The sequence below is a fragment of the Mycobacterium sp. IDUB_37 genome (assembly GCF_055419245.1).
In genome coordinates this window covers 926646-983021 of sequence record NZ_JBVAXG010000001.1, presented here as the reverse complement: position 1 = coordinate 983021, position 56376 = coordinate 926646, and the positions used below count along the sequence as shown (strand labels likewise).

56 protein-coding genes and 1 other RNA gene (2 of these 57 running past the window's edge) are annotated in these 56376 nt (G+C 64.6%); 22 read left to right on the top strand and 35 right to left on the bottom strand.

The genetic code is table 11. The annotated features are described in order from the left end of the window. A protein-coding gene (gene lipY / locus ACZY1I_RS04505) for a triacylglycerol lipase LipY (protein WP_463753054.1) crosses the window boundary here: on the bottom strand, positions 1 to 857 show its 5' portion. It extends 304 nt beyond the left edge of the window; 857 of the gene's 1161 nt are visible here — the first part of the coding sequence; its start codon is at positions 855 to 857; the stop codon falls past the left edge of the window. Between the two features lie 269 nt (positions 858 to 1126). Between lipY (ACZY1I_RS04505) and ACZY1I_RS04500 the strand changes: the two genes are divergently transcribed. After that, entirely contained in the window at positions 1127 to 1465 is a 339-nt protein-coding gene (locus tag ACZY1I_RS04500; RefSeq protein WP_463753053.1) for a DUF732 domain-containing protein, read from the top strand. Between the two features lie 3 nt (positions 1466 to 1468). On the opposite strand, the gene lipY (ACZY1I_RS04495) is transcribed toward ACZY1I_RS04500, so the two are convergent. Together lipY (ACZY1I_RS04495) and ACZY1I_RS04490 are read right to left on the bottom strand one after the other, a co-directional pair. Continuing rightward, the gene (lipY, locus tag ACZY1I_RS04495; RefSeq protein WP_463753052.1) at positions 1469 to 2653 is read right to left on the bottom strand and encodes a triacylglycerol lipase LipY; all 1185 of its coding nucleotides are present in this window, start codon (positions 2651 to 2653) and stop codon (positions 1469 to 1471) included. A gap of 166 nt (positions 2654 to 2819) precedes the next feature. Beyond that, complete coding sequence (locus ACZY1I_RS04490) at positions 2820 to 3983, bottom strand: NDMA-dependent alcohol dehydrogenase (RefSeq protein ID WP_463753051.1); 1164 nt, start codon at positions 3981 to 3983, stop codon at positions 2820 to 2822. Between the two features lie 163 nt (positions 3984 to 4146). Here ACZY1I_RS04490 and ACZY1I_RS04485 point away from each other — a divergent pair, with 163 nt between their 5' ends. After that, entirely contained in the window at positions 4147 to 4938 is a 792-nt protein-coding gene (locus tag ACZY1I_RS04485) for a bestrophin-like domain (protein ID WP_463753050.1), read from the top strand. An 11-nt stretch (positions 4939 to 4949) separates the two neighbouring features. Here ACZY1I_RS04485 and ACZY1I_RS04480 read toward each other — a convergent pair whose 3' ends face one another. Then, complete coding sequence (locus ACZY1I_RS04480; RefSeq protein ID WP_463753049.1) at positions 4950 to 6440, bottom strand: FAD-binding oxidoreductase; 1491 nt, start codon at positions 6438 to 6440, stop codon at positions 4950 to 4952. Positions 6441 to 6540: 100 nt separating this feature from the next. After that, the gene (locus tag ACZY1I_RS04475) at positions 6541 to 7971 is read right to left on the bottom strand and encodes a DUF5939 domain-containing protein (protein WP_463753048.1); all 1431 of its coding nucleotides are present in this window, start codon (positions 7969 to 7971) and stop codon (positions 6541 to 6543) included. Positions 7972 to 8101: 130 nt separating this feature from the next. Between ACZY1I_RS04475 and ACZY1I_RS04470 the strand changes: the two genes are divergently transcribed. Further along, entirely contained in the window at positions 8102 to 8917 is an 816-nt protein-coding gene (locus tag ACZY1I_RS04470) for a serine hydrolase (protein WP_463753047.1), read from the top strand. On the opposite strand, the gene asnB is transcribed toward ACZY1I_RS04470, so the two are convergent. Together asnB and ACZY1I_RS04460 are read right to left on the bottom strand one after the other, a co-directional pair. Further along, positions 8918 to 10843 (bottom strand): asparagine synthase (glutamine-hydrolyzing), encoded by a 1926-nt coding sequence (asnB, locus tag ACZY1I_RS04465; protein ID WP_463753045.1) that lies wholly within the window; start codon positions 10841 to 10843, stop codon positions 8918 to 8920. A 139-nt stretch (positions 10844 to 10982) separates the two neighbouring features. Next, positions 10983 to 11345 (bottom strand): hypothetical protein, encoded by a 363-nt coding sequence (locus ACZY1I_RS04460; RefSeq protein WP_463753044.1) that lies wholly within the window; start codon positions 11343 to 11345, stop codon positions 10983 to 10985. Between the two features lie 89 nt (positions 11346 to 11434). Between ACZY1I_RS04460 and ACZY1I_RS04455 the strand changes: the two genes are divergently transcribed. Continuing rightward, positions 11435 to 12538: an acyl-CoA dehydrogenase family protein gene (locus ACZY1I_RS04455; protein WP_463753043.1), complete on the top strand. Its 1104-nt coding sequence runs from the start codon at positions 11435 to 11437 to the stop codon at positions 12536 to 12538. 1 nt (position 12539) lies between these two features. Then, positions 12540 to 13736, top strand: a complete 1197-nt coding sequence (locus ACZY1I_RS04450) for an acyl-CoA dehydrogenase family protein (protein WP_463753042.1) — start codon at positions 12540 to 12542, stop codon at positions 13734 to 13736. Between the two features lie 67 nt (positions 13737 to 13803). Here the strand turns inward: ACZY1I_RS04450 and ACZY1I_RS04445 are convergent, their stop codons facing one another. Beyond that, positions 13804 to 14271 (bottom strand): hypothetical protein, encoded by a 468-nt coding sequence (locus ACZY1I_RS04445; RefSeq protein WP_463753041.1) that lies wholly within the window; start codon positions 14269 to 14271, stop codon positions 13804 to 13806. A 225-nt stretch (positions 14272 to 14496) separates the two neighbouring features. Next, a complete protein-coding gene (locus ACZY1I_RS04440; protein ID WP_463753040.1) occupies positions 14497 to 15741 on the bottom strand; it encodes a CynX/NimT family MFS transporter in 1245 nt (414 codons plus the stop codon). Positions 15742 to 15800: 59 nt separating this feature from the next. Between ACZY1I_RS04440 and ACZY1I_RS04435 the strand changes: the two genes are divergently transcribed. Continuing rightward, positions 15801 to 16466: a FadR/GntR family transcriptional regulator gene (locus ACZY1I_RS04435; RefSeq protein ID WP_463753039.1), complete on the top strand. Its 666-nt coding sequence runs from the start codon at positions 15801 to 15803 to the stop codon at positions 16464 to 16466. Positions 16467 to 16470: 4 nt separating this feature from the next. Here ACZY1I_RS04435 and ACZY1I_RS04430 read toward each other — a convergent pair whose 3' ends face one another. From ACZY1I_RS04430 to ACZY1I_RS04410, 5 genes are all read right to left on the bottom strand, one after another. Then, positions 16471 to 16815, bottom strand: coding sequence for a hypothetical protein (locus ACZY1I_RS04430; protein WP_463753038.1), 345 nt, complete (start codon positions 16813 to 16815; stop codon positions 16471 to 16473). A 20-nt stretch (positions 16816 to 16835) separates the two neighbouring features. Continuing rightward, complete coding sequence (locus ACZY1I_RS04425; protein ID WP_463753037.1) at positions 16836 to 19982, bottom strand: bifunctional cytochrome P450/NADPH--P450 reductase; 3147 nt, start codon at positions 19980 to 19982, stop codon at positions 16836 to 16838. A 29-nt stretch (positions 19983 to 20011) separates the two neighbouring features. Then, entirely contained in the window at positions 20012 to 21139 is a 1128-nt protein-coding gene (locus tag ACZY1I_RS04420; RefSeq protein ID WP_463753036.1) for a PE domain-containing protein, read from the bottom strand. Positions 21140 to 21278: 139 nt separating this feature from the next. Beyond that, positions 21279 to 21422, bottom strand: coding sequence for a hypothetical protein (locus ACZY1I_RS04415; RefSeq protein ID WP_463753035.1), 144 nt, complete (start codon positions 21420 to 21422; stop codon positions 21279 to 21281). A gap of 254 nt (positions 21423 to 21676) precedes the next feature. Next, positions 21677 to 22051, bottom strand: coding sequence for an FKBP-type peptidyl-prolyl cis-trans isomerase (locus ACZY1I_RS04410; protein ID WP_463753034.1), 375 nt, complete (start codon positions 22049 to 22051; stop codon positions 21677 to 21679). Between the two features lie 184 nt (positions 22052 to 22235). On the opposite strand from ACZY1I_RS04410, the gene ACZY1I_RS04405 reads away from it, so the two are divergent. After that, positions 22236 to 23321, top strand: a complete 1086-nt coding sequence (locus tag ACZY1I_RS04405; RefSeq protein ID WP_463753033.1) for an SDR family oxidoreductase — start codon at positions 22236 to 22238, stop codon at positions 23319 to 23321. A 14-nt stretch (positions 23322 to 23335) separates the two neighbouring features. Then, complete coding sequence (locus ACZY1I_RS04400; RefSeq protein ID WP_463753032.1) at positions 23336 to 24127, top strand: phosphatidylethanolamine N-methyltransferase family domain-containing protein; 792 nt, start codon at positions 23336 to 23338, stop codon at positions 24125 to 24127. 33 nt (positions 24128 to 24160) lie between these two features. Here ACZY1I_RS04400 and ACZY1I_RS04395 read toward each other — a convergent pair whose 3' ends face one another. The 12 genes from ACZY1I_RS04395 to prfB form a co-directional block, all read right to left on the bottom strand. Next, positions 24161 to 24934, bottom strand: a complete 774-nt coding sequence (locus ACZY1I_RS04395) for an SDR family NAD(P)-dependent oxidoreductase (RefSeq protein ID WP_463753031.1) — start codon at positions 24932 to 24934, stop codon at positions 24161 to 24163. A 69-nt stretch (positions 24935 to 25003) separates the two neighbouring features. Next, positions 25004 to 25372, bottom strand: a transfer-messenger RNA (tmRNA) gene (gene ssrA, locus ACZY1I_RS04390). A gap of 140 nt (positions 25373 to 25512) precedes the next feature. Beyond that, positions 25513 to 26475 (bottom strand): ferritin-like domain-containing protein, encoded by a 963-nt coding sequence (locus ACZY1I_RS04385; protein ID WP_463753030.1) that lies wholly within the window; start codon positions 26473 to 26475, stop codon positions 25513 to 25515. A gap of 159 nt (positions 26476 to 26634) precedes the next feature. Continuing rightward, positions 26635 to 27480: a maleylpyruvate isomerase family mycothiol-dependent enzyme gene (locus ACZY1I_RS04380; RefSeq protein ID WP_463753029.1), complete on the bottom strand. Its 846-nt coding sequence runs from the start codon at positions 27478 to 27480 to the stop codon at positions 26635 to 26637. A 40-nt stretch (positions 27481 to 27520) separates the two neighbouring features. Continuing rightward, complete coding sequence (locus tag ACZY1I_RS04375; RefSeq protein WP_463753028.1) at positions 27521 to 28549, bottom strand: tetratricopeptide repeat protein; 1029 nt, start codon at positions 28547 to 28549, stop codon at positions 27521 to 27523. Further along, positions 28549 to 29814 carry an AAA family ATPase gene (locus ACZY1I_RS04370; protein WP_463753027.1) on the bottom strand — a complete coding sequence of 422 codons (1266 nt, stop codon included), beginning with the start codon at positions 29812 to 29814 and terminating at the stop codon, positions 28549 to 28551. Before ACZY1I_RS04370 ends, ACZY1I_RS04375 begins: the two co-directional genes overlap by 1 nt. Beyond that, on the bottom strand, positions 29811 to 30302 hold the full coding sequence (gene smpB / locus ACZY1I_RS04365) for an SsrA-binding protein SmpB (RefSeq protein ID WP_463753026.1): 492 nt from the start codon (positions 30300 to 30302) through the stop codon (positions 29811 to 29813). Before smpB ends, ACZY1I_RS04370 begins: the two co-directional genes overlap by 4 nt. Positions 30303 to 30304: 2 nt before the next feature. Beyond that, positions 30305 to 31198, bottom strand: coding sequence for a permease-like cell division protein FtsX (ftsX, locus tag ACZY1I_RS04360; protein ID WP_463753025.1), 894 nt, complete (start codon positions 31196 to 31198; stop codon positions 30305 to 30307). After that, positions 31199 to 31888, bottom strand: coding sequence for a cell division ATP-binding protein FtsE (ftsE, locus tag ACZY1I_RS04355; RefSeq protein WP_463753505.1), 690 nt, complete (start codon positions 31886 to 31888; stop codon positions 31199 to 31201). It abuts the gene before it with no gap. Between the two features lie 44 nt (positions 31889 to 31932). Further along, positions 31933 to 32427 (bottom strand): hypothetical protein, encoded by a 495-nt coding sequence (locus ACZY1I_RS04350; protein WP_463753024.1) that lies wholly within the window; start codon positions 32425 to 32427, stop codon positions 31933 to 31935. Continuing rightward, positions 32424 to 33425: a mechanosensitive ion channel family protein gene (locus tag ACZY1I_RS04345; protein ID WP_463753023.1), complete on the bottom strand. Its 1002-nt coding sequence runs from the start codon at positions 33423 to 33425 to the stop codon at positions 32424 to 32426. The genes ACZY1I_RS04350 and ACZY1I_RS04345 overlap by 4 nt, the downstream gene beginning before the upstream one ends. Beyond that, the gene (gene prfB, locus ACZY1I_RS04340) at positions 33415 to 34530 is read right to left on the bottom strand and encodes a peptide chain release factor 2 (protein ID WP_463753022.1); all 1116 of its coding nucleotides are present in this window, start codon (positions 34528 to 34530) and stop codon (positions 33415 to 33417) included. Before prfB ends, ACZY1I_RS04345 begins: the two co-directional genes overlap by 11 nt. A gap of 123 nt (positions 34531 to 34653) precedes the next feature. On the opposite strand from prfB, the gene ACZY1I_RS04335 reads away from it, so the two are divergent. Next, positions 34654 to 36009 carry an FAD-dependent oxidoreductase gene (locus ACZY1I_RS04335; protein WP_463753021.1) on the top strand — a complete coding sequence of 452 codons (1356 nt, stop codon included), beginning with the start codon at positions 34654 to 34656 and terminating at the stop codon, positions 36007 to 36009. Here the strand turns inward: ACZY1I_RS04335 and ACZY1I_RS04330 are convergent. Both ACZY1I_RS04330 and ACZY1I_RS04325 read right to left on the bottom strand, forming a co-directional pair. Then, positions 35986 to 37611, bottom strand: coding sequence for an FAD-binding oxidoreductase (locus ACZY1I_RS04330; RefSeq protein ID WP_463753020.1), 1626 nt, complete (start codon positions 37609 to 37611; stop codon positions 35986 to 35988). The genes ACZY1I_RS04335 and ACZY1I_RS04330 overlap by 24 nt on opposite strands. Positions 37612 to 37620: 9 nt before the next feature. Beyond that, positions 37621 to 37824, bottom strand: coding sequence for a hypothetical protein (locus tag ACZY1I_RS04325; protein WP_463753019.1), 204 nt, complete (start codon positions 37822 to 37824; stop codon positions 37621 to 37623). A 329-nt stretch (positions 37825 to 38153) separates the two neighbouring features. Between ACZY1I_RS04325 and ACZY1I_RS04320 the strand changes: the two genes are divergently transcribed. Both ACZY1I_RS04320 and ACZY1I_RS04315 read left to right on the top strand, forming a co-directional pair. After that, on the top strand, positions 38154 to 38600 hold the full coding sequence (locus tag ACZY1I_RS04320; protein WP_463753018.1) for a pyridoxamine 5'-phosphate oxidase family protein: 447 nt from the start codon (positions 38154 to 38156) through the stop codon (positions 38598 to 38600). A 4-nt stretch (positions 38601 to 38604) separates the two neighbouring features. Then, entirely contained in the window at positions 38605 to 39603 is a 999-nt protein-coding gene (locus tag ACZY1I_RS04315) for an Acg family FMN-binding oxidoreductase (RefSeq protein ID WP_463753017.1), read from the top strand. Here the strand turns inward: ACZY1I_RS04315 and ACZY1I_RS04310 are convergent. Genes ACZY1I_RS04310 through ACZY1I_RS04300 form a run of 3 tightly spaced genes read right to left on the bottom strand, consistent with a single transcriptional unit; the run spans position 39583 to position 42750 of the window. Next, positions 39583 to 41286: a GAF domain-containing sensor histidine kinase gene (locus ACZY1I_RS04310; protein WP_463753016.1), complete on the bottom strand. Its 1704-nt coding sequence runs from the start codon at positions 41284 to 41286 to the stop codon at positions 39583 to 39585. The two genes, ACZY1I_RS04315 and ACZY1I_RS04310, sit on opposite strands and share 21 nt — an antisense overlap. Next, entirely contained in the window at positions 41283 to 41936 is a 654-nt protein-coding gene (dosR, locus tag ACZY1I_RS04305; RefSeq protein WP_463753014.1) for a hypoxia response regulator transcription factor DosR/DevR, read from the bottom strand. The genes ACZY1I_RS04310 and dosR overlap by 4 nt, the downstream gene beginning before the upstream one ends. A 28-nt stretch (positions 41937 to 41964) precedes the next feature. Further along, on the bottom strand, positions 41965 to 42750 hold the full coding sequence (locus ACZY1I_RS04300; RefSeq protein WP_463753013.1) for a universal stress protein: 786 nt from the start codon (positions 42748 to 42750) through the stop codon (positions 41965 to 41967). A 315-nt stretch (positions 42751 to 43065) separates the two neighbouring features. Between ACZY1I_RS04300 and ACZY1I_RS04295 the strand changes: the two genes are divergently transcribed. Both ACZY1I_RS04295 and ACZY1I_RS04290 read left to right on the top strand, forming a co-directional pair. Then, entirely contained in the window at positions 43066 to 44196 is a 1131-nt protein-coding gene (locus ACZY1I_RS04295; RefSeq protein WP_463753012.1) for a PPE family protein, read from the top strand. 12 nt (positions 44197 to 44208) lie between these two features. Next, positions 44209 to 45366: a PPE family protein gene (locus ACZY1I_RS04290; protein WP_463753011.1), complete on the top strand. Its 1158-nt coding sequence runs from the start codon at positions 44209 to 44211 to the stop codon at positions 45364 to 45366. On the opposite strand, the gene ACZY1I_RS04285 is transcribed toward ACZY1I_RS04290, so the two are convergent. Further along, positions 45363 to 45689, bottom strand: coding sequence for a hypothetical protein (locus tag ACZY1I_RS04285; RefSeq protein WP_463753010.1), 327 nt, complete (start codon positions 45687 to 45689; stop codon positions 45363 to 45365). The two genes, ACZY1I_RS04290 and ACZY1I_RS04285, sit on opposite strands and share 4 nt — an antisense overlap. Before the next feature lie 65 nt (positions 45690 to 45754). Between ACZY1I_RS04285 and hisN the strand changes: the two genes are divergently transcribed. The 3 genes from hisN (at position 45755) to ACZY1I_RS04270 (ending at position 49289) form a co-directional block, all read left to right on the top strand. Further along, a complete protein-coding gene (hisN, locus tag ACZY1I_RS04280; protein WP_463753009.1) occupies positions 45755 to 46555 on the top strand; it encodes a histidinol-phosphatase in 801 nt (266 codons plus the stop codon). A 76-nt stretch (positions 46556 to 46631) separates the two neighbouring features. Next, entirely contained in the window at positions 46632 to 48029 is a 1398-nt protein-coding gene (locus tag ACZY1I_RS04275; RefSeq protein ID WP_463753008.1) for an acyl-CoA dehydrogenase family protein, read from the top strand. A 57-nt stretch (positions 48030 to 48086) separates the two neighbouring features. Further along, positions 48087 to 49289, top strand: coding sequence for an acyl-CoA dehydrogenase family protein (locus tag ACZY1I_RS04270; protein WP_463753007.1), 1203 nt, complete (start codon positions 48087 to 48089; stop codon positions 49287 to 49289). Here ACZY1I_RS04270 and ACZY1I_RS04265 read toward each other — a convergent pair. Next, positions 49282 to 49920 carry a TetR/AcrR family transcriptional regulator gene (locus ACZY1I_RS04265; protein ID WP_463753006.1) on the bottom strand — a complete coding sequence of 213 codons (639 nt, stop codon included), beginning with the start codon at positions 49918 to 49920 and terminating at the stop codon, positions 49282 to 49284. The two genes, ACZY1I_RS04270 and ACZY1I_RS04265, sit on opposite strands and share 8 nt — an antisense overlap. Before the next feature lie 87 nt (positions 49921 to 50007). On the opposite strand from ACZY1I_RS04265, the gene ACZY1I_RS04260 reads away from it, so the two are divergent. After that, a complete protein-coding gene (locus ACZY1I_RS04260) occupies positions 50008 to 50952 on the top strand; it encodes an amidohydrolase family protein (protein ID WP_463753005.1) in 945 nt (314 codons plus the stop codon). Here ACZY1I_RS04260 and ACZY1I_RS04255 read toward each other — a convergent pair. Together ACZY1I_RS04255 and ACZY1I_RS04250 are read right to left on the bottom strand one after the other, a co-directional pair. After that, entirely contained in the window at positions 50942 to 51469 is a 528-nt protein-coding gene (locus tag ACZY1I_RS04255) for an arsinothricin resistance N-acetyltransferase ArsN1 family B (RefSeq protein WP_463753004.1), read from the bottom strand. The two genes, ACZY1I_RS04260 and ACZY1I_RS04255, sit on opposite strands and share 11 nt — an antisense overlap. Then, a complete protein-coding gene (locus tag ACZY1I_RS04250) occupies positions 51469 to 52329 on the bottom strand; it encodes an oxidoreductase (RefSeq protein WP_463753003.1) in 861 nt (286 codons plus the stop codon). Before ACZY1I_RS04250 ends, ACZY1I_RS04255 begins: the two co-directional genes overlap by 1 nt. Before the next feature lie 87 nt (positions 52330 to 52416). Between ACZY1I_RS04250 and ACZY1I_RS04245 the strand changes: the two genes are divergently transcribed. From ACZY1I_RS04245 to ACZY1I_RS04225, 5 genes are all read left to right on the top strand, one after another. After that, positions 52417 to 53385 (top strand): NADPH:quinone oxidoreductase family protein, encoded by a 969-nt coding sequence (locus tag ACZY1I_RS04245; protein WP_463753002.1) that lies wholly within the window; start codon positions 52417 to 52419, stop codon positions 53383 to 53385. A gap of 65 nt (positions 53386 to 53450) precedes the next feature. Beyond that, a complete protein-coding gene (locus tag ACZY1I_RS04240; protein WP_463753001.1) occupies positions 53451 to 53849 on the top strand; it encodes a VOC family protein in 399 nt (132 codons plus the stop codon). 22 nt (positions 53850 to 53871) lie between these two features. Continuing rightward, positions 53872 to 54288 (top strand): helix-turn-helix domain-containing protein, encoded by a 417-nt coding sequence (locus tag ACZY1I_RS04235; protein ID WP_463753000.1) that lies wholly within the window; start codon positions 53872 to 53874, stop codon positions 54286 to 54288. Between the two features lie 90 nt (positions 54289 to 54378). Then, positions 54379 to 55470 (top strand): homogentisate 1,2-dioxygenase, encoded by a 1092-nt coding sequence (locus tag ACZY1I_RS04230; RefSeq protein ID WP_463752999.1) that lies wholly within the window; start codon positions 54379 to 54381, stop codon positions 55468 to 55470. Beyond that, on the top strand, positions 55470 to 56376 hold the 5' portion of the coding sequence (locus ACZY1I_RS04225) for an alpha/beta hydrolase family protein (protein WP_463752998.1). It continues 281 nt past the right edge of the window; only the first 907 of its 1188 coding nucleotides appear in the window; the start codon lies at positions 55470 to 55472; its stop codon lies off the right edge, out of view. Before ACZY1I_RS04230 ends, ACZY1I_RS04225 begins: the two co-directional genes overlap by 1 nt.

Here is a 56376-nt window from a genome sequence, read left to right as displayed (position 1 = left end):
GACAGCAACACCATGGCCGACGGGACGGTGGCACCCTGACTCACCAGGTGCTGGACGGCCGCGAGCGCGAGGTTGCCGCCCGCGGAGTCGCCCGTCACGCTGACGTTCTGCGCCCCGTGCAGGGCGATCTGCGACGAGATGAGGCTGGCCATCCTGGGCACCTCCATGCCGGCGGTACCTCCTTGCTGCACCAGCGGGTAGATCGGCACCTGGAAGGTCGCACCGGTCATGTAGGACGTCACCGAGTAGTTGACCCAGTGGAAGATCGAGGGCGGAAAGACGAATGCGCCACCGTGGATCGCGACCACGTACTCACCGGTCGGATGCGCCGGCGTGATCTGCACAACGCTCATGCCCTCGTAGGTGGTGTACGAGACCGTTTGGCCCAGCACCGCATTCAGTAGCGGCGGCGGGGAATTGCCGAGTATCCACGAAAACGGTGGGATTTCGCCGGACCTCAGCCCCGCAAGGAAAGTGCCGGGCGCCGACGCCAGAGATTCGAGGCCGCCGGCCACGGTCGTCGGGATCCGCTGGACACCGAGTGCCACCTGCTCGAACGCCGCCAACGGCGCAGTGCTGGCCGCCTCAGCCGCGGCGTACGCCCCGGGCGCCCCGGCCAATGCCTGCGCGAACCCCTCGTGAAAAGCCGCGACCTGCGAGCTGAGAACTTGATAGCTCTCACCATGGGCGGCGAACAACGCCGCGATCGCTGCTGACACCTCATCTTCTGCCGCGGCCAGAACCCCCGTGGTCGCGCGCGCCACACTTTGGTTCGCCGTCGCGACCGCCGAACCAATCGAGGTCACGTTCGTGGCCGCGGCCGACATCGCCTCCGGCAACGCAACAACATACGACAACGTGCTGCTCCAACCCTTCGAGACAACCGGTCGACACAGATGACCGAGTAGCCGGAGCCTATGACGACGCCGAGGGGACGCGTGGCAGTTTCCTGGAAATGGTCGCTGTCGCGCCAAGGCGTCGTTCAGATGTCTAAACGGTTAACTTGAGACCAACAGAAAACGTCCAACCAAAACACAGCCTCGCTCCAGTTTGCGCGTTCACCATCACGATCATGTCGACCAGAACAGGACCATCGCGCCCGCACCGCACTCGATGGGTGCGAGCCATGGGTTTGGCAGGCATGGCGGTTCTGGCTTTGGGGCTCGCCCCGGCCGCCAATGCTGACCCGCTACCGGATTGCCCTCAAGGGCGTTCGCCCGGACCCGGCCCCGGGTGCGGCCGGCACGCGTTCCTGGCAGATGTCCGCGCGGCCGGCATCGAAGACAGCAATGGCGATTCGGTTGAGGTGGGTCAAGGATTGGATCTCTGCGGCCTCATGGACAACGGCGTCAGCCGCGCGAACATCACCAACCAGTTCTCTGCGCTCAACCCCGGGCTCGGTCCAGAAGGGGCCGCGCAGGTCGTCCGAATCGCGATCCGCGACATGTGCCCCTGGGACCGATGACCGTTAGGCCGCGATACCGAGTTGCTGGTTGATCTGCGGCAGGTACGGGATGCCTGTCGGGCCGAGAATCCAGTCGTGGAAGCCGAGGTAGTCCAGGACGAAGTGCACCGGGGCAGCGTGCGCCAGGGCTTCTTGCTGGAGAACGGCCGCTTGACTTGCGAGTGGATCGAGCCCGCCCGAGTAGATGTACGTCGGCGGCAGTCCGGTCAGTGACCCGTAGAGCGGGCTCACCAGGTAGTTGTTCAACGGCAGACCGCCGGCCCACACCTTGCCGATCTGCTGTCCGAACTGAAGGTCCAGCCACGGAGACAGCAACACCAGCGACGAGGGCACCGGATCACCCTGACTCACCATGTATTGGACCGCCGACAGCCCGAGGTTTCCGCCGGCGGAATCACCGATCACGCTGACGTTCTGGGCCCCGTGCAGGGCGATCTGTGAGGAGATGTAGTTGGCCACTTTGGGTATGACGACGCCGGCGGTGCCACCTTCCTGCACCAGCGGGTAGATCGGCACCTGGTAGGTCGCGCCGGTCATGTACGACGTCACCGAGTAGTTGACCCAGTGCACGATCGAGACCGGCAAGATGTACGCCCCACCGTGCAGGGCGACCACGTATTCCCCGGTTGGATGAGCCGGCGTGATCTGCACGACGCGCATGCCGTCATAGTCGTTATAGGAGACCGTCTGTCCCAGCAGCGAATTCAACAGTGGTGGCGGCGAGTTGCCGAGAAACCACGACAGCGGCGGGATTTCGCTGGAGAACAATGTCCGGAATGGCGGCCACGCGATCAGCGATTCGACTACCGGAGCGCCGGGCGACGAGAGAAAGGCCTGGAAACTGGCGTTCAATGCCGCCGGAGTCTGCGGAATGCCCAGCGCCTCGAAGGCCGCCAATGGCGCAGCGCTGGCCGCATCGGCGGCGGCATATGCGCCGGTCGCGCCGTTCAGTGCCAGTACAAATCGCTCTTGAAAGGCTTCTACCTGGGCGCTGAGAGCTTGGTAGCTCTGGCCGTGGGCTGAAAACAGATTCGCGATCGCCGCTGACACCTCATCCTCGGCTGCGGCGAGAACCCCTGAAGTGGCGCTCGCCGCGCCCTGGCCTGCTGTGGCTACGGCCGAACCGATCGATGCAACGTCTGTGGCCGCGGCGGACATCGCCTCGGGCAACGCAAACACGTACGACAAAGTGAACTCCCCCCACCGGGGCGACCAGTCAAAGCCGGACCGATGCCGATCGCCGATTAGCCGGAGCTTATGACGCCACCGCGGGCTCGCGTGGCAATTTGCCAGAATTGGCTAAGTGCGAGAGCGACTTTGACACTAGGGCGTCCTGCCGCAACGGCCTGTCGAGCTACTGGAAGTCAATCAACCCGCGGATGTTTCGGCCTTCCCGCATGTCGCCGAAAGCCTCGTTGATCTGCTCGAGTCGATAGCGGCGGGTGACCAGCTCATCGAGTTTCAACCGGCCCTCGCGGTACATCGAGAGCAGCATCGGCGTGCTGGCGCGTGGATTCATGCCACCGCCGAGCACGCCCTTGAGCTGCTTGGCTGACAACACCATGTCGTTGAGCACCATCGGCACCGGCAACTCGTCGTACTGGCTCAGGCCGGTGAGTACGCACGTGCCGCCCTTGCGGGTCAGCATCATCGCCGGCGACAGCAGATCGATAGGTACGACGCCGGGAGTGAGTACGACTCGGTCTGCCATCACACCATGGGTGAGATCTCGCACCAGCGGGGCCGCCTCCTCGACGGACGTCACGACGTGCGTGGCGCCAAACAGTGGTGCCGAATCACGTTTGAAGGCAACGGGATCCACCGCGACCACGAATTTCGCCCCCACCGATCGGGCGCCCTGCAACGCGTTCATCCCGACGCCGCCGACGCCGATCACCACGACGGTGTCACCGACCTCGGTGCCTGCCCCGACAGTGGCCGAACCCCAGCCGGTGGTGACACCACAAGACACCAGCGAACCCGCGTGGAATGGAATGTCATCGTCGATCTTGATCACCGAAGACTCGGCCGCCACCACGTACTCGGCGAAGGTGCCCAACTGCGTCATCGCCGTCAGCGCTTCGTCGCCCAGGTGCCGACGCGGCGTGCCGTCGGTGGTCATTTCTTTCGATACGGTGCCGGCACCGAGATCGCAGAGATAACTCTGACCCGACGAGCACCACCGGCAGGATCCGCAAGCGGGAATGAACGACGTCGCCACCCGGTCGCCGGGTCGTACTGTCCGCACGCCGGGCCCGACCTCAACGACGACGCCGGCGCCCTCGTGTCCGCCCAGCATCGGATAGAGGTCCGGCAGCGGAATCCCATTGGCCGCCATGATCGCCGTCAAGCGCTGCCCGGCAACCCCGTCACCCGTGGCGTAGTGGTCGTCGGAGTGGCAGATACCCGCAACCGCCATCTGGACCAGCACCTCGCCGGCACGAGGCGGGTCGAGATCGATCTCGCGGATCTCCCAGCTTGTGCCGGCGCCGAGTAGCACCGCAGCGGAACACTTCATTGGTCGCCGCCGGCAGCGACTGCCTGGTGAAGTCCCAACTCAACTCTCGTCACTACGGATCCCCGTCCCTGGCTGATGATTCCATGCACTCGAAGTTCGCGTCACACCGCGACTGCACCTAAGGTCGAAAGGCACGGCGCGATGCTGTGAAGGAGCGGGGCCTGTGACTAGTTGGATCGTGAGCAACATTCCGTCCTGGCTGTTGTTATTCGGCCTCATCGTCCTTGTTGCAGGCGGGGCGGCGCTCGTCCAGACATATGTCCGGCGCCGTTTCCCCGGAATCAAAGAGGACGGGCACAACGATGCCACTAAGTTCGTCTACGGAGTTGTCGGATTCGTCTACGCATTCTTCATCGGCTTCGTCGTTTCCGCGATGTGGAGTCAGATCCATACTGAGGACGGCCAAGCGCGGGACGAGGGCGCGGCCGGGGTGCAGTTGGCCAGGGACCTCGCCGTGTTCGACAAGCCCGACAGCGACCGAATCCGCCAGAGCCTGCTGGACTACGAGCGCGCGGCGGTAACCGAGTGGGAACTTGCCCCGACTAACAGGTCGTTCCCAGAAGCTGAAAATGCTCTGCAGCGCCTCTACTCCTCATACGAACAAGTCCAGCCGCACACTGATACCCAAAAAGCTTTCCTCGCAGGCGCTTTCAACAAACTCGACAAGATCAGCCAGGCACGCACAGAACGCGTACTTCAGGCCCGGACCGACGGCGGCCCACCGTGGTCGTTGTGGGCGATCATCCTCCTCACCAGCGGCCTGGTCCTCGGCTGCTCGATCGTTTACGGCGTCGAGCAACCCAAGATGCACTACGCGATGGTCGCGACGGTAGGCGTGCTGGTGGCCGCTAACCTGTTCCTCATCTTGGAACTTGCGAACCCGTTCATCGGCGAAGTCGCGACGTCCCCGGAGCCGCTGCGTGAGGTCATCCACGTCCTCTCGCCACCCTCGTAAGTTGTTGCCAGTCAGCCCGACGCGGGCGGGATGCTCTGCTCGTAGTGAAACACGTTGCCGGGGTCGTACTTCGCCTTGATCGTGCGCAGACGACTGACGTTGGATCCCCAGTAGGCCGTTTCCCAATCCGCCATTCCGACGTTCGGAACGTTGACGTAGGCGCCACTCACATAGGGTCGCAACGCCTGGCTGAACTCAGCAATCCAAGCCTGGGCCTTCACGGTGATCGGATCGCTTTGTGCCGGCACCCCGCCCCGAGTGCCCCAACCTACCCCGGGCTCGGCGTAGAAGAGCGCGCCGCGGTGGGCAAACGCAGAGCCGCCGGGGGGCTCACTGTCCTTGACCGCCCCGCCGAAGGCATTGGTGAAGTAGTTGGAGTCGGGCGAGGGAGCTCGTGTCATGAAGGAACCGATCAGGCTGATCGCCTCAGCCGGAAACGGGTCGGTGATGAACTGCGAGAAGAACTTCCAATTCGCGGACTCGCCGTTCGCCGGTATCTGGAATCCCGCGTAAGTGTCGGCCCATTTCCCATTTTTTGTCGCGACCTCGGGCTTGCCGACCGAAAGGATCGGCGCCAGAAGCTGTTTCGCCTCTTCCTCCGGCCCGGACGAGAGAACAGCAAACAGCAGGATCGAGTCGGGGTGAATCTCGAGCTGGCTCGTGAGGCGGTTGTCAGCACTCGGCGCCGACCGCTGCCAAGCGTCGAAGATGCTCTGCATGTCGTTGAGTCCGCGCCACGTCGCGGTCATGTAGGTGACGTTCGGCAGTGGATGAACCCGGTAGGTCAGCGAGGTGACGATCCCGAAATTGCCGTTTCCCGCGCCGCGCAAAGCCCACAGCAGGTCGGGGTTGTTCGTGGCGTCGACGTTGATGGCCTTGGCTCCGTCGGCACCCGAAGTGACGACGACCTCGGCTGCCATCAGGTTGTCGGCGGCCATTCCGAGGCTGCGGGTGAGCAGACCGAAGCCGCCCCCGAGCGTCGCACCGGCCAGGCCGACGGTGCCCTCCGTCCCGGTCGGCGCCGCGAGCCCCTGCGCACCCAGCGCGTTCACCGCCTCCATCTGGCTTAGCCCGGCGCCAACTGTCGCGGTGTTGGCGGACGCGTCGATCTTGGCGGACTTCAGCTCGCTGACGTCGATCACGATGCCGTTGTCCACGTTCGACCAACCCTCAAGGCAGTGCCGGCCGCTCCGCACCCGCAGTGCGACGTCGTTCTGCCGGGCCCAGGTGAGGGCGTTCACCACATCCTGCGTTTGCTGGGCGAAGACGATCACCAGTGGATAGTGGGTGAACAGCTCGTCCCAGCCGGTACTCGCCGTTCGGTAGTCGGCGTCGCCGGGACGGACGATGCGGCCGGTCAGAGTTGCAGGCGGACTCTTCGCGGCGGGGGCGCTCGGGGTGGTGGTCGGATTAGCGGGAGAGCCCGTGCCACAGGCCGCAGCGATGGCGGCGGCACTGGCCGCGCCCGTCACTTTCATGAGGTCACGACGGGTGAAGGCCATTGCGCAGGCTAGCACCGCGCGGATGGGACCGGCATTCTCGTTGCGCTGAGCGGCATCTGGGACGGGCCGCGTGCAGTCAGGCGGTCCTGAAGGTAGCCGCCTACCGATACCGCCAGACGCCCACCTGGTCGGCGACGCCTTTGAGAACCGCCTCTTCGCGCGCGCCGACAGGGGTCAGACCCGATATCACCTCGGCCGCGCCCGGCGCGTCGCGAACCGCATCGGTGCACACGATCTGGCGTGAGTCGGCGATCCCCTGGACGCGCGCGGCGATGTTCACCGTCTGGCCGAAGTAGTCGAGGCGCTCGTTCAGGTCGACCGCGATGCAGGGGCCGGCGTGCAGGCCGATCTTGAGCTCCAGCTCGCCGACCTTTGCGATCTCGCGGTTCATCACCATGGCCGCTTCGAGAGCCGGGGCGGGCGTCGGGAAGCTCGCCATCACCGCGTCTCCAATGGTTTTGACGACGGCGCCGCCGCGCGCGGCCACTACCTCGCGCAGCAGGCCGAAGTGCTCACCGACGAGGCCGTACGCCCGCATGTCACCCATCCGCGAATAGAGCTCGGTCGAGCCTTTGAGATCGGTGAAGAGCACGGTCAGGTTCTTCAGCCCCAGGCCGCCCTGCGACGGAATGCTTTCGGCGCGAAACAGATCGCGAAATGCCTGGGTCGTGACCAGTTCCTTGACGGTATAGAAGCGGTGGAAGTTCAAATCCCCCGACTGAGCCAACTTCGCGCACTTCGCAGCGAGCGCCTCCGGCGAAGACGGTCGCGGATCGCGGAACGCACCGAAGACCACCGGCCGGCCAAGCCGGTTGCGGAGACTCATCCGCACATTGCCGGCGGCTAGCTGCCCGCCGTCCTGAATGAGCCGACCACCGGAGAGGACCTCGTAGCTCGACGCGGCGCTGCCCGCGCCCTCGTCGACAGTGAAGCGCCGCAGCGCGTGGTACTCCGGCAGCGCCAGAACATAGCGCCCTGGCGCCAGGTCGACCGCTGCTTCAGTCGTGGCTCCGGCCGGGGCTGTGCCGAACCACACGGGGTCGCTGAGGTAGCTACCGATGTGCGTCATGTCGGCGACGCTGGGCGAGAAGAAGAGCGTCAGACTGTCGCGGAGAAAGTCGAGCTTCTCCGGGGTTTGGAAGCGGATCGTCCTGGTCGAGGGCGCGACGGTGAAGGTGACCTCGACATTGTCGTCGACCTCTGGCGGGATGGGGATGTCACAGATCTCGCAGGTGCGCTCATCGTTCAACGCCCGCAGCGCGTGGTCGGTAGTGATGAAAGATCCGCAGGCCGGACAGAGGACCCCCCAACTGAATTCGACCACGCCGGCGTGCGCGGCATGCAGGAACAGGTCGACGGCCTCGCGCTCGCCGATGCCGGTCTCCGCCGCGTAGCGGTAGGGGTTCATCCGGAAGAGCTTCTCGTCGGGCGCCTCGGCAATATAGCGGGCGAAGCCCCCGACGACTGCCGCGTCGAATCGGCCTGCACTTTGCAGGGCCGCGAGGCGGCTCTGCAGGGTCGCAGTAGTCATAGCGCCTCCTGGTCGAACAAGCTACAGCGATCAACTGTCAACTGGCACCGAATTATTCCGCTGGCGTCGTGCCACGTAGTACTTTGGTCGAACAATCTGCAGGCCGAGAGGATAAATGCGACACCATCCGGTGCAGCAAGCAATCGATGACGCTATAGCCGGCACTGACGTCGCGTGGTCTATCTGCATTCGAAATGACGTAGGTCAGGAATTGGCCTCCTGCAATCCCGACGCATCGATGGAGATTGCCAGCGTAGGTAAGTTGTTGCTGCTGGCCGAAGTTGCCCGTCAATGCGATGTCGGTGATCTAAGCGCGAGCGAACTACTCAGTCGCGATTCAGCGCTCTCGGTTGCCGATTCGGGTATCTGGCAGTACTTGCAAGCCGACACTCTTTCCATACACGACCTCTGTGTGATGGTTGCCAGCGTCAGTGACAATTTGGCGACGAATGTTCTGCTGAAACGCATTGGCTTTGAGCAGCTTCGCGACCTTTCCGGCGCGCTCGGACTGTTGGACTCGGCGCTGCTTGACTACGTTCGAGATAATCGTGGTCCAGAGCACGCCGTTACCTTTTCGACCGGTTCAGCTGCCGAGTTGGCACGCCTGATGAGTCGGATGGCCGGAAGAGAACTCCTGTCACACCGCGTATCAGAACAGCTGGAAACTTGGCTGGCGACAGGTGTGGACTTGTCGATGGTGGCGTCTGCCTTCGGCTTTGATCCGCTGGCACATACAGAATCAGATCGCGGCTTTTCCGTCCGCAATAAAACCGGCACCGACAAGGGAGTCCGAGCGGACGTGGGCATCGTCAGATGGAAGAACACGTGGCTCTCCTACGCCGTCATTGCCAACTGGAACACGGCGGGACCCGACCTACGCGATTCCGCACTTTCGGCAATGAACGCTATCGGCAGGACGCTTAAGCGTGTGCTGCAAGAAGAATGACTAACTCTGCATCCCGAACCGCTCGTGCATCAAAGTGAAACTCAGCACCCGATTCCAAAGAGCGTCAAGGGCCGTGCGCTCGTCGGGACTGCACTCCGGGAGCGAGGCGAACTGCTTGCGTACCGCGGCCGAGTCGAAAATGGGCTGCCCGTCGAGGAGACTCGAGTGGAAGACGTCGCCCATCAATTCGAGCAAGGCGTCCTTTTCGCCGAACTTCGCGGGCGGCGTCACGAACGGGTGCTTCTCGCGGTTGTAAACGGGTTCGATCAGTACGTCGCGCGTCGCTTCACGCAGCACATGCTTTTCCCGCATCCCGTTGATCTTCATGTGGATGGGGATGCCGGCTGCATATTCGGCGACGTGGTGGTCGAGGAAGGGCACTCGCCCCTCGATCGAGTGCGCCATCTCCATGCGGTCAGACAGGAAAGTCAGGATGAAGTTTGGGAGATGGATGCGCGACCAGAGGTAGAGCGACTGGTTCAGCGGATCGCGGCCTGCGAGCCGTTCGTCGACGGGCAGCCGCGAAAGCGCGACCTCATAGGGATTCATCCCGGCCACGCTCTCGGCCATGCCCGCACTGAAGAACTCCGTCGCGTACGCGCCCGTCGCACTGAAGGTCTTGATCCACGACGGGATCCAGCCGAGTCGCCGGGCGACGGTATCAAGTTGCGGGATCGGAGCGTCCTCGGTCGGCGTGAGCATCGGCACGGCGCGGTTCGAGCGCGAGTCACGCATCTCCGCGAGCAACTTCGCGACGATCTCGGGATCCTGGCTCGCGCTGTTGTAGAGCAGGACGTCGCGGCGAAACGGCGCGTAACCCGCGAGCATCTCGTCTGACCCCTCGCCGGTGAACACCACCTTGATGCCCGCGTCGCGCACAGCCTCTGACAGCAGGAATTTCGCCACCCCATGGGCGTTCACGAAGGGCGTCTCCGCATGCCAGACCGCATCGGAGTACGCCTCGGCGAGCGCGCGCGGCGACACCGGCACCGGGTGGAACCTCGCGCCCGAGCGCTCGGCCTGCGCGCGGGCGAACTCCGACTCGTCGTAGACCGCGTCTTCAAAGCAGAGCGTGAACGCCCGGATCGGGCGGTCCATATGGCGCTGGGCAAGACCGAGTACCGAGCACGAGTCGATCCCTCCCGACAGGTAGCTCGCGACCTCGACGTCAGCGACCAGTCGCTCCCGCACGGCGTCGTCGAGCACGTCGCGGAAGCCCGCCACGACCTCGGCGTCAGAGCGGTCGTCTGCCGCGATCTCGGCCGCAGTGGGAAACGAAAGATCCCAGTATGGGTAGACGCTGACCTCGCCGCGCTGCGCGATCGCGTAGTGACCGGGCGGAACCGAGTAGATGCCGTCGAAGATCGAGTGCGAGTGCGGGCGGAAGTGAAAGCACTCCTGGAACACGGCCTCGCGGTTCCAGCGCGCGGGAACGCCTAGCGCGAGCAGCGCCTTCACCTCCGACGCGAAGTACACGCTGCCCTCGTGCACGGTGTAGAAGAGCGGCTTGATTCCGAAGCGGTCGCGAATCGCGAGCATCGCGCCGTTGCGACGGTCGGCAATCACGGCCGCGAACTCACCGCGTAAGTGGCGCCCCAGGTTCATGCCCTCACGGAGGTAGAGATGCAGTGCGACTTCGCTGTCGGAGTCGGTCTGGAAAGAGCAGCCCTCCGAGCGCAGGCGATCGCGGATCCCGCGGTAGCCGTAGAACTCGCCGTTGACGACCATTTGGACGTCGCCGGCAGCGTTGGAGATCGGCTGGTCACCGTTCGTCAAGCCGATGATCGACAGGCGGGTGTGACCGAGGAACCAACGGCCGTCCGGCGAGATCCAGCGGCCGACGGCGTCCGGCCCGCGGTGGTGGAGCGTCTCGAGTGCGCGGTCGAGGCGTTGAGGCTCAAGGGCTTCGCGGAGCAGTCCGGCCACGAATCCGCACATCATCGCCTCCCATCCGGACCGGGTCCGGCCCCGGCTCGGTCGGAATCATCCTGCCCCATATCGGAATCCGGGAGTAAGGGCGTCACTTGGCAGCCCGACCGGGGTTTGCCAGTGACCTAATTCGGCGTCAGCGTTTTACCCAGGTGTCAGTTGGATAAGCGCAGATCAACGCGTAACCGTCCGGTGACTGTGCGTAAGCCCCGCTCGCGGTACGGCTATGAACCTCCCCCACGCATCCGGTGGCGCCGATTTGTCGAACGCCAACCACCGGGAACTGGGCCGCTACCCAGACGTTGGGTTTTCCGTTTCCCCCGCAGATCAAAGCGGCACCGCCGGCGTCACGCCCGAAGATGTACGTTCCCGTGCCGTTACCGCAGGGCTGCCCTACGGACGCACCGTTAGTCATGTTGGGAACTTCATCTGCGCCGGCAAGCGGGGCTGCGCTGAGTGCAGCAGCCAGGATGGCTGCCACCATGAGTGGTGCTTTCATATCCGCACCCCTTTCGGCTGATGTTTGCTGGTGCCGACGCTACTCGCGCCTGAGGCCTTGCAGAAGGCCTTAGGGAAGGATGGAATCCCATGACGATCAACGCGGCCGAACGCGCCGAACTCGCCGCCGCCGTCCAGGAGTTGCTCACTGAGCACTGCTCTGAGGCCGACGTGCGTCGGATCATGGATCTGCCTGACGGCTTCGACCGCGACCTCTGGCACAAGCTGGCCGCACAGGGACTGGCCGGACTGATCGTCGACACCGATTACGGCGGTGTGGGACTGGGCGCACAAGAGTTGGAAGCGGTCGCCGAGGTGACCGGTGCCGCACTCTTGCCGGCCCCGTTTCTGTCGAGCGCGGTCCTGGCCACGGCATTGATTCAAGCCGCAGGCACCGACGACGACAAAGCCCGACTGCTGCCCGCATTGGCCGACGGGACCTCAATCGCAACCGTCGCGGCCACCGGAGCCGGCGGCACCTGGTCGCCCGACGGCGTCGAGGTGCAGGCAAGTCGGACCGATACGGAATACCTGTTGAACGGGACCGCGCACTACGTCCTCGACGGGCAGATTGCCGACGTCATCCTGGTCGTCGCAAGGATCGACGAAGGCTTTGGCATCTTCGAGATCGCGCCGGATGCGCCCGGATTTGCGCGCACTGCCGCAACGGTTTTCGACCCGACGGTACGACTGTCGACCCTCACCTTCAGCCGGGTTCCAGCGCGCCGAGTGGGCGTTGCGGGCTGGGCGGCCATTGAACACGCCCTGTCGCTGGCCGTCGTAGCCCTCGCCGGCGAACAGGTTGGCGGCACTCGCCGGGTCTTCGACAACACCGTCGACTACCTCAAGACTCGCATCCAGTTCGGGCGGCCCATCGGCAGCTTTCAGGCCCTCAAACACATGGCGGCGGACCTGCTCCTCGAGGTCGAGTCCTCGACATCGGCCGCGCAACACGCCGCAGCGCAGTTCGATGCCGACTCCGCCAACGCGGCCGGCGCGATCGCCCTGGCCGGATTCGCTTGCGCTGAGGCGTATCACACGACGGCCATGCAGGCGATCCAGATGCATGGCGGCATCGGCTTCACCTGGGAGCACCCGGCGCATCTGTTCTTGCGCCGGGCTCGCACCGGCCGCCAACTGTTCGGCAGCTCGCGCGATCACCGCGAGCACTACCTGGCATCGAAGGGCGCCTGAGATGACGACGGATACCGCATCGAACGTCGACGACCTGCGCGCCGAGGTGCGCGGCTGGCTCACCGAGAACTGGGCGCCGCTGCCGCAGTCGAACGACCCGTGGGTTAGCTCGACTGAGGAAATCACTTGGAGACAAAAGGTTCTCGACGCAGGGTATGCCGTTCCGACCTACCCGACCGAATGGTTCGGCCGCGGGTATTCCCGAACGCTCGCGTCGGTGATTCAGCAGGAATTCCGCACCGTCAAGGCGCCCGGCGCATGCCAGGACAAACACAACATCCCGGCCAACACGCTGTTCGCGTTCGGCTCCGATGAGCTGAAACACGATCTCCTGCAGGCTTTTCTGACCGGTGAGGCCCGCACGTGTCTGTTGTACAGCGAACCGGGTGCCGGATCGGATCTGGCCGGGGTCAGTGCTACCGCGGTGCCCGACGGCGACAACTGGGTGGTCAACGGCCAAAAGGTATGGACCTCTGGCGCAGCGACGTCCGAATACGGCCTGCTGATCGCCCGTACTGACTGGGACGTACCCAAGCACAAAGGCTTGAGCTTCTTCATGATCCCGATGCGCCAGCCGGGCATCGAGATACGGCCACTGGTCCAGATCACCGGTGAGGCACACTTCAACGAGGTATTCATCTCGGACGCCACCGTGCCCAACGCGAATCTCCTTGGCGGAGAAGGCAATGGCTGGCGGGTGCTACAGACCGCGCTGGCCTACGAGCGTTCGATCATGGGCGACAGCGGCCGTAGCTCGCGGAATAAATCCAAGGCCGACAGCCTGATCGAACTGGCGCGCGCGCACGGCCGCCTTGACGATGCCGCGGTCCGCGAGAAACTGGCCAATGTGCTGGCTTTTCGCGAACTCAACCGGCTCAACAACATTCGCGCCAAGTCGGCAACCAGTCAGGGCACATCGAGCTCGATCATGTCGCTGGGCAAACTTGCCATGTCGCGGATCCTGCACTCCGAAGCAGCGCTCAAGACCGAGATCATCGGAGCCGAGTCGCTGCTGGCAGGTCCGGACAATCCGGAAGCCGACGATGTGAATTTTTTGAGCCTCAATGCGTTCTTCACATCGATCGGCGGAGGTACCGACCAGATTCAGCGCAACATCATCGGTGAACGCGTACTGGGGCTACCGAAGGAACCCGAGCTCGATCGCGACATCCCGTTCCGACAGGCACGACGCAGTTGACCGTGGTATCCGGCAACTAGTCGACCTTGGGTTCACGCAGTTGCGGGAAAGCTTGGGCGCGGTCGCTTCACCGGTCTCCCGGCCGGATCGACCTTTCCGACATGACGAACAAGACGCCGACAACAGCCAGCAGGGTCCCCAAAACGAACGCGGGCGTCCAATCCCGCAGCGACGGTTTATATGTCACCACGTAGGAACGCATAATGTTCGCCCGCACATCTACCGTGGTGCCCGGCGCTAGCGAGTCTTCGACCTCGTCAATGTCGCCGTGGTAGCGCTTACCGCCAAGATTCCATGTACCCGTGCACGCGTGCTCCTCTCCGCCGTCTTCGCAGGTGTCGACCGTCGCTGTGGTGGGAGTGGAGGCCCAATATTCGTTGACGTTCGAACGGCAGACAAGGACGGCGACGAATAAACCTATTGACAGAAAGAACAGAACAAAGCCCCACAGCATCCACCGAAGTAGCTTCGCCGACCTTTCGTCCGCCGGGCTCTTCGCTCCCCGCGGCGTGCGAGCGGAGCTGTCAAGCAACACCTCTTTGCGCAGGTTAACCGTTGCGCCGCGTTCAGCCTTCGGAGCGGGTTGCGCCCTGTCGACTTCCTCACACAACCCCACAGTCTTCCCCTCGCTGGACGGCAAGACTCAACAGACCCGCCGTCGTCCTTTGGTTGCCTCACTTCCGTGCTCTGACAATTCATAGGACGGGGTCTCGGCTACCGCTCCCAATACTGCGCAGCGTCGGCGGCCGCAAATCAACGGTTAGACGTAGCGGTTGCGGCCCGCGAGTGCGCCCATCGTCATCTGCCCTACGTAGATCACCAGTACGAAGATCCACGGCACGGTCCAACCGCCGGTGACGTCGTGCAGCAGGCCGAAGAGGAACGGGCCGATGCCTGCAAGCAGGTAACCGAAGCCCTGCGCCATCCCGGACAACTGGGCAGTCTCCTCGGTTGTGCGGGCGCGTAGCGCAATCACGGTGAGCGCCAGCGAGAAGACGCTCAGCCCAACGCCGACGAGCAAACTCCACAGCAGCGGTGCGGCTGCCGGAGCGACCAGCAGGCCGACGACCCCGGCCAGTCCAATGACCCCCAGCGCAACGATCCACCCGCTCTGACTGCCTGACCGAGCCGCCAGCGGCGCGAGGAAAATGCTGATCGGCACGGCGATCAGCGACATCAGGCCGACGAGCATCCCCGCGGTCGCCTTGGGCACACCGCTGACGATGAACACCTCAGGCAGCCAACCCAAGATGATGTACGCGAGCATGGACTGCAGGCCGAAGAACAAAGTCACCGTCCACGCCAAGCGATTTCGTAGTAGTGATCCACCGGCGGGGCGGGTCGGCATTTCGACGGTGCGCACTCGACGCGCACCCATCAGCCATGCGATCAAGGCCAGCAAGGCGAGGACGGCCCAGCCGCCGAGCGCTCCGCGCCAGCTACCGAACGCGGATTCCAGCTGCGGTGTCAGCGCCGACCCCATCGCGCCGCCACCCTGCAGGGCAGCGGTGTAGATGCCCGTCATCACCCCGATCTGAGCGGGAAACGATCCCTTGATCACCACCGGGATCAACACATTGATCAATGCGATGCCGCCGGTCGCCACCACGGTGCCCCCAATGACAACCATGGGACCGTCGAGGGGACCATCGAGTACACGCAACAACAGGCCGACCACCAACGTCGCCAACGCGGCGCTAATCGCGTGCTGCAAGCCGATCCGGCGGGCCAGCCACGGCGCGGTGAGTCCCGCCGCGGCAAAACACAGACCGGGCAGCATGGTCAGCACTCCGGCCCAGGTGGCCGAGGCACCGAGTGACTCGCGCATAGAGCCGAGGAGCGGCCCCACGCTGGTGAGGGCCGGTCGCAGGTTCAGCGCCGTAAGCACCACCGCGCCGATCAGCAGGCCACCGCCCGCTAGCCGGGCGGCCGGACCAACCTCGTCGGCGAGAACCGAGCCGACACGCTCTTCGGCGCATAAGTCTTCGGCGCAGACGCCTGCCATTTGCCCTCCCATTCGGCTATTCTTTCATACATCCCATGATTGGATGAATCGAGGACACTGTGCCCTTGGCAACAACGCGTCGCGCCGGACTGGTCGAGCAGGTCATCGATCAGCTGCGACAGTCCGTCGCGTCCGGTGAATGGCCGGTCGGTACGCGCATACCCAATGAACCGACCCTCAGCGAGACGCTGGGGGTGGGCCGCAACACGGTGCGGGAGGCGGTCCGCGCCCTGGCGCACGCCGGGATCCTGGAAGTCCGGCAGGGAGACGGCACCTATGTACGCGCCACCAGCGAAGTGTCCGGGGCATTGCGTCGCCTGTGCGGGACCGAGCTTCGCGAGGTACTGCAGGTGCGCCGCTGCTTGGAGGTGGAGGGAGCACGACTGGCTGCCGCTGCGCGCACTGACGAAGACGTCGCTGGGTTACGGCAATTGCTCCGGCGCCGAGATGAATTGGCAGACGGTGAGGATCACGCCGCTTTTGTGGCAGCGGACCTCGCGTTGCATTTCGCCGTCGTGCAGTCGTCAGGCAATACCGTTCTGACGGAGCTCTACCGCGGGCTCACCGAAGTCGTCGCAGCCAGCGTCGCAACCACAAGCGCGACGCATGAACCCCGCGAAATCCGGCATGGCGGATTGATCGACGCGATCGCCGCGCGGGACGTCGACGGAGCCGGACGGGAGGCCGGCGGCTTCCTTGACGAACTCATCGACGAATTGCCGTGAATTCTCATTGGGACCAGCCTCGACCACCTAGCCACAACGGCGGTTCCTGGTCGTTGTACATGCTCTTGGGCTGCCATCGCTGTCTACGCAACAGGCGACCAGCGTGGTGTTCGGCCACGTCCTTGAGGTACTCGACGTCGTCGCTGGTCCACGGGTGCTGGCCGGTGCCGTCCAACCACCACCTCGGTTGGCCGTCCTGCTCGTACCGGGTTATCCGATAGCGCCCGGCGACCAGCCGGCCCTTGTCATCAGCCTGCCAGTCGAGCAGTCGCGGGCGGATGGCCTCCGGCGTCGGCTCGACAAATTCGCGGGGGTAAGTAACCCGGATCTCGACAAACTCGCCACCCATGGACTAAGACTAGGTACCTTTCACCCCGCCCACACGTCTTCGACGTAGTGGTCGGATTCGACGAGACCGTTCAGCCAGTCGCGGGCCGTGGCGTCGTCAGCGCCCGTCCGCGCCCGGTAGATGTCGAGGAACGATCCGCGCACCGCCGGCGCCATCCGCGCGCCGTCGCCGCACACGTAGACGTGGGCGTCCTTGGCAGGATCGCCCAACAGGTCCCAGACGTCGTCGGCGTCCGCGGCGATCCGGTCCTGCACGTAGCGAACCCCGTCCTGCGGCGCTCGCGAGAAGGCCGGGCGCATCTGCACGATCCCGATGGCCTCGGCCTGTTCGAACCGGTCACGGAAGATGTAGTCGACCTCCGGGTCACGCACCCCGAAGAAGCACAACGCAGGCCTTACCGGTGCGCCGGCGTTCTGTGCGGCCAGCCGATCACCAAGGAATCCAAGGAATGGCGCGACCCCGGTGCCGGCACTGACCAAGATCACGTTCTTGGCCGGGTCTGCACCGGCCCGGAACGCCAGCCGGGCCGGGTCCACCCGCGCCCGGATCGATTGTCCGGGTTGGACTGTCGCGAGGAAGTTGGACGCGACACCTTTGAACAGGCCGCGCCCGGAACGGGCCGGCGCATCCAACACACTGACGACAAGTCCCACCGTGCGTGGCGACAGCAGTGACGACGATGCGATCGAGTAGTGCCTCGGCACCATGGGGTCGAGCAGTTCGAGAAGTTCAGCTCCGGTGAGAGCACAGGCAGGGAATTCGTCGAGGCATTCGAACACGCTGAGCGCACAGCCATCTGGGCCGTCGGCCAGTTCGGTGAGCCGCTGGCGCTCCGTAGGACTGCTGTTGGCTGCAGCAAGACTGCGCAATTGACTGCTGGTCACCGGTTTCTGCAACTCGACGAAGTGCGTCAGCAATTCCCGGACACTGACCTCTCGGTCCAGCGCGATGAGCCGTCGTGAGCTGCGCCGAGGGTTGATCGCCAACCGCAGTCCAGGGTCGAGGCCGAGTTGGGTCAAGACGGTGTCGACCACCTCGGGCGGGTTGTCGGCCATCACGGTGAGGTGGTCGCCCGTGCGGTAGTCGAGGCCATCCGGAAGTTCAACGCGGATATTGGTTTTGGCTTGACCCAGCCCGGGGCTGACCAGTTCGGTTCTCTCGACGACGGTCATCGGGATCACCGCCGACCGGGTGTCCATCGCCGCCGTCACCGGACCGACGATCTGGCGCAACTCATAGAGCGGTTCGGCCGCATCCGTGAGGGGCGCGGCGTCGGGGTCACCGAAGCGCTCGGCCAACGACGACCACAGCGCGGCGGCGAACTCCTCGATCGCGCCGACCATGTCGCCGGAGGTGTCAGCTGCCGCCCGGGGGACCAAGTGGTTGGCGCCCAGCTCGCCGAGGCGCTCGTCGATGCGCTTCGGGATCGATTGGTAGGTGTCCGCCCAGTTGTGGTCACCCACACCGAGAATCGCGACGTTGGGCGTCGGTTTCAGCGTGGTATTCGCGTCGAGTAGCCAGGCGAGGAAGGCGCGGGCATCGTCGGTCGGCTGCCCGTTGTAAGAGGACGCGATGATCACGATGGCCTCGGCTTCGGGAAAGCCGCCAACGGCATCGTCAAGGGGCGCCAAGGTGGCCACGCAGCCCAAAGCCGTTGCATCGTCGACGAATTGGCGGGCCAGAGCGCGGCAGGTGCCGAGATTGGAGCCGTGCAAGACGGCCAGCCTGGTGCCGGCCGTGATCGCCGACGGGTGCTGCGCTGCGCTCGGTGCGCCCTCAACGGCAGGTGTATCGGTCTTGCGGTCCTGCGGAGTGCGCCGCAGGACATCGAGTGAGAACCCGACCGGGCGGCGGCTGGTCGGAGTTTCCCACTGCGGCACATAGTGGTAGGCGTCGATGAGGCGGTAGCGATGTATCACCCGGGCCAGTGCCATGGCCGCCTCATGCAGCGCGAACTGCCGGCCGATGCACGATCGTTCACCGGTCCCGAATGGTTTGAACAACGCGGTCGGCCGGGCTGCCGAGCGTTCGGGAGCGAAGCGGTCGGGATCGAAGTGTTCGACATTGTCGCCCCACTGCGGCTGGCGGTGCAACGCGCCGGTGAGTACCGTGACCGCCTCGCCGCGCTTGATCGGATACTTGCCGCCGATCACAGTGTCTTCCAAAGCCATTCGATCGAAATTCAGCACCGGCGGGGACAGCCGCAGGGTTTCCTCGATCGCCTGCCGCAGATAGGTCAGCTTGCCGATGTCGTCGTAGCCGGGCAGGTAGTCGTCTTCGGTTCCGAAAACGGCGTCCACCTCGGCCTGGACCCGGTGCAGCACCGCCGGATCGCTGACGATGTTGTACAGCGTGTTGGGCATCAACTCCGACGTGGTGAGCTGGCCGGCGATCAGGAAGGTCATGATCTGATTGCGAACATTCTCGGTGTCCAGTACCGGTTTGCCGCTCGAATCCTGTTGCAGCATCAGGGCCAACAGGTCCTCATACTCGCACTCGCCGGATCGGTGCTCCGCTATGAGTCCGTCCATGAACTTGTGCAAGGTGGCCAATTCGTCGTTGAACGCCGGCGTCGGCACCCCGGATGCCAACTCCCCCAAAGCTGTTGTGAAACTCTGCGGGATCGGGGCCAAGCCTGGGCACTCGAAAGAATCGAAGCGCGAACCGAATCCCGCGAGCGCCACGGTGTCCATGGCCAGCTTCTGCAAGTCGTTCGACACATCCACCGGCCCGACTCCGACGCTGGCGTCCCACCGGTCGATCAGTTTGCCGTTGATGTCGAGCATCGCGCCGTGATAAGCCCGCAAGCCCGCGTAACTGAAACCTGGTAGCAGGACATCGTGGGCTTTCTGCCAGTTCGGCTCGCCGTGGTAGGCCGTGAACAGGCCGTCACCGGCCAACGGCCTGACTCGTTCAAGGGTTGCCGTGAGGTTCTTGGCGAAGCGGCTTTCGTCGCAAAGCTCCGTTACCAACTCCAGCGAGCAGGCGTAGAGCTTCCTGATGCCGCCGTTGAAGTCGTAGTAGAAGAGCGGACCGTGCAATTCAGCGAGTATGTCCACGCCCAAAGCACGGGGGCGGCCGACCAATTGATCCCTGCCAGGTAAGGGACCCTCGACCGAGGGGACGCCGGGAAGATCGGGCGGTAGCGACGCACGAAACTCATTCACATGGGCAGCATAGGTTTTAGGCGGCGCAATCAGGCCGCAATGCCTAGTTGCTGGTTGATCTGCGGCCAGTAGAGCGAGCCCCACGGGGTGAACAGAACCCAGTCGTGTATCTGGAAGTTGTCCAGTATGAAGCTGATTGGGGCGCCCCGAGCTGTCGATGCCTGCTGGAGGACAGACGCCTGCGCGGCGAGTGCATCCCATGAGCCCGAGTAGACATACGTCGGCGGAAGCCCGGCAAGTGACCCGTACAGCGGACTAACCAGCGGGTTGTTCACCGCGAGATTGCCTGCCCACATCCTGGCGATCTGCAAGGTGAACGCGTCGTGCCAAGGATTCCCCACGTCCAGCCATGGCGACACCAGCACCATGCGCGACGGCACCGGATCGCCATGGCCGGCGATGTATTGGACGGCCGCTAGTGCGATGTTGCCACCCGCGGAGTCGCCGGTCACGCTGACGTTGGCGGCACCATGTTGGCTGATCAGCGAGGAGATGAGGCCGGCCGTCGTGGGCACCACCGTGCCGGCGGTTCCCCCCTGCCACACCAACGGGTAAATCGGCACTTCGATGGTCGCGCCGGTTTGATAGGACATCAACGAGTAATGGATCCAGTGGAAGATCGAGGGCGGAAGGATGAAACCGCCGCCATGAATCGCGACCACGTATTCGCCGCTTGGCCGGGGTGAGGCGATCTCTACGACTCGCATCCCGTCAAAGGTGGTGTATGCGACCTTCAATCCCAGTGGCCAGGTCAACCACGGTGTCGGGGCGTCGCCTGTCCAATAATCCCAATAGCTGTGCGGCAAAAGAGCTTCGGCCGCAAGCGGCGAAAGCGAAGTGCCCGGCCACGCGGTGACACCCTCCAAGAGCGAAGCGTTGGCCGCCTCCGCGGCGGCATACGCCCCGCCGGCGCCGGACAACGCCTGCACAAACCGCTCGGAAAAAGCCGCGGCCTGTGCGCTGAAGACTTGATAACCCTGGCCGTGGGCGGAAAGCAGAGCCGCGATCGCCGCTGATACCTCGTCCTCGGCTGCGGCTAGGACTCCCGTGGTGGCACGCGCCACGCCCTGGTTCGCCGTCGCGACCAGCGAACCGATCGAGGCGACGTCCGTGGCCGCCGCCGACATCGTCTCGGGCAACGCAACGACATAAGACACCGCACCGCTCCCACCATCTCAGGGCAATTCCGACGTTGCCGAACCGATACTGATCGCCAGGTAGGCCGAGCTTAAGCCCAGGCCGAGCGGTCGCGAGGCAGGTTGTGGCAATTAGCCAGACCGCTGGTCTAGAAGCTGATTACCAACCCCACTCGTCGTCTCTGAGCACATCGACCGTCACATCGTTGTCGGCGTTGATCACCGCTCCATACAGGAAAGTGAGCCGAGTCTGGTCATCCTCGATCGACTCCGTCTCCGTGACGGTTGCATGCCCGACTGACATACGAATCCTGTCGCCAGGTTTCAGTTCATCGATGCGCTTGAGCGGCATATGGAACCGATAGCACAGCTGTTTGTGACGAGAGATGGGTGCCTCGTCCCGACCAGCAATCCCGATTGCAGTAGTCCCTGATGAGATGGCTGAATTGCGGTAGCCCGTCCCGAATCGAATAGGCGCTGGACTGCGCTAACGGCGAGTTCAACGGTCTCGGCGGCAGGGCCGGTCGCCGTAGCGACCAGCGCCAGCCCTGGTCGCGGCTACCTGACCTGGAGCAGGTCCACGACGAAGATCAGCGACTCTCCGGGCTTGATGACGCCACCGGCGCCACGGTCGCCGTAAGCGAGGTGGGCGGGGATGTGCAGCTGCCGGCGGCCACCGACCTTCATGCCCTGCACACCCTGGTCCCAGCCCGCGATGACCTGGCCGACGCCGAGCTGGAACGTCAACGGGTCGCCGCGGTTGTAGGAAGCGTCGAACTCCTCGCCGGTGGAGTGGGCCACGCCGACGTAGTGCACGACGACGGTGTTACCGGCGGCGGCCTGGGCGCCGTGGCCCTCGACGACGTCGGTGATGACCAGGTCGGCGGGCGGGTTCCCGCCGGGGAAATCGATCTCGGGCTTCTGTGCAGTCATGCTCACCACATTGGCAGATGCGTGCCCGTGGCCTTGCCGACGGGTGCTTTCAGGCCACTTGCTCAGGGCTGGGAAGCAAACAGAACCGCCACACCGATAACGTAAGCGCGTCCCATCGACAACCAGGCCGAAAGGAGGGATGCGGCGTTCCTCCCGGCTGAAGCCAGGGCTTGCCGCAGACCCGATGAACACACCATCGACGGTGATCGACCCGGACGCTCCGGTACTGGTCACGGGCGCCAGCGGATACATCGGCAGCTGGATCGTCCGGTTGCTCCTCGAAGCGGGACGCACCGTGCACGGCACGGTACGAAACCCGAAGAAGACTTCCGGCTTGGAGCATCTGCACAAGCTTTCCGACGATCACCCCGGTCGGCTCAAGCTGTTCAAAGCAGACCTGCTCGAACCCGACAGCTTTGACGAGGCCATGGACGGTTGTGAACTCGTCATGCACACGGCCTCGCCATTTCTGCTCTCCGGGTATAAGGACGCGCAGGAAGCGCTGGTGCGCCCGGCGCTGGAGGGCACCCGCAACGTGCTCGACTCGGTCAACCGCACGCCGTCCGTCAAGCGCGTTGTGCTGACCAGCAGCGTGGTCGCGATCTACGGCGATGCCCGCGAGTCTCGTGATGTCCCCGGCGGCGTCTTCACCGACGAGCACTGGAACACCACCAGCAGCGTGGACCATCAGCCGTATCCGTACTCCAAGACGGTGGCCGAGCAGGAGGCATGGCGCTACCAAAAGGCGCAGGAGCGCTGGGACATGGTCACCATCCACCCCGGCCTGGTACTCGGGCCCGCCCTGACCAGTGCCAGCGACTCGGCCAGCTTGAGCACAATGAAGCAGTTCACCGACGGCACCCTGCTGACCGGAGCTCCGGCGATGACCATGGGCGTGGTGGACGTGCGGGACGTCGCCGAAGCGCACCTGCGCGCCGGCTTCACACCCGAGGCCCACGACCGCTACATCGTCAACGCGGATTCGCTGACTCTGCTGCAGATCGGCAAGATGCTGCGCCGCCGCTTCGGCCCGCTTTATCCGTTCCCGAGGATTACGGCACCCAAGCTGCTCATCAAAGCCGTCGCACCCCTTGCCGGGCTGACCCGGAAGTTCGTCGACCGCAACGTGGGTTATCCGCTGGAATTCGACAACAGCCGGAGCCGCAACGAGCTGGGACTGTCCTATCGGCCTGCCGAGCAAACCGTCACCGAGCACTTCCAGCAGATGCTCGATGACGGTCTGGTGCGGCGCATGCCGGGTAGCAACTGACCGGGCGGTCGCGTATGACCTGGTACACCGGCAATGCCACCTATGACACCGTCGTGACGATCGGCCTGGCTATCGCCGCTTTGGTGATCATCGGCGGCTTGTTCCGCCAGAGTCCCTACGGCCGATTCGGCGCCACCGCACCCGGGCTGAACCTCAACCCGAAGCTCGGTTGGTGGCTGATGGAAATACCCGCGACCGTGGTGTTCGCAATTTTCTACCTCACCGGGCCATGTCGCTTCGACGTCACTCCGATGGTGCTTGCGGCTATCTGGCTGCTGCACTACGGCAACCGGGGTTGGTTCTTCCCGCTGTCGATCAGACAGGTGCCGGGCAAACAAGGCAGCTTCAACATCGTTGTGCTCGCATTTGGAATGGTGATCACCACGATGCACGGCTACCTCAACGGCTCGTTCTTCAGCCACGACTACAAGCATCAGTACGGAACCGATTGGTTGACCGACCCACGCTTTCTGATCGGGGTGGTCGTCTACTTCGCCGGATTCATCCTGCTGGTGTCGTCTGAGTCGATCGTGCGCAATCTGCGCGAGAAGGAAAACCCGGGCGCAAGCGAGTACAAGATCCCGTACGGCGGCGGGTTCCGATTCGTTACCAGCCCGGCATACCTGGGAGAGCTGATCGCGTGGGCCGGGTTCGCGTTGCTGACGTGGTCGCTCGCCGGGGTCGTCATCTTCCTGATCACCGCAGGCAATCTGATCCCGCGGGCGTTCGCCACTCACAAGTGGTACCGCGAGAAGTTTTCCGACTACCCCGCTGCGCGAAAAGCGCTGATACCTGGGTTGATCTGATTCTCGCGTTGTGCGGCAGGCCGTTGCGGGACGCTACTGCGCGAGGTATCCCCCGTCGACGGGCAACACCACGCCGGTGATGAAGGAGGCCTCGTCAGAGGCAAGGAAGGCAATGGCGCTGGCGACTTCGGCCGGTTCGCCGATACGGCCCATCGGGTGCATCCGCGCGACCGCGGCCAGGTACTCCGAGCCACCCGGCTCATCCGGGAACCGCTTGACCCGCTCGGTTCGAATCGTTCCGGGGGCAACGGCGTTGACTCTGATCCCTTGGTCGGCCCACTCGACCGCCAGATGCTTGGTCAAGCCGGTCGCGATGAACTTGGCGGGCCCGTAGGCCGCCTGCCGCTTCTGCCCGGCCAGTCCGGAGATCGAGGAGAGGCAGACGATGGCGCCGCCACCGGTCGGCAGCATTGCCTCGATCGCGAATTTGCACGTGAGGAACATGCCGCGCCCGTCGATGGCCATCACCTCGTCCCAGCCGGCGGCAGTCACCTCGGTCGCATCGCCGAGCGGGATGATGCCGGCGTTGGCCACCAGCACATCGAGCCGGCCGAAGCGGTCGGTCGCCGCGCCGATCATCCGCCGCGCGTCCTTCTCGACCGAGACGTCGCCGATGACCGTCTCTACCTCCGCGTCGGCGTGCCGCAGTTCCTCGGCCAACGCCAGCAGTGGATCACCCTGAATGTCGGTCAAGGTGAGCCGTGCGCCCTCGCGCGCGAAGAGCTCGGCGGTTGCCCGACCGATACCGAACGCTGCCCCGGTGATCACGGCAGACCTCCCGAGGAGGCGTCTTGGTCCTTCGATCACAGCTTCCCCATCGCGGTCAGTCCAGAAAATAACGCAGGCCAGGGATTATATCCTTGACCTGCAGTTATTCGGTGGAGCTGCCGGGAATCGAACCCGGGTCCTACGGCATTCCCTCAAGGCTTCTCCGTGCGCAGTCCGCTATGCCTCTACTTGGATCTCCTAGTCACGCGAACTAGCCAGGATGACGATCCCAGTCGCTGTTTGATGTCCCCACGGTTCCCGCGACCGAACCCGTGGGTGGGTCCCTCTAGCTGATGCCAGGGTCCGGGCCGAGGGCGTTCCCGGTCTGACAGACACGCAGTCGCTTAGGCAGCGAGTGCGTAGTCGCGCTGATGTGACTCGGCGCTTATAAGGTTGCAACGACGCTTACGGTGGTCTCTTGCCTGCACCGGCACGCTTCCCTTGATTCGATGCGCGAAGTCGAAACCGTTCAGCCCCTCGCACCCCAACCGATTTCTCGGCAGGAAGACCAATAGTACGCCGCCGCTCAGACAGAGCAACGCATTTATACCCCGCGCGCGAGTGCCCCGGTCATCGCGACCGGGGCACTCGGTTTGGCTCGCGTGACGGCAGTGTCGTCAGTTGATACCGACAGCCTCTTTGGCAATGGCGGCCACGCGGGTCTGCGCAGCTGAGACAACGCCTTGCCGGCCCTTATGCGCTTCTTCGTAGGCGATAACCACCCGAACATCCTTGGGAGCGGTCAAGTCCTTGATCGCGGAGACCGCGTCGTTGACATTGAGGTCATCGTAGTTTTCGATCGGCAGTTCCTTGGCGTCCAGAACACCGACCGATTCGCGACCCGAGTGCAGCGCGTCGGCCGCCTCGTCGGCGCCCTCGTTGCGAGTGACCCGCTCTGCGGCCTTCAACGCGGCGCTTTGCGAGGCGGAAACTGCCTTCGTGGCGGTCTCGCCGAAATTCTGTCCACGCCTGACCAGATCGTTGAATGCCGGGCCGGCCGAACGCAGCGTCTCAAACGCACGGTCGATTCCGCGCGCCGACCAAGTGACCGGCAGGTTGACGAACTTCACTGCGGCCCCGGCGGCTACCTGCACCGGAGTTCGGCGAAGTGCTGCCGGACCACCAAGCGCGTCCTCAGCCAGGACGGTAGTCAGCCAATCCACCGTCGCGGAGTGGGCGGTGATCAGGCGATCTGCCAACTCCTCAACGTGCTTGTTCTCTGCAGCGATGGCCAGCGCCTTGGTGTAGCGGGATCGGTCGAGCAATTGGTCTTCCAGCGCCAAGTCGCCCAGCAAGGCCTCGTCGAACGGCTCGGCCTGCTCGGTCAGCGCCTTGACCGCTGCGGCCGCGCGGCCCAGAAATGGCCCGATCACATCAGGGAAGCCGCCGAGTTCTCGGATCGCCGACTGGATGGCTTCGGCCCGCTCACGGCCATTCTCGGCGTTCTGGGTGAGTTCGCGCCGCACAGCCTCGGTTCGTCCCTGGATGACGCGGGTTTCGGCGATCTGTATTTCGGTGTGTGTCAGATCGAGCAGAGTGCGAAGTTGGGCGAGCAATCTGGTCGTATCTGGTGAAGTCATGACTGTAGGGCCTCCTAGCAATTGGGGATTGGCGCGACGATGCGCCCGTACTAGGTCGGCTACCCATCTGTCCGTCAGATCAACATGAAGCGGCGATATTTCTGACGCAAAGCCCGATCCGCGTGTTGTTTCGGGCGTGTCGCGCCGCGAATCAGACTGCTAAATAACGAAATTCAGGCGCTGAACGACCCTGCCGGCGAGTTCTTTATCCCCGTCGAGTTCGACTTCCTGGCTGCGCGCCGGACACAGCGGACGGCCGCCGGCAAGCCTGGTGAACTGCAATGCATCGACCCGTATTGTCGCGGTCGGACCCGGCCCGCCGAAATCTTCGACAACCTGGGCACGACCGTCGACGCTGACTCGAATCTCCCGCGGTTGCGGACCGGTCAGTTCGAACTGCACGCGGGAACCTTCCGGCGCCTTGGCCAGCTTGCCGACCACGAACCCCATGGACGCCGCGATCTCGTCGAGCGCCAGCCGCAAGGCCGGCCCGACGAGTTCGTCGTCGGAAGACGGCTTTCGTAGGCCTATTCGGATGTCTTGCTCGTGCATCCAGCAATCGAAAACCCGGACCCGCATGAACCGTCCATAGCTGTCCGGACCCGCGGGCGTCGGGGTCACCGCGTTCCAGCGGTCGACGGACAAGCTTTCCAGTTCCGCTCGCCGCTCACCGGTCACCTTGCGGAACCGCTCGAGCACCTCGGCCCCTGACTCGCCGGCCAGGTGGCGCACCCAGCACTCGTTCATCACCCCGATGTCGTTGCGCACATGCTCGAGCGCGGAGACATCGACGTCGGGCGCAGGCGGGTTGATGCCCTGCAGGAAGGATTCGGTGCCGATGATGTGCGACACGACGGCCTGCACGTCCCAACCGCGCAGCGCGCTGGGTGTCCGCCAGTCCGACTCGGGTCGGCCGCCCAACAACGCGGCGAGGTTGTCCCACACGGCGAACAGGCCCGCCAGCACATCGGATTTGTCGAGCACGGTCACGGGACGGTCAGCCATGCTCGGATCTTAACTACGTTCGCCGCGATCGAAACCGATATCAGAAGCCCATTCCGAACCGGACCAGGATCAATCCACTGACGGCCACCAACACCCCGGCCGGCACCGCCCAGGCGGGACCATCCAGCGCGACGGCGCAGGCCCCGAGAGCCATGGCAAGCACCGCATGAACGAGTCTGACGACCACACTCGCACGGCCGCATAGCGCGGAAATCAGAGTCCGCCTGGGCACCGCCCGAACCAGCCAGACGAAGTTGCCGAGCAACCACACGATGACGAATACAGTGACAACCCGCAGCATCTGCGTTTGAAAGTCTTTGCCATGCGAAGAACCGATGAAAGCAGCCATCACGCCCAGCATCACCGCGACGACAGTGACGCGCCCCAAGATCGTCGCCAGCACAGCACCGATGTTGCGGCGCACCAGGTTTCCTAGCGTCGGATCACTGCCGGCCGCGCCGAGAAAGCCGCGCAGAGCGTGACTGAACTTTCCGCGCCGAAGTCGATTGACGGCCAGATTGTTGAGCGCCTCGGCGTTCCCAGGCTCCAGCTCCAACGCCCGCTCATACGTCGCCGACGATTCCGTGATTCGGCCGAGGTCATGCAGGATTGAGCCACGCAGGACCAGCGTGTCGGCATCCATCGGACCTAGCCGCAGCGCCTCGTCCACCTCGATCAATGCGTCGTAGCACCGCCGCGCATTCTGCAGCACCCGAGCGTAAAGCCGGTGCGCCAGAGCCTCATTCGGATGTGCGGTCACGGTTCGCCAGGCCATCCACAGCGCCTCCGCCCCGCGTCCCTGACCGTCCAGCGACAGCGCATAGATCCGCATCGCGAGTTCGTCGAGCGGCTTGGCCGCTAACGCCGCGTATGCGCTGACCGCCGCCTGCACATGGTTGCCGAGCAGGTACTCGGCACGCGCGTTGTGCGCCAACAAGTCTGGTTCGTGCGGATATTGGGACAGCGCCAGTCGGAGGACATCGCGTCCGCGCTCATAGTTCTTCGAGCTGAGATAGGCCTCGGCAACTGCGATGGCCTCGGCCGCCGAATCGTGGCCGGACTGGCTCATTACCGAATTTTCCTGCGGCGCAGGTACTTTGCCAGTTCGTCGTAGGTACCGTCGTTGTTGGCGAACTCGACGACGTTGCGCGCCGTCTCGAACCACGGCCCGGTGCTCGGACGGATCTGCGCGGCGGCGGCGTTGATGTCGGCCATCGAAACGGGGCGCACTTGTCCACGACGCATCGACTCGGCCATCGCCAATTGCGTTGCGCTGTCGCAGACATGGGCAAGGTCGGCTCCGGAAAATCCCTCGGTGCGACCCGCGATCGACTTGGGATCGATACCGGCCACCGGCCGGTCCCGCAGGTGGTAGCGGACTATTCCCGCTCGAGCTTCGCCGTCGGGCAAACCCACGAAGATCGTTCGGTCGAAACGGCCCGGCCGCCGCAAGGCCGCGTCCACGTCCCAGGGCGCATTGGTGGCGCCCAGAACGTACACGCCGTCGTTCAATGACCCGGCAGAGTCGAGCTCCTCCAGCAGGGCATTGACCACCGTGCGCATCCCGGAATTACCGCTGAGCGCGGAACGCCGGTGCCCCAACGCGTCGACCTCGTCGAAGAACAGCACGCAGGGGGCATTGCGGCGGGCGTTGTCGAAGACCGAACGAATGCTGCGTTCGCTCTCCCCCAGCCAGCGGTGCAGCACATCGGCGATTCCCACCTGATAGAAGCTCGCACCCAGTTCACCCGAAATCGCCTTGGCGATATGGGTTTTGCCGCATCCGGGCGGTCCGTACAGCAACAGACCGCCGCGCGCGGAGATCTTGTAGGCCTTCATCAGCTCAGGGTTGCGGATCGGCCCCAGCAGCGAAAGCTCCAGTTGTTTCTTGACTTCGGCCATGCCGGCGACGTCGGCGAGGCGTACGTCGCTGCGGCATAGCACGTCGAAATCACCGTCATTGACGACGTCGGCGCTGCTGTCCCCCGAGCCCTCCACGAAAGCGGGCGGGATGATGTCGGCGACTTGCTTCTCGGCACTGGACCAGTCGAATTCGTGGTGCTCACCGGGCTTTGCCACGGACGGCGCCGCCGACTCCCCCGCCGGCTCGCCGGCCGACTCGCCGGCCAACGCCGCGCTGCACTGTTGCAACAGGCTCAGCGCGGCGGCATTCGCGGCGTCGCGGGTCAACGCGGCACTGCAATGTCCGAGCGCCTCGGCGTAGCGACCCTTGTCCGCCAATAAGCCGGCTAGATGCAACCGCAGCTCAACGACGTCGGGGCTGCTTTCTACGGCTGCCGAAAGCGCCTGGATGACAGGGTCTTCAGCGCTCATGAGCCCATCCCCTTGGCGCGCCGGCCCAACTCCCGGACCACTTCGCGCTGGGCGTCGCGCTTGGCCAGGTCCTGTCTCTTGTCGTGCGCCTGTTTGCCGCGGCCCAGCGCCAGTTCGACCTTGACCTTGCCCTCGAAGAAGTAGAGCGACAACGGCACCAGCGTGAGGTTACCGTCGCGGATTTTGCCGACCAGGTTGTCGATCTGGCTGCGGTGCAGCAACAACTTGCGGTTGCGCCGCGGCTCGTGGTTGGTCCAGCTGCCGTGCAGATACTCCGGGATGTGCACGTTGCGTAGCCAGATTTCCCCGTCGTCGACGGTGGCGAACGCATCCACCAGAGATGCGTGCCCGGCGCGCAGACTCTTCACCTCGGTGCCCTGCAGCGCGATGCCCGCCTCGAACACATCGAGGATTGAGTAGTTGTGCCGAGCCTTCCGATTACTGGCGATGATCTGTTTGCCGTCTTTGCGGGGCTTGGTTGCTGCCACGGCTACCTCCGCACGTACAGACGTAGCGTCGCGTACGCCGTCAACCCGGACATCGCCACGCCGAGCAGCAGCAGGATCGGGGAAATGTAGAGGATGTCGGCGTAGTCGACCCTGGCAATCAGATGAGCTTGGTAGAACTGGCTCAGCGCGCCCTCCAAGAACAACGCGCGTACCGCGATCAATCCGAGGACCGCGATCACGACGCCGATCGTCGCGGCCAGCATCGCCTCGACCAGGAAGGGCAGCTGGGTATACCAACGGCTGGCACCGACGAGTCGCATGATGCCGATCTCGGTGCGGCGCGTGTAGGCCGCGACTTGAACCATGTTCGCGATCAGCAGGACCGCCCCGACGGCCTGAACCAGCGCGACGGCGAACGCCGCCTTACTCAAGCCGTCCAGCACAGCGAACAGCCGGTCGATCAGTTGTTTCTCGTTGAGAGTCCCCCGCACTCCGGGCTGCCCTTCCAACGCGGCGGCGAATTCCGTGTGCTGTTCGGGACTGGTCAGCTTGACGATGAACGACGCGGGAAACGAGTCTTTGCCGGCGACGTCCTTGAACTCGGGAAACTTCTTGATCGCGTCGGCGTAGGCGTCCTGCTGGTTGACGAACCGTACTGACTTGACGTCTTGGCGGCTCTCGATCTTGTTGCGCAGCGCCTTGCATACGTCGCCGCCACAGTTCGGGTCGTTGGCCGACACGTCCTCGGTGAGATACACCTGGGTTTCGACGCGATCGAGATAGATCGCCCGCGAGTTTTCCGCCAGCCGAACCACCAGCAGACCGCCGCCGAACAGGCCGATCGAGATTGCGGTCGTCAGGATCATCGCGACCGTCATCGTGACGTTGCGACGCAGGCCCGTGAGGACCTCGTTGATGAGGAATCCGAAGCGCACTTAGCGATCCATCCCGTAGACGCCGCGCTGTTCGTCGCGAACCAGCCTGCCCAGTGACAACTCGACCACGCGCTGCCGCATCGCGTCCACAATGTGGTGGTCGTGTGTCGCCATCAACACCGTCGTCCCGGTGCGGTTGATCCGCTCCAACAAATCCATGATGTCCTTACTGGTATCTGGGTCGAGGTTGCCAGTGGGCTCGTCGGCCAGAAGTACCAGCGGCCGGTTGACGTAGGCGCGGGCGATCGCCACCCGCTGTTGCTCGCCGCCGGACAGTTCGCTCGGCAGCCGGTTGGCCTTGCCCGACAGACCGACGGTCTCGAGCACTTCGGGCACCACTCGATTGATCGCGTCGGCGCGTCTGCCGATGACCTCGAGCGCGAAGGCGACGTTGTCGTACACGCTCTTCTGCTGCAGCAACCGGAAGTCCTGGAAGACGCACCCGATCACCTGGCGCAACTTGGGTACGTTGCGGCCGCGCAGCTTGTTGACGTGAAACTTCGAAACCCGGATATCACCGGAGGTCGGGTTCTCCGCGGCGAGCAGCAATCGCATGAATGTTGACTTGCCCGAACCCGATGGACCGATGAGAAAGACGAACTCACCCTTGTCGATCTTGACGTTGATGTCATCCAAGGCCGGACGTGCCGACGATTTGTACTGCTTGGTGACATGTTCCAGGGTGATCATCACGGCACGCCAGTGTAGCGGGGTGTCTCGCCGGGGGGCGAAATTCAGCGTGCCGGAGGCGCGGAAGTGGGCGTCGGGGCCTGTCCCGGCAGCGGTAATTGCGGCCCATTCTGCGGCCCGGCCGGAGGCGGAGCGGTCGGGGTCGTGGTTGCTGGGCAGAACGGCGGCGGCAGCAGACACGGCAACGGCCGCAACAAACCTGGCGGCGTCGTGGTCGTCGTCGGAGGCGTCGTCGTCGTTGTCGGAGGGGGCGTCGCCGTCGTCGGTGTGGTGATCGGCTGCTGGACCCGAGTACGCGGCACCCAGGTGTAATCCGGGTCTGGCACAAAGCCCGGCGGAACCACCTGGGCGGGTGGCGGTGTGTTAGGGCGGGCCGGGGGTTTCGGACCGTATGTCCCGTAGGTCCACCACAGCGCGATGAATGCCACCAGCAGTACCAGGGTCGACGTGCGAACATGACCGCCGAACAGACGGCCCGGCACACGGCGCGGCCGTTCGCTGTTCCGGCGCTTGCGCAGCAGGTTCAATTCCAATTTCATCGCTGCGCCACCGGACCACCCGCGGTCTTCTCGGCGTCAGCGTCCTCACCGTCCTCGGCGTCACTGACGCCACCGTCATCGACGACGGCTACTTTCGCGTCGGCCGCAGTCACAATCCCGGCGCGAGCCAGTGCCCGGATGACCATCACTCGTAGTTTCCGCCCGACCTCGAACTGCTTTCCGGGCAGAGTGCGGGCCACCAGACGAAGGGTGACGGTGTCGAGCGCGATGCTTTCCACGCCCATCACAGTGGGCGCGTCCAGCAACAAGCCCCCGAGCACCGGGTCGTCGATCGCGCGCTCGCACTCCTCGTGCAGCACTTCGTTGACCCGGTTGAGGTCGGCACTGGTCGAGACGGGAATGTCGACTACCGCGCGCGCCCAGTCCTTGGAGAGGTTGATCGTCTTGACGATCGATCCGTTGGGAATCGTGAACAGTTCGCCGTCGGTGGAGCGCAACCTGGTGACCCGCAGCGTCACGTTCTCTACGGTGCCCGTCGCCTCGGCCGCGATACCGGAGACGGTCAGCGACACCAGGTCACCGAAGCCGTACTGCCGCTCGAGGATGATGAAGAACCCGGACAGCAGGTCCTTGACCAGTTGCTGGGCGCCGAAGCCGAGAGCGGCGCCCACCACCGTCGCCGGCGCGACCAGGCCGCCCACCGAGAACTGCAACACGTCGCCGATCTGAAAGGTCACCACGATCGAGATCAAAACGATCGACACCCAGGAGATCACCGACGCCACCGCTTGACGGTGCTTGGTCGCCTCCGAACGGACCAGCGCATCGCTCTCGGTGAAGCCCTCGTCGAGTTGGATGGTGATCCGTTGCGCTACCCACTGGACGAAGCGCGCCGCGAGTACGGCGGCGATCACCAGCATGGCGATGCGAATTCCCTTGGTGATGATCCATTCGCCGAGCGGGCCGCGCCAGAAGTCATGCCACTTCTGGGCTGCCGAGGCGGTGTTCATCGCGACATACGTTGTTTTAGTCGTCATCTTTCCTATTGCGCCACCGGATTCCAGCTTCCAGGAACCCGTCGATGTCTCCATCCAGAACGGCCGCTGGGTTTCCCACCTCGAATTCGGTGCGCAGATCTTTGACCATCTGATAGGGGTGCAGCACGTAGGACCGCATCTGATTTCCCCAGGAACTCCCGCCGTCGCCCTTCAGGGCATCCAGCTCTGCTCGTTCCTCTAAACGCTTACGTTCCAGCAACTTTGCTTGCAGCACTCGCAACGCCGAAACCTTGTTCTGCAGTTGCGACTTCTCGTTCTGGCAAGTTACGACGATACCGGTTGGGATGTGGGTGAGTCGAACCGCCGAGTCGGTGGTGTTGACCGACTGGCCACCGGGCCCACTGGACCGGTAGACGTCCACTCGGAGGTCGCCCTCGGGGATTTCGATGTGGTCGACGGTCTCCACCACCGGCAGCACTTCGACTTCCGCGAAAGACGTCTGACGTCGGTTTTGGTTGTCGAACGGGCTGATCCGCACCAGTCGGTGGGTGCCCTGTTCGACGGACAGCGTGCCGTACGCGAACGGCGCGTGCACGCTGAAAGTGGCGCTTTTGATGCCGGCCTCTTCCGCGTAGGACGTGTCGAACACCTCAACCGGGTATTTGTGCTGTTCAGCCCAGCGGATATACATCCGCATCAGCATCTCGGCCCAGTCCGCGGCGTCGACTCCACCCGCACCCGAGCGGATTGTGACCAATGCCTCACGTTCGTCGTACTCGCCGGACAGCAAAGTCCGGACTTCGTAGGCCTCGATGTCGGCGCGCAACGCTTTGAGTTCGGCGTCGGCTTCGGCCAGCGCGTCCGCGGCGGCCGCTCCCTCTTCCTCGGCTGCCATCTCGTAAAGCACCGGCAGGTCGTCTAGGCGACCGCGCAACTCCTCGGCGCGGCGCAACTCGCCCTGCGTGTGCGACAACTGGCTGGTGACTTGTTGCGCGTGGGCCTGGTCGTCCCACAGCTTGGGATCCGACGCTTCCTGCTCGAGTTTTTCGATTCGGCTCTTCAAACCGTCGACATCCAACACCCGTTCCACCGTGGTCAGGGTGGAGTCAAGGGCCGCGATATCTGCTAGACGGTCAGGTTCCACAGGCGCCAACGTTACCGGCACCACCGTCTAGCATCAGTAGACCATCAAGCGCACCGCGCGACTGCAGCGCCATTTCGACCAGCCTCTTGCGCCGCAGCCAGTCACGACCAGAAGGCACCAGCAATGCGTCCCTATCACGTAGCCATCGTCGGATCCGGACCGTCCGGCTTCTTCGCCGCCGCGTCGCTACTCAAGGCAGCAGACACCTCAGACATCGACGTGAACGTCGACATGATCGAGATGCTGCCGACCCCGTGGGGGCTGGTCCGCTCGGGCGTCGCACCGGACCACCCAAAGATCAAGTCGATCAGCAAACAGTTCGAGAAGACCGCCAACGACGCGCGATTCCGCTTCTTCGGCAACGTGGCCGTGGGTGAGCACATCGAGGCCAGCCAGCTCGCCGAGAAGTACGACGCCGTGGTGTACGCGGTCGGCGCGCAGTCGGACAAACCTCTCAACATCGCCGGCGAACACCTGCCGGGCAGCATCTCCGCCGTCGACTTCGTGGGCTGGTACAACGCGCATCCGCACTTCGAGGAGAAGACACCGAACCTCTCCGGCGCCCGGGCCGTCGTGGTGGGCAACGGCAATGTTGCGATCGACGTCGCCCGCATCCTGGTCACCGACCCCGACGTGCTGGCGCTCACCGACATCGCCGATCACGCACTGGAGTCACTGCGGCCTCGCGGAGTCGAAGAAGTGGTGATCATCGGTCGGCGCGGACCGCTGCAGACGGCTTTCACCACGCTAGAGCTGCGTGAGCTCGGCGAACTCGAGGGCGTCGATGTGATCATCGATCCGGCCCAATTCGCGGACATCACCGACGAGGATGTGGAAGCCGCAGGCAAGACGACCAAGCAGAACATCAAGGTGTTGCGCGGCTACATCGACCGCCCGCCCCGCCCCGGACATCGCCGGATCGTGTTCCGTTTCCTCACCTCGCCGATCGAGATCCACGGCGAGGACAACGTGGAGCACATTGTGCTGGGCCGCAACGAACTCGTCACCGACGAGAGCGGTTGGGTGTCGGCCAAGGACACCGGCGAGCGCGAGGAACTACCGGTGCAGCTCGTGGTCCGTTCGGTCGGTTACCGCGGGGTGCCCACCGCCGGCCTGCCGTTTGACGACAAGCGCGGCACCATCCCCAACACTGCCGGTCGGGTGGAAGGCAGCCGCAACGAATACGTCGTCGGATGGATCAAGCGCGGCCCGACCGGAGTGATCGGCACCAACAAGAGCGACTCGCAGGAAACGGTGGACACGTTGATCGCCGACCTGGCCGGGGCAAGCCTGACGGACTTCCCGGACAATCACGCCGACAAGCTCGCCGACTGGCTGACCGAACACCAGCCCAAGGTGATCACCTCGGCGCACTGGGACCTCATCGATCAGTTCGAGCGGACCTCTGGCGAGCCACACGGCCGTCCCCGCGTCAAGCTGTCCAACCTGGCCAAGCTACTGAACATCGGGCACGGCTGACAGCGGGTCAAACAAGACGCCGGGATTGAGGATTCCGGCCGGGTCGAGTGCCTGCTTGGCCGCACGCAGCGCCTTGGCGAACGGGTCGGGACGTTGCCGGTCATACCAGGGGCGGTGGTCACGGCCGACCGCGTGATGGTGGGTGATGGTGCCGCCGGTAGCGCTGATCGCTTCTGACACAGCGGCTTTCACTTCATCCCACTGCGCGTCGAGCGAGCCCCAACGTCCGGACGCGTAGATGCCGTAGTACGGGGCCGGGCCGTCGGGATAGACGTGGGTGAACCGACACGTCACCACCCCGACGCCACAGACCCGCTTGATCGCGGCCAGGGCGGCGTCGGTCACCGCGGCGTGCAGGGTGTCGAATCCGTCCCAGGTACAAGCGGTTTCGAAGGTCTCGGCGATGACGCCACGACGGGCGAGCGCGTCTCGTTGATACGGCATCCGCAGGAACGCCGCGCGCCAGTTCTCAGCGGCATCCGTCGCGTGCTGATGTTCGCTCCGATGGCCGTCGCTGTCGGCTTCACGGCTGCGGCGCGTCACCACGGTGCCGCCGTGGCCAGTCGCGATCTCCACCGCACGGTTGAGCCACGGGTCAATCGGATGGTCCGCGGATTCGAAGGCCAGCACCAGCAGCCCTCCCGAGACCTGCGTGCCGGCGTTGAGAAACGCCTCGGCGGGGTCGAGCAACCGGCAGTTGGCCGGAAACAGGCCCGCTTGTGCGATGGTGCGCGTTGCAGCCACCGCGGCCGCCCAGTTTCCGAACGCCACCGACGCCGTGACCTGCCAGCGCGGGCGGTTCTGCAAGCGCATCCATGCCTCGGTGATGACGCCGAGCGTGCCCTCCGAGCCCACGAAGAGCCGGTCCGGTGACGGGCCCGCACCCGATCCGGGCAGCCGTCGCGATTCGCTGACCCCGGCCGGGGTCACCACACGCACCGACTCGGTCAGGTCGTCGATGTGGGTGTAGAGCGTGGCGAAATGCCCGCCAGCCCGGGTCGCCAACCAGCCGCCGAGGCTGGAGAACGCGAACGACTGCGGGAAGTGCCGCAGGGACAAATCGTGCCGGCGGAGTTGGTCCTCGATCCAGGGCCCGAGCGCGCCGGCCTGAATCCGCGCGGCCCGACTGACCCGGTCAACCTCGATCACGGCGCTCATCGCGCTGACGTCCAAGGTGACCGCGGGCTGCTCGAAGCGGGGCTCGACGCCACCGACCACGGAGCTGCCACCGCCGTACGGAATCACCGGAATGCCTTCGCGGGTAGCCCAATCCAGCACATCGATGACGTCTTGTTCGCGGCGTGGGCGGACGATCAGGTCGGGAATGTGGTCGAGCTTGCCCTGCAGATTGCGGGCAACATCGCGGAAAGCCTTGCCACGCGCGTGACCGGCCCGATCGACCGTATGCGCAGAACAGAAGGCAGCCAACGACGCCGGCGGCGTGATCCGCGGGCCCGGCAGCCCGAGCGCATTCGGGTCAGGTGGCCGATGGTCGGTCAGATCGTGGCCGGGCAGCATCGCCGCCACGCGTGCCACCAGATCTTTCGTCTCTTGCTGCGTCAGGGCCTCTTCAAGGGTGCCCCAGCCCCACCACGACCGCATGCCGTGGGATCAGCGCTTGCGGAGAATCAAGGCTCCGCCGGCGACCAAAAGCACCAGGGCCAACGCAACACCCCAGAAAGCGCCGGCGAAAAACCAGGTGACAGCGACCAAAGCGAGTAGCGGCGACACCGCGAAAAGCGCGATGCCGGGATTCTGCTTGATCACGGCCAAAGCGCTCTTGGCCCTGATTGGATCGAGTTCGTTGCCTGCCATCCGTTCAGAATGCCAGGTGAGCAGCGCAATTCAAACGCGGTGGCCGCACGGGCCGGGAATGGCAGTCACAGGAGCCCCACCCGTCACCGTCAGCCGACCATTAGGTGAGTGGAAAATCCGATAGCGCCGGCGATATCGCGAGCGGGTTGGTGGTCGTGATATCGCCCGCGATAGCGCGAATTGCATTCGCCTATTGGTCGGCTCGCGGTTACCAATGTGACTGGTGTGATGAAGCAAAGCAGCACAGCGGATTTCGCGGGCATAAGTCCTACCACCGAGATGACCAAGGTCCCTACAGATCGCCGGCACCCATCCGTAACGTCGCGGGTGTGACATCAAGCATCAAAGAAGCTGACGAACCATCGATCGTGCTGTCGCAAGACGAGAGTTGGGATCTGTTGGCCACCGCCGCGCTCGGACGGCTGGTGACCAGCTTTGCCGGCGAACCGGAAATCTTCCCGATCAACTACGTGGTGCAGGGACGCACAGTACTGTTCCGGACCGCCGAAGGCACGAAACTGTTTTCGGCAGTGGCGAATCGGACTGTCGTCTTCGAAGCAGACGACCACAATGTCGCCGAAGGATGGAGCGTGATCGTTAGGGGCCGCGCGCACGTGTTGAAATCCGCTGCGGCGATTGAGGAAGCCGATCGAGCCGGCCTGTACCCGTGGACCGCGACGCGCAAGCCCAACTTCGTGCGGGTGGTCCCGTCCGACATCACCGGCCGCCGTTTCGCCTTCGGTCCGGAGCCCGATCGCAACGAGACCTTCGCCTAGGCCTATGGACGCCCAGTTTCCGGATGCCGAGACGCTACGGACCGTCCTCACCCTGGCCACCCGCGCGCCGTCGATTCACAACACCCAGCCATGGCGCTGGCGGGTCAGCACGAGCAGCCTGGAGCTGTTCGCCGAACCGAATATACGACTGCCCCACACAGACCCGGATGGGCGTGACTGGATCATCAGTTGCGGTGTCGCGCTGCATCACTGCGTCGTCGCGCTGGCATCGATGGGCTGGCTGGCCAAGGTAACTCGACTCCCCGATCCCGACAACCCGCGCGCTCTGGCCAGCATCGACGTGGTACCGCAGATTCCGGCTCAGACCGACATCGAGCTCGCGGCGGCTATCCCGCGCCGGCGAACCGACCGCCGCGCCTACAGTTGCTGGCCGGTCCCTGGCGGCAACATCGCCCAGATGGCAGCCCGAGCGGCTCGCGGCGGTGTCATGCTCCGCCAGGTCAACACCGTAGAACGAATGAAAGATATCGTTGCACAGGCTATTTCGGATCACGCCAACGATGAAGCCTACCTGCGCGAGCTCACCACCTGGAGCGGTCGATACGGCTCGGTGGCCGGAGTTCCGGCCCGCAGCGCGCCGCCGTCGGATCCCACCGCGCCGATTCCCGGGCGCCTGTTCGCGGGTCCCGGACTTGCTCAGCCATTGGGGATCTCCCCCGCTGACGACGGCGCCGCGGTGTTGGCATTGGGCACCGAGCAAGACGATCGACTGGCTCAACTGCGCGCCGGCGAGGCGACCAGCATCGTATTGCTGACCGCGACGGCGATGGGCCTGGCCTGCTGTCCGATCACCGAACCCCTGGAAATCCACAAGACTCGGGACGCCGTGCGCGCGGACGTATTCGGCGCCACCGGCTATCCGCAGATGCTGCTCCGGGTGGGTTGGGCCCCGATCAACGCTGATCCGCTGCCGTCGACGCCGCGCCGCCGGGTCGGAAGTGTCGTCGACTGGCCCGAACAGCTATTGGAGGAGCGGTGCTGACCACCGCAGCAGCGTGCCGCCGGTAGACAGATTCTCGACGGCGAACTCTCCGCCGACCTCCTCCGCGCGGCGCCGCAGGTTTGTCAGCCCACTACCGGTGACGCCGCCCAAGTCGGCGATGCCACGGCCGTTGTCGCTGACCTCGATGCACAAATCGTCCTCAACCCGGATCTGCACCGCCACCGTGCTGGCTCCCGCATGCCGGGCGGCATTGCTCACCGCTTCCCGGACCACCGCCTCAGCGTGATCGGCCAGCCCACTGTCGACCACCGACAGCGGCCCGACGTACTGCACGGTGGTGCGCAGTCCGGCGCCGGCGAATTGACCGACGGCCGTATCGATTCGCTGACGTAACCGGGTGGTGCCGCCGGATGACCCGTGCAGGTCGAAAATGGTGGTCCTGATCTCCTGGATCACTGCCTGCAGATCGTCGACGGCCTCCGAAAGCCGTTTCTGCACTTCGGCTTCCCGAGTGCGGGGCACGGTTCCCTGTAACGAGAGACCTACGGCGAACAGTCGTTGGATCACGTGATCGTGCAGGTCACGTGCGATGCGGTCCCGGTCGGTCAGCACGTCGAGCTCGCGCATCCGACGCTGAGAGGTCGCCAACTGTAAGGCCAGCGCGGCCTGGTCTGCGAATGCGGCCATCATCTCGAGCTGTTCGTCGGTGAACGCGCCACCTCGGCGCAGCACCACAACGACGCCGGCAACGCTATCGGTGGTCCGCAGCGGTAACAGCAGCGCCGACCCCGAATCGGCAAGACCTGGCAGATCAAGCCGGTCGACCTGTCGCGGTGTGCCGGTGACGAAGACCTCACCGAGGGCGGTACCTGACACCGGAATCGTCTGTTTCGCAACAGAAAAGACGGCTTCCTCGCGGCCGACCGTTTCTATCACCAATAGTTCGGTCACCTCGGCGGCAGGCGTGTTCTCGTGCAGTGGAACGGCCACCAGCGCGGCATCGGCCAAGGTCAGCTTGACCGCCTCCTCCCCGACCAACCGGAACACGGTTGCCGGTTCGGTGCCCGAAAGCAATTCGGTGGCTATATCACGAGTGGCCTCAATCCATGACTGGCGGGCGGTGGCCTGTTGGTAGAGACGGGCATTCGCGATGGCGATCCCCGCGGCCGCGGCCAGTGCCTGCACCAGAACCTCGTCGTCATCGCTGAACGGTTGCCCGCTGGCCTTTTCGGTCAGGTAGAGCGTTCCGAATGACTCATTGCGCACCCGGACCGGCACTCCGAGAAAGGTTCCCATCGGCGGGTGATTCGACGGAAAGCCCACCGAGGCCGGATGCCGCGAAAGGTCATCCAGTCGAAGCGGTTTCGGCTCATCGATGAGGAGCCGAATCAGGCCGAGACCTTCGGGCAGGTGGCCGATCCGCCGAACGGTTTCGTCGTCGATACCTTCATGAACGAAGCGCAGCAGACGGTTGTCTCGGTCATGGACTTCCAGCGCTCCATAACGGGCGTCGACCAGGTTGGTCGCCGAGTGCACGATGGTGCGCAGCGTCGCGTCGAGATCCAGTCCCGAGGTGACCACCAGCATCGCTTCCAGCAGTCCGTCGAGGCGGTCGCGGCCTTCCACGATCTGTTCCACCCGGTCTTGCACCTCGACCAGCAGTTCGCGCAGACGCAACTGAGACAGCGTCTGGCGCAACGGGCCGAGGTCCTGTCCGGTCACGGACTGTCACCGGGCGGTCGCGAGCGCTTCAATTCCGTTGCGAATACAGCAGCTTGCGTCCTGCGCTGCATGCCCAGCTTGGCCAGCAGTCGCGACACGTAGTTCTTCACCGTCTTCTCGGCGAGAAACATCCGGTCGGCGATCTGCCTGTTGGTCAGACCCTCGCTGAGCAAGCTCAGCAGCGTGCGCTCCTGGTCGGTCAGACCCGACAACGGGTCCGGCTTCTCGCTGGTATCGCGCAGCTTGGCCATTAACGCTGCGGCGGCGCGATTGTCGAGCAGTGACCGCCCGGCACCCACATCCTTGACTGCGCGCGCCAACTCCATCCCTTTGATGTCTTTGACCACGTAGCCACTGGCGCCGGCCAGGATGGCATCCAGCATCGCCTCATCGGAGGTATACGACGTCAGGATCAGGCAGCGTAGTTCGGGCATGCGGGACAACAGATCTCGGCACAGCTCGATGCCGTTGCCGTCGGGCAGGCGGACATCGAGAACCGCCACGTCCGGATTTGCGGCAGGAATCCGGGCGATCGCTTCGGCAACCGAGCCGGCTTCGCCGACTACGTCGAGTTCGGCGTCGGCGCCGAGCAAGTCGATCAGGCCGCGCCGCACCACCTCATGATCGTCGACCAGGAAGACCTTTACCAACGCATCACTCCCGCAAGCTCTCTGGTTTCTACAAGTTCCCGGCGCGCACCGTCAGGACCGACGACCCGGCGTTGTACACGCTGCATACTTGTGCGGCGTGCGAGTCGGTGACGAATAGCTGATCCCGTGCCGCGTTGTCGGCCATGTACCGGCAGGCGTGCCCGTGCACGATCGCCGACTCGACGCAAACGTCGGGGTACAGCCGGGCCCATCGAGCCAGACGGCGATCCAATTGCGCTTGCACCAAATGATTTTCACTCTCAGTGCGACTCACCGCCGCTGGCCCCGCAACGGCGACGGCACGCAGCGGAATGCTGCGCAATCGGGCCTCCTCGAACGCATGTCGCAGCACGGCACCATTGTCCACTTCTGCGACCACACGCAGCACCTCGGGGGTTGTCGCACCCCCGGGTGACCGGTGGATGACGGCCACCGGGCACAGCGACGAACCGGCGAGCGCACCCGCCACCGATCCCTCGCCGAACCGGGCGTGATTGAGTCCCATCGACCCCACGCAGATCATCACTGCCGATCGGGATTCCTCTAACAGTCGGGTGAGCGGCCTGCCCCGCAGAATCTCAGACTCGATCTTGACGGGCTCGCCGGTCGCCTCGACGGCGCGGTGGGCGTCGAACAGCGCCGAACGGGCGGCGGCATCGGTTGTGGCGGCGTACAACCGGTCGACAACGCAGACCAGTCGCAGCGGGATGTCTCGGCTCACTGCCTCGTCGATTGCCCAGAGGGCAGCGTGGGTTGCCGACTTCGAGCCGTCGATCCCCACCACAATCGACGGAGCTGACTCGAGAGTGCTCATCACGGCCTCCTTTGGACTTGGTCTGATTCGAACGCTATCGGCGCCGACGCAGCGTCCCCAGAGGCGTTGGTCCTTAGCTGAGGGCCATTGGTCCCTTTGTAAATCCGGTGGTCTCGCGGCACCGGAGTTCAAGAAAAGTACACGCGGAATTAACTGAAATAGCTATCGCCGCTGGCCGTGCCTTGCGAGCTTTAGTGCCACCACTTGACCCATCACATTCCGGCCCCGAATATCCAATGACCGAGCGTGGCGGCCAGCTTTTCTCACCACCGCAACCCGATACTGCACGTCGGCGTAGTAAGGAGCTGTGACACAATGGATTTCGCATTTCTACCCCCCGAGATCAACTCAGCGCGGATGTACACCGGCCCCGGTTCGGGTTCGTTACTGGCCGCCGCGAGCAGCTGGACTTCCCTGGCCGCTGAGCTCGGCACCACCGCCGGCGCCTACGAAGCCGTCCTAGCGGATCTGGCCAGCTGGCAGTGGACCGGTCCCGCGGCGCAGGCGATGACGCTGACCGCCACCCATTACGTGGGTTGGTTGCTGTTCACCGCGGAACAGACGAAGCAGACAGCCGCCCAAGCCCAGGCGGCCGCCGCGGCCTACGAGCAGGCATACGCATTGACGGTGCCCCCACCAGTGGTCACCGCCAACCGCACCCAGTTGGCAGCTCTGATCGCGACGAACCTGGTGGGTCAAAACACCGCGGCAATCGCGGCCAACGAGGCGCAGTATGCCGAGTACTGGGCCCAGGATTCGGCCGCGATGTCCGGTTACGCCGTCTCGTCTCAGGCGGCTTCGCAGCTGTCCCCGTTCGCCTCACCGACTCCGGGCACCAACGATTCCGGGCTGGCCGCACAGAGCACCGCGGTGGCCCAAGCCGCTGCCGGCGCGGCGGCGTCAGACCCGGTGTCGCAGGCGATTCAAGCAGCGACGCAAGCATTGCAGTCATTCCTCACGTCGGGCTCGATCATCCCGGACGATCTGACCGTCCTCGATGTCATCGCCGCCACCGGCACCTCGCTCAACTCCACCTACTACATGGAGGCGTTCGCTGCCGGCGTGATCGGGGCAGAGAACAATCTCGGCGTCTTGCCCAAGGTCGGCGCAACCGCCGCGGCCGAGGTCGCCCCCGCTTTGACGGCGGCGCCCCAGTTGGGCGGCGGTGCCGGCCTGGGCAACATCACCGCGACGTTGTCTCGCTCCGGATCGATCGGACAGATGTCGGTGCCCGCCAGCTGGGCCGCACCGTCGGCCCCGGCCCGTATCACCGAATTCACGCCCGCCGGCTTCACCACGATTCCCGGCACCGATGAGTCCGTCGTGTCCGGATACCCCGGCTATCCAGGCATGCCGGCCGGAGCCGGTTCCCGCTCGGCGCTGGGCGCACCGCCGCGATACGGTGTGCGGCACACCGTGATGCCACGCCCCCCGGCCGCCGGGTAGCTCAGTCACACAATGGATTTCGCGTTCCTGCCGCCGGAGGTCAACTCCGGCCGAATGTACAGCGGCCCAGGGTCTGGACCGCTGTTAGCCGCCGCCGGCAGCTGGGACTCGCTGGCCGCGGAACTCGACGTCGTGGCGCAGACCTACGAATCGGTGCTTTCCGGCCTGACCAGCCTGCACTGGCACGGCCCCGCGTCGGTGGCGATGGCAACCACGGCAATCCCCTACATCGGTTGGCTGCACACCACCGCAGAGCAGACCCGGCAGAGTGCCACGCAGGCCAGGGCCGCGGCGGCGGCGTACGAGCTTGCCCATGCGATGACGGTGCCCCCGTCGGCGGTCGCGGCCAATCGAATTCAGCTGGCAACTCTGATCGCAACGAACTTCTTCGGCCAGAACACCCCCGCGATAGCAGCGACCGAGGCACAGTACGCCGAGTACTGGGCCCAGGACGCCGCCGCGATGTCCGGCTACGCCGCCAGTTCCGCCGCGGCATCGGAACTGACGCCGTTCACTTTCCCCGAGCAGACCACCGAAGCGTCGGGCCTGTCCGCGCAGAACTCCGCCGTCAGCAAGGCCAACGCGGCGGCTACCGCCGCGCCGGCACAGGGGATCAGGTTCTCCCCGGGCGGCGACCTGTCGTTGCGCTCGCTCTACACCGCCATCGACCCGTCGTCGCTGTTCTATCTCGACGTCGGACTGCTCGACGAGATTCGGGTGGTTGGCACCGCTATAAACGGCACCTACAAAATGTGCGCGGTCGACACCGGGATCATCGGGGCTGAAGACAATTTGGGCATCCTGCCCACCACGGAGGTCGAGGCGGCGGCAGTCACCCCGGCGCCTGAGCTGATCAGGTCCGGGTCGGCCGTGCCCGTCGGCGCGGGCCTGCGCGGCGTCACCGCGACGCTTGCGGGAGCGGGGCGACTCGGGTCGATGTCGGTGCCGACCAGTTGGGCCATGCCTGCCAACGGCGCCGTCGCGGGCCTCACGCCGCAGTCACCGGCGGGTGGGGTCGGCGGTTTCGCTGCGACGGGCGAATCGGTCGGATCGGCTGCGTCAGGAGTGCCCGGGGTACCAGGTATGACCGTCTCGCGGCCCTCGATCGTCGTTCCCCGTTACGGCCGAAGAATCCTCACCGTGATGGGTCGACCGCCCGCCGCCGGTTAGCCGCCTGGCGACTCTGCCACGAAGTTCCAGTTATCCGGATTGTTCGGTGAATACACGACAGGCAGCTGTTGTCCCATGGTCGGCCACTGCTCCACGTCGACGACCATGCGTCGATACACCGCATATTCGTTAACGGTCGGACCGTTGATGACCCCGGCGATAGTGACGAACTGTTCGCCGATTTCCGGCGGTCGCGGGCTGACACCGGTTACCAACAGCGTGCCGCTGGCCAGAGCGCCACGGGGGCCGGGCCGGAAAAATCGCGGTGCAAGAAACGCCAACACGACCGCCACCAGCAACAGCAGCACCAGGAATTCCCACACATGGCCATGGTAGGACTGCACGCATGCAACAGCGACGATGCAGAGCGAAGCGATGAGGAGGAGCGGTGCCATCTAACCCGGACGACGCAGATCTGCGGTTCGCGCTGGACCTGGCCGACCGGGCTGATGCCTTGACCCGCGCCCGGTTCGGCGCTCTCGACCTGCGCATCGAGACCAAACCCGACCTGACCCCGGTGACCGACGCCGACCGCGCAGTCGAATCCGCCTTGCGCGACGCGATCGCCGCACACCGACCCGACGACAGCGTGCTGGGTGAGGAGTTCGGCGGCACCACCACTTTCAGCGGACGGCAGTGGATCATCGATCCGATCGACGGCACCAAGAACTTCGTGCGCGGCGTGCCGGTGTGGGCTAGCTTGATCGCACTCTTGGAAGACGGCATACCGGTCGTCGGCGTAGTGAGCGCGCCCGCTCTGCAACGACGGTGGTGGGCGGCCCACGGGCAAGGAGCATTCGCCTCGGTCGACGGGAAACCCTCCCGTCGCATTTCGGTTTCTGCTGTGCCAGAACTTGATTCGGCGAGCCTGTCGTTTTCCAGCCTGTCCGGTTGGGCCCAGCTCGGCTTGCGAAATCAGTTCATCGAGCTCACCGATGCGGTATGGCGGGTGCGCGCATACGGCGACTTCCTCTCCTACTGCCTGCTGGCCGAGGGAGCCGTCGACATCGCCGCCGAACCCGAGGTTTCGGTCTGGGATCTGGCCGCGCTGGACGTCCTGGTTCGCGAGGCAGGCGGGCGCTTCACCAGCCTGGACGGCACCGCAGGACCCCACGGCGGCAGCGCTGTCGCCACCAACGGCCTGCTGCATGACCACGCCTTAAACAGCCTGCGCATCGATGTGAATTAGTTAACACCGCTCTATATATCTTACTCCGGAGTAAGATACGGTTATTCGCATCGCCCCAACGACAGAGGCCGCTGAAATGACCGACATACTTCCTGTTTCCAGCACCCGATCACGCGCCAAGAAGAGCGCCGACCGCCAGACGGCGATCGGGATGCGACCCCACAAGCGCACTGGCGTCGATGTCGCCATTGCGCTGATCACACCGATCATCGGCCAGGAATTCCTGGACAAGTACAAGCTGCGCGACCCGCTCAACCGGACGCTGCGCTTAGGCACCAAGCAGGTGTTTTCCGCCACCGCCGCTGCCACCCGCCAGTTCGAGCGGGTACAGAACCTGCGCGGCGGACCGACCCGGCTCAAGTCGAGCGGCAGAAACTACTTCGACCTGACGCCCGACGACGACCAGAAGTTGATCGTCGAAACCGTCCAGGAATTCGCCGCGGAGATCCTGCGTCCGGCCGCCCACGACGCCGACGGAGCGGCCAGCTACCCCGCGGGCCTGATCGCGAAAGCCGCCGAACTGGGCATCACCGCGATCAACATTCCGGAGGACTTCGACGGTATCGCCGAGCAGCGTTCCGCTGTCACCAACGTGTTGGTGGCCGAGGCGCTCGCGTACGGCGACATGGGCCAGGCGCTGCCGATTCTGGCGCCCGGCGGCGTTGCGTCCGCGCTGACCCACTGGGGCAGCGCCGACCAGCAGTCGACCTATCTCAGCGCGTTCGCCGGCGAGAACGTCCCGCAAGCCTGTGTGGCCATCGCCGAACCGCAGCCGCTATTCGACCCCACCAGGCTGCGGACCACCGCGGTGCGTACCCCATCGGGTTACCGCCTCGACGGCGTGAAGTCCCTGGTACCCGCCGCCGCCGACGCCGAGCTCTTCATCATCGGCGCGCAACTCAACGGCAAGCCGGCGCTGTTCATCGTCGAGTCGTCCGCCAAGGGCCTGACCGTCAAGGCCGACCCCAGCATGGGCATCCGCGCCGCCGCATTGGGACAGGTGGAACTCTCCGGCGTCACCGTGCCGCTCACCGCGCGATTGGGTGAGGACGAAGCCACCGATGCCGACTACTCGGAGGCGATCGCGCTGTCCCGGCTCGGCTGGGCCGCACTGGCCGTCGGTACCTCACATGCGGTGCTCGACTACGTCATCCCCTACGTGAAGGAACGTCAAGCCTTCGGCGAGCCGGTCGCCCGTCGCCAGGCAGTGGCCTTCATGTGCGCCAACATCGCCATCGAGCTGGACGGGTTGCGACTGATCACCTGGCGCGGGGCCTCGCGCGCCGAGCAGGGCCTGCCGTTCGCCCGGGAAGCGGCGCTGGCCAAGCGATTTGGTGCCGACAAGGGCATGCAGATCGGCCTGGACGGTGTGCAGCTGCTCGGCGGCCATGGCTACACCAAGGAGCACCCGGTCGAACGCTGGTACCGCGATCTGCGGGCCATCGGCGTCGCCGAGGGCGTTGTAGTCATCTAGCTGGTCAGCTAAGTCATTCCCTGGAAACCAAAAGACTTCCGAAGCGAAAGATCAATCATGGCAATCAATCTCGAATTACCGGGCAAGCTGCAAGCGGTAATCACCAAGACCCACCAGGGCGTCGCAGAGTTGGTGCGGCCCATCGCACGCAAGTACGACCTCAAAGAACACGCCTACCCCGTCGAACTCGACACGCTGATCAATCTTTTCGAGGGCGCGTCCGATGCGTACAGCTTCGCCGGCGCCGGTGAATTGCGCGGCAGCGACAAGACAGAGGACAACCACAACGGCGCCAACATGGCGGCGCTGGTGCAGACCCTCGAGGCCAGCTGGGGTGACCTGGCCATGATGCTGTCCATCCCCTATCAGGGCTTGGGCAATGCAGCAATCTCCGCTGTCGCCACCGACGAGCAACTGGAACGCTTCGGCAAGGTGTGGGCTGCAATGGCCATCACCGAACCGGGATTCGGCTCCGACTCGGCCGCGGTTTCTACCACCGCCAAATTGGATGGCGACGAATACGTGATCAACGGCGAGAAGATCTATGTCACCGCGGGTTCGCGGGCCACTCACATCGTGGTCTGGGCAACGGTGGACAAGACCAAGGGGCGGGCGGCCATCAAGTCGTTCGTCGTGCCGCGTGAACATCCCGGTGTCACCGTCGAACGGCTCGAGCACAAGCTGGGCATCAAAGGTTCGGACACTGCAGCGATCCGTTTTCAGAATGCCCGCATCCCGAAGGAAAACCTGCTGGGTAATCCGGAAATCGAAGTCGGCAAAGGTTTTTCCGGCGTGATGGAGACCTTCGACAACACCCGGCCTATCGTCGCCGCGATGGCCGTGGGCGTCGCTCGCGCTGCCTTGGAAGAGATCCGCAGGATTCTCGCCGATGCCGGGGTGGAGATCGACTACGACCGGCCCGCACACACCCAAAGTGCCGCTGCGGCTGAGTTCTTGCGCATGGAGTCGGACTGGGAGGCCAGCTACCTGCTCTCACTGCGTGCGGCGTGGCAGGCCGACAACAAGATCCCGAACTCCAAAGAAGCCTCGATGAGCAAGGCCAAGGCGGGCCGGATGGCCACCGACGTCACCCTGAAGACGGTCGAATTGGCCGGTACCACAGGCTATTCCGAGCAGACACTGCTGGAGAAGTGGAGCCGGGACTCCAAGATCCTGGACATCTTCGAAGGCACCCAGCAGATTCAGCAGTTGGTGGTCGCCCGCCGTCTGCTGGGTTTGTCGTCCGCCGAACTCAAGTAGCGGTCGGCTTGCCCGCTATAAGTCGCTGTGCGGTGTCGTAGATAGCCCGAGCGTGAAGTTCGAATAGAGCGACGAGATCGACTGCGTCACCGCCGATTTCCTTGGCGATGAATAGGCCGTCCGCGCCGGCCATGGCGTAGGTCGCCAACTGGTGGACGTCCGCCTCGGTGAGCTCGGGAACGAATTCCCGGAAGTTCTCCTTGACCCGCGCGAACGCCGTGGTGCGAACCTGAATGAACATCGTCCGGGCGCGCGCTTCGACGGGCCTGCGCTCGAGTGCCAGCATCAGGCCGAGCCGGATGAAGTCCGGTGAATCCGCGAGCGCCTTGGCGATCTGGGTGGCAAGTCCCAGGAATCGCTCCTCGGTGGTGCCGGATTCTGGGATATCCCACGCCGACTCCCAAGCGCCGAAACTGCGCTCGATGACCGCGGCGATCAGATCGTCTTTGTCCTTGAAATGCCAATAGATCGAGCTGGCGGGCAGCCCACACTTCTTGCTGACCAACCCGATGCTGGTGCCTTCATAGCCGCGTTCGGCCGCAATCTCGCCGGCCGCGTCCAAGATTCGAGTGCGCGACAGTTCCCCGTCGGCTCGGCGCTTTCGCTTTGGCGCCCCTGTCTCGTCGGCCATCACACTCCTCGCAGCGGGCCATTGACTCTGTAACGATCATTACATTACCGTAGTAATCGCTACGAATCAAGTTTCAAGGAGCGCTCCATGCCGCGCATCGACACCCACCACCACATGATCCCGCCCGCCTACGCAAAGTTGCTGCGGGAAGCCGGAATCGGCGACGCGGGCGGACGGGCCCTGCCGGATTGGAGTCCCGAGGCCTCCCTGCAGACGATGGCAGAACTGGATATCGCAACGGCCATTCTGTCCGTATCCGCCCCGGCGACGACCTTCGCTTCCACTGGTGCCGACGCCGCCGCGCTGGCCCGGGACCTCAACGACTACGCCGCGGACGTCGTCGCCGCCCACCCCGATAGATTCGGATTCTTTGCCACCGTGGCGATGCCGCACGTCGCGCAAAGCGCGACGGAAACGGTGCGTGCCCTTGACGATTTGCACGCTGACGGGGTCGTGCTGCTCGCCAACCACGCCGGGGTCTACCTCGGTGAAGACGGCCAAGAAGAACTGTTCGCCGCTCTCGACGAACGGTCGGCCGTCGTGTTCATCCATCCGGCTGAGCTGCCCGGGCCGACGGTGCCGGGGATTGCCCCATTCGTCACCGACTTCCCGCTCGACACCACCCGCGCGGCATACCTTTTGGTGCACAACGGAATACGGCAACGCTACCCGAACATCAAGTTCATCCTCAGTCACGCCGGCGGATTCGTGCCCTACGCCGCCTACCGATTGGCGATGGGCGTCACCGCGGACACCGGACGCGACCCCTTCGAAGTGCTCGACGAATTCGCCAGCTTCTATTTCGACACCGCATTGTCGTCGAGCCCGGCGGCACTGCCCAGCCTGCTGGCATTCGCCAAACCTGGCCACATCACTTTCGGCTCCGACTTTCCTTTCGCGCCCATTGAGGTGGCCAAGCTGTTCGCCGGTGGTCTGGAAAACTATCCCGGGTTTGACGAAGACACTCGGGTAGCGATCGACCACGGCAATGCGCTGTCGCTGTTCCCTCGACTTGCGGCGGTCAAGCACTGATCTCGGGCGGCGGGTCGGCCTCGTCTTCGGCCGCAAGCAAATCGAGTTGCCACCACGCGACGTCGTGCCATGCACCGAGCTTCCAGCCGACCCGCTGATAGAGACCGACCTGCCTAAAGCCAAAGGCCCCATGCAAGCCGTTGCTGGCCTCGTTCGGTTGCGTGATGCCGGCGAAGGCGCGCCGGAAGCCACGTTCGGCGAGCCGCTTCAGCAGTTCGGTATACAGCGCGCGGCCGCTGCCCGAGCCGACCCGGTCCTGCGCCAGGTAGACGGTTGTCTCCACCGACCATCGGTACGCGGCGCGCGGATTGAGTTGGCTCGCATAGGCATAGCCGATCACCGCTGAATCATCTTCGAGCACAAGCCATTCACGCTCGGCGCGGGCTGCGTTGATACGGTCCGCCATCGTCTCGACGGTCGGCACTTCGGTCTCGAAGGTGATCGCGGTATCCAGCACATAAGGGCGGTAGATCTCGACGCACGCCGTAGCGTCGGCCTCGGTTGCCGGACGGATCACTAGCCGGCGACGGCGTTGAGTTGCGCGCGCGTGTCGTCGTCAAGCTCGATGTCGGTGACCGCGAGATTCTCCTCCAGGTGCTGCACCGACGAAGTGCCCGCAATGAGAAGCACATTGGGCGCCACGCTCAACGTCCACGCCAGTGCGATCTGGGCCGGGGTGCGATTCAGTTGTTCGGCTGCACGCTGAATTATCTTGTTGCTCAACACCGGATTGTTGGCCCCGGCGAAGGCCGATCCGAGCGGAAAGAAGGGCACGAAGGCAATTCCGCGTGCCGTGCACTCATCCAAGAGCGCGGCCGCCGGTCGGTGCACCAGGTTGAAAGAGTTTTGTACACAGACGATCTCGGTGCGCTGCAAGGCCCGCAGCAGGTGTTCCCTGCTCACCTCGCTGAGACCGATGCCGCCGATCAGGCCCTCGTCACGAGCTTGGATGAGGACCGAAAGCTGGTCGTCGAACTTCCGTTCGGACTCTTCGCTCTCCATCAGCCGAAGGTTGACCGCGGCCAGCTGGTCGACTCCGAGCGTGCTCAGATTAGCTTCGAGGTCACGACGCAGGTCGGCGGGTTCGACGACCGGCAACCAGGCTCCGGCCTCGTCGCGGCGCCCACCCACCTTGCTCACCAGGGCCAAGTCGTCCGGGTAGGGATGCAGCGCCTCCCGGATCAATTCGTTGGCGACGTTCGGCCCGTAGAACTGGGCGGTATCGATGTGATTGACGCCGAGTTCGACCGCCCGCCGCAGCACCGCCAGCGCCGCGTCGTGGTCACGCGGCGGCCCCATCACACCGGGACCAGGAAGTTGCATTGCCCCGAAGCCAACCCGGGAAACCGAATAGTGACCAAGTGGAAATGGGTCCATCAGTCGACAGTAGCGCCGCTGTTATTGGATTTTGGGATGGGTTCTAGATTGAGTTGGACGGGGTTCGGCTTGGAACATGGAGGTGGCATGCGCGCAGCACGGGTGACTCGGCTGGACGGTCCCGATGCGATCGAGGTGGTCGACGTCGACGAACCCACCGGCGACGGCGTGGTGGTCGACGTGCACGCCGCCGGGGTGGCATTCCCCGACGCTCTGCTCACCCGTGGCCTGTATCAGTACCGGCCGGACCCGCCGTTCGTGCTCGGCGCCGAGATCGCCGGGGTGGTCCGATCGGCGCCGGATGGCGCCCACGTCAGTGCCGGCGACCGGGTCCTTGGCCTGACCATGCTGACCGGCGCCATGGCCGAGGTCGCGGTGCTCGCGCCCGACCGGGTATTCAAGCTGCCGGACAACGTCAGCTTCGAGGCCGGCGCGGGCGTGTTGTTCAACGATCTGACGGTGTACTTCTCGCTGGCCGTGCGCGGTCGGCTGAAGGCCGGCGAGACAGTGCTGGTACACGGCGCGGCCGGCGGCATCGGCACCTCGGCGCTGCGGCTGGCACCGGCGTTGGGTGCCTCGCGCGTCATCGCCGTCGTCAGCTCCGAGGCAAAGGGCCGGATCGCCACGGCGGCCGGCGCTACCGATGTGGTGCTGGCCGACGGCTTCAAGGACGCGGTCAAGGAGTTGACCAACGGACGCGGCGTCGACATCGTGGTGGATCCAGTCGGCGGTGACCGCTTCACCGATTCGTTGCGCTCCCTGGCGCCGGCGGGCCGGCTGCTGGTCATCGGCTTCACCGGCGGCGAGATTCCGACCGTAAAGGTCAACCGCCTGCTGCTCAACAACATTGACGTGGTCGGGGTGGGCTGGGGCGCCTGGGCCGGCCGGCACCCCGGCGCGCTCGATGAGCAGTGGGCCGCGCTCGAGGAGCTGTTCACGTCGGGCAAGCTGGCGCCGCCGGAGCCGGACGTCTTCCCCCTCGAAGAGGCCGCAGCCGCGGTGGCATCGCTGGAGAACCGCAGCGCCGAAGGCAAGGTGGTTTTGCGCATCCGCTGAAAACGCCGGCAACCGAGCAGGAATGGAGAAGCGCACGGAGTCGGGCTGCTCCTACGGTGGTCCCCATGACAGTCACCCTCGCCACGATGTTCATCTCGGTCCACGACCCCGACGCTGCGCTGGGCTTCTACCGCGACGCACTGGGTCTCGAAGTGCGCAACGACGTCGCTTCTGACGGCTTCCGCTGGGTCACCCTCCGCGCGCCGGGCCAGGACGTCGACATCGTGCTGTCGCAACCGCACGGCGGGCGCTCGGAAGTCGAGGGTGACGCACTGCTTTCGCTCGTGACGCAGGGCTCGCTGCAAGCTGCGATCTTCCGCACCGACGACCTGGATGCCACGTTCGAGCAGGTCCGGGCCACCGGGGCCGAGGTGCTACAGGAGCCGGTATCGCAACCTTGGGGAGCACGCGACTGCGCTTTCCGGGACCCGTCGGGCAACCTGGTCCGCATCGCGCAGGCCTGACGCTGGGAGTACCGTCGTCAACATGACGCCGGAGGCGATAGCCAACCTGGCGCATCTGCGTCGGGCGCGTGACCACATAGACCGCAATTACGCACAGCCCCTTGATGTTCCGGCCATAGCGCGGGCGGCGCTCATGTCGCCCGCGCACTTCTCCCGTAAGTTCCGGGCCGCATACGGGGAAACGCCGTACGCATATCTGATGACGCGGCGCATCGAGCGCGCCAAGGTTCTGCTGCGACAGGGGCAATCGGTGACCGACACCTGCATCGCTGTCGGCGCCACGTCACTCGGTTCGTTCAGTGCACGCTTCACTGAAATCGTCGGCGAAACGCCGACCCGTTACCGTGCCCGCGATCACCGAAACCTCGAGGCGATGCCGTCGTGCCTGCTCATGGCGGCGACACGGCCGCGCCGGACCAGGCTGCCGGCCGGAGCCTGAGGGCCGCGGTGCCATTTCAACCTTGCGTACCCGCAAAAGAAAAAGTAACGTCACTTTTAGTTTTGTAGCGCAAACCACCGGAGACAAGTCATGGAATCCTTCATCCACTTGCGCAAAGGCAAGACGCCGCGGCGCGTACACGCCGATCTCGACGGCCTCAAGGACGACGAGTTGGGCCGCGGCGGTTTCACCGGGCGCACCGCCAACATCTACCGCCGCCACGACCCCACCGCGTTCCGCGCGGTCGGCCCACTGCGTCCGGTCGACGTGCTGGCCGATCAACTCAAGCCCAGCGACGCCACCGACGCTAACGGCGGCCCGCTGCTGATGTTCAGCAACGCCGACTGCCGGGTGCTGCTCAGCCGCCGGCACGAGGAGATGCCGTTCTACACCCGCCACATCGACGGCGACCTGCTCTGCTTCGTCCACGACGGCGCCGGTCAACTGGAAACCGAGTTCGGACCGTTGCGCTACCGCCCCGGCGACTGGGTCTACATCCCGAAGGCATGCACCTGGCGCCAAATACCCTCTAGTGAAACCACTTTGCTGATGATCGAGGCTACCGACGAGTTCCGGGCGCCGCCGCCGGGTTCGTTGGGCCGGCACTTTCCCTTCGATCCCTCGCAGGCCGTGATTCCAGAGCCAGAAGCGCTTGATGACGATGGCCGCGAGGAGTACGAGATTCGCCTGATACATGAAGGCGGACCAACCACCCTCTATTACCAACACAATCCGATCGACGTCGAAGGCTGGCGCGGGGACAACTTCGCCTTCACCTTCAACATCGCCGACTACAACGTGGTCACCTCCGACAGCATGCACCTGCCCCCGACGGTGCACCTGTTCATGCAGGCGACCGGCGTGTACGTGATGAACTTCCTGCCCAAGCCGGCCGAAGGCGTGGCCGGCACCGAACGCACACCCTGGTATCACCGCAACGTCGACTACGACGAGATCGCGTTCTTCCACGGCGGCTCGCTCTATGGAATTCCGATGCCGCCGGGCCTCATCTCCCATGCGCCACAAGGGGTTCACCACGGCGCGCCCGAGAAGGCGCGCGAACGCGCGCGCCGCAAGTTCGACGACTACACGCGGGTGGACTGGCAGGTCATCGCCATCGATACCCGCCGCCGTCTGACCCCGTCACCCGAAGTGCTCGCCAACGACCTAGGACAACACTGATGACACAAGCCGTGAAGTACCAGTACGAGCGAATCCCCTACCTCGTTGCGTTTCAGAATAATTCGGGTGTCCGCGACGTGTACGGCGGGCTGGCGGAGATCACCGTACTGGAAAGCTATCTGCTGCAGCCGAAAGACCGGCCGTCGGACACCGTGCTGGTGTTCATGCACCCGATCGGCGGCGGCGCCTACCTGCCGATGATCAATGCGCTGGCCCGGGCGGGCAACCATGTCATCTACTGCAACAGTCGATTTCGTGGCACCGACTCGGCACTGCAGATGGAGAAGGTGGTCGAAGATCTGGGCGAATGTATCAAGGACGCCAAGAACCGGCTGGGCTACTCGAAGGTGGTGCTGGCCGGGTGGAGCGGCGGCGGTTCGCTGTCGGTGTTCTACCAGCAGCAGGCCCAGCACGCGACGATCACCTCCAGCCCGACGGGCGATGGCCCCGACCTGACGAAACTCGATCTGCCCGCCGCCGACGGCATCATGCTGCTGGCCGCGCACATCAGCCGACACGGCACGCTGACCGAATGGCTGGACGCGTCCATCCTCGACGAATCCGATCCCAGCAAGCGCGATCCCGAACTGGACCTGTACAACCCGGACAATCCCAATCAGCCGCCGTACACCGAGGAGTTCCTGGCCCGCTACCGGCAGGCACAGATCGATCGCAACCGACGCATCACCGCGTGGGTCAAAGGGAAGTTGGCCGAACTCAAGGCCGCCGGCCGGCCGCTGGACGAGTTCGGCTTCGTGGTGCACGGCACCATGGCCGACCCGCGCTGGCTGGACCCCACCGTCGACCCCAACGAACGCACGCCGGGCACCTGCTACCTGGGTGACCCGCAGGTGGTGAACATGAGTCCGGTTGGGCTGGCGCGGTTCTCGACATTGCGCGGCTGGC

Excerpts from the sequence above, each read along its gene's own strand:
- ACZY1I_RS04500 (WP_463753053.1), top strand. The coding sequence starts at position 1,127 with ATGGGTTTGGCAGGCATGGCGGTTCTGGCTTTGGGGCTCGCCCCGGCC.
- ACZY1I_RS04250 (WP_463753003.1), bottom strand. The coding sequence starts at position 52,329 with ATGGACCCATTTCCACTTGGTCACTATTCGGTTTCCCGGGTTGGCTTC.
- ACZY1I_RS04490 (WP_463753051.1), bottom strand. The coding sequence starts at position 3,983 with ATGAAGTGTTCCGCTGCGGTGCTACTCGGCGCCGGCACAAGCTGGGAG.
- ACZY1I_RS04400 (WP_463753032.1), top strand. The coding sequence starts at position 23,336 with ATGACCTGGTACACCGGCAATGCCACCTATGACACCGTCGTGACGATC.
- ACZY1I_RS04345 (WP_463753023.1), bottom strand. The coding sequence starts at position 33,425 with ATGACGACTAAAACAACGTATGTCGCGATGAACACCGCCTCGGCAGCC.
- ACZY1I_RS04370 (WP_463753027.1), bottom strand. The coding sequence starts at position 29,814 with ATGAGCGCTGAAGACCCTGTCATCCAGGCGCTTTCGGCAGCCGTAGAA.
- ACZY1I_RS04430 (WP_463753038.1), bottom strand. The coding sequence starts at position 16,815 with ATGGGTGGCGAGTTTGTCGAGATCCGGGTTACTTACCCCCGCGAATTT.
- ACZY1I_RS04270 (WP_463753007.1), top strand. The coding sequence starts at position 48,087 with ATGGCAATCAATCTCGAATTACCGGGCAAGCTGCAAGCGGTAATCACC.
- ACZY1I_RS04380 (WP_463753029.1), bottom strand. The coding sequence starts at position 27,480 with ATGGCTGACCGTCCCGTGACCGTGCTCGACAAATCCGATGTGCTGGCG.
- ACZY1I_RS04295 (WP_463753012.1), top strand. The coding sequence starts at position 43,066 with ATGGATTTCGCATTTCTACCCCCCGAGATCAACTCAGCGCGGATGTAC.
- ACZY1I_RS04325 (WP_463753019.1), bottom strand. The coding sequence starts at position 37,824 with ATGGCAGGCAACGAACTCGATCCAATCAGGGCCAAGAGCGCTTTGGCC.
- ACZY1I_RS04300 (WP_463753013.1), bottom strand. The coding sequence starts at position 42,750 with ATGAGCACTCTCGAGTCAGCTCCGTCGATTGTGGTGGGGATCGACGGC.
- ACZY1I_RS04405 (WP_463753033.1), top strand. The coding sequence starts at position 22,236 with ATGAACACACCATCGACGGTGATCGACCCGGACGCTCCGGTACTGGTC.
- ACZY1I_RS04440 (WP_463753040.1), bottom strand. The coding sequence starts at position 15,741 with ATGGCAGGCGTCTGCGCCGAAGACTTATGCGCCGAAGAGCGTGTCGGC.
- ACZY1I_RS04265 (WP_463753006.1), bottom strand. The coding sequence starts at position 49,920 with ATGGCCGACGAGACAGGGGCGCCAAAGCGAAAGCGCCGAGCCGACGGG.
- ACZY1I_RS04275 (WP_463753008.1), top strand. The coding sequence starts at position 46,632 with ATGACCGACATACTTCCTGTTTCCAGCACCCGATCACGCGCCAAGAAG.
- ACZY1I_RS04240 (WP_463753001.1), top strand. The coding sequence starts at position 53,451 with ATGACAGTCACCCTCGCCACGATGTTCATCTCGGTCCACGACCCCGAC.
- ACZY1I_RS04455 (WP_463753043.1), top strand. The coding sequence starts at position 11,435 with ATGACGATCAACGCGGCCGAACGCGCCGAACTCGCCGCCGCCGTCCAG.
- ACZY1I_RS04230 (WP_463752999.1), top strand. The coding sequence starts at position 54,379 with ATGGAATCCTTCATCCACTTGCGCAAAGGCAAGACGCCGCGGCGCGTA.
- ACZY1I_RS04315 (WP_463753017.1), top strand. The coding sequence starts at position 38,605 with ATGGACGCCCAGTTTCCGGATGCCGAGACGCTACGGACCGTCCTCACC.
- ACZY1I_RS04385 (WP_463753030.1), bottom strand. The coding sequence starts at position 26,475 with ATGACTTCACCAGATACGACCAGATTGCTCGCCCAACTTCGCACTCTG.
- ACZY1I_RS04480 (WP_463753049.1), bottom strand. The coding sequence starts at position 6,440 with ATGGCCTTCACCCGTCGTGACCTCATGAAAGTGACGGGCGCGGCCAGT.
- ACZY1I_RS04475 (WP_463753048.1), bottom strand. The coding sequence starts at position 7,971 with ATGACTACTGCGACCCTGCAGAGCCGCCTCGCGGCCCTGCAAAGTGCA.
- ACZY1I_RS04245 (WP_463753002.1), top strand. The coding sequence starts at position 52,417 with ATGCGCGCAGCACGGGTGACTCGGCTGGACGGTCCCGATGCGATCGAG.
- ACZY1I_RS04375 (WP_463753028.1), bottom strand. The coding sequence starts at position 28,549 with ATGAGCCAGTCCGGCCACGATTCGGCGGCCGAGGCCATCGCAGTTGCC.
- ACZY1I_RS04335 (WP_463753021.1), top strand. The coding sequence starts at position 34,654 with ATGCGTCCCTATCACGTAGCCATCGTCGGATCCGGACCGTCCGGCTTC.
- ACZY1I_RS04260 (WP_463753005.1), top strand. The coding sequence starts at position 50,008 with ATGCCGCGCATCGACACCCACCACCACATGATCCCGCCCGCCTACGCA.
- ACZY1I_RS04410 (WP_463753034.1), bottom strand. The coding sequence starts at position 22,051 with ATGACTGCACAGAAGCCCGAGATCGATTTCCCCGGCGGGAACCCGCCC.
- ACZY1I_RS04330 (WP_463753020.1), bottom strand. The coding sequence starts at position 37,611 with ATGCGGTCGTGGTGGGGCTGGGGCACCCTTGAAGAGGCCCTGACGCAG.
- ACZY1I_RS04235 (WP_463753000.1), top strand. The coding sequence starts at position 53,872 with ATGACGCCGGAGGCGATAGCCAACCTGGCGCATCTGCGTCGGGCGCGT.
- ACZY1I_RS04290 (WP_463753011.1), top strand. The coding sequence starts at position 44,209 with ATGGATTTCGCGTTCCTGCCGCCGGAGGTCAACTCCGGCCGAATGTAC.
- ACZY1I_RS04450 (WP_463753042.1), top strand. The coding sequence starts at position 12,540 with ATGACGACGGATACCGCATCGAACGTCGACGACCTGCGCGCCGAGGTG.
- ACZY1I_RS04460 (WP_463753044.1), bottom strand. The coding sequence starts at position 11,345 with ATGAAAGCACCACTCATGGTGGCAGCCATCCTGGCTGCTGCACTCAGC.
- ftsE (WP_463753505.1), bottom strand. The coding sequence starts at position 31,888 with ATGATCACCCTGGAACATGTCACCAAGCAGTACAAATCGTCGGCACGT.
- ACZY1I_RS04350 (WP_463753024.1), bottom strand. The coding sequence starts at position 32,427 with ATGAAATTGGAATTGAACCTGCTGCGCAAGCGCCGGAACAGCGAACGG.
- ACZY1I_RS04415 (WP_463753035.1), bottom strand. The coding sequence starts at position 21,422 with ATGTCAGTCGGGCATGCAACCGTCACGGAGACGGAGTCGATCGAGGAT.